Source organism: Roseateles aquatilis, assembly GCF_002205645.1.
In the GTDB taxonomy this organism is placed as follows: domain Bacteria; phylum Pseudomonadota; class Gammaproteobacteria; order Burkholderiales; family Burkholderiaceae_C; genus Roseateles; species Roseateles aquatilis.
Window position 1 is genome coordinate 1 of the sequence record NZ_NIOF01000015.1, and the last position, 55346, is coordinate 55346.

General features: G+C 70.0%; 52 protein-coding genes (1 of these 52 running past the window's edge). 15 read left to right on the forward strand and 37 right to left on the reverse strand.

Annotated elements, in window-relative coordinates:
• Positions 1-249 precede the first annotated feature (249 nt).
• Genes CDN99_RS29675 through CDN99_RS23455 form a run of 3 tightly spaced genes read left to right on the forward strand, consistent with a single transcriptional unit; the run spans position 250 to position 3009 of the window.
• Positions 250-1731, forward strand: coding sequence for a sensor histidine kinase (locus tag CDN99_RS29675; protein ID WP_310732494.1), 1482 nt, complete (start codon positions 250-252; stop codon positions 1729-1731).
• On the forward strand, positions 1728-2168 hold the full coding sequence (locus tag CDN99_RS23450) for a hypothetical protein (RefSeq protein ID WP_088387345.1): 441 nt from the start codon (positions 1728-1730) through the stop codon (positions 2166-2168). The genes CDN99_RS29675 and CDN99_RS23450 overlap by 4 nt, the downstream gene beginning before the upstream one ends.
• Before the next feature lie 16 nt (positions 2169-2184).
• Positions 2185-3009, forward strand: coding sequence for a LytR/AlgR family response regulator transcription factor (locus CDN99_RS23455; protein ID WP_088387347.1), 825 nt, complete (start codon positions 2185-2187; stop codon positions 3007-3009).
• Between the two features lie 618 nt (positions 3010-3627).
• On the opposite strand, the gene CDN99_RS23460 is transcribed toward CDN99_RS23455, so the two are convergent.
• The 3 genes from CDN99_RS23460 to CDN99_RS23470 all read right to left on the reverse strand — a co-directional run bounded on the left by CDN99_RS23460 (position 3628) and on the right by CDN99_RS23470 (position 9162).
• Positions 3628-6297: an O-antigen ligase family protein gene (locus tag CDN99_RS23460; RefSeq protein WP_141100940.1), complete on the reverse strand. Its 2670-nt coding sequence runs from the start codon at positions 6295-6297 to the stop codon at positions 3628-3630.
• Entirely contained in the window at positions 6294-6980 is a 687-nt protein-coding gene (locus tag CDN99_RS23465; RefSeq protein WP_088387351.1) for a lysoplasmalogenase, read from the reverse strand. The genes CDN99_RS23460 and CDN99_RS23465 overlap by 4 nt, the downstream gene beginning before the upstream one ends.
• Positions 6981-7095: 115 nt before the next feature.
• Positions 7096-9162 carry an ATP-dependent helicase gene (locus CDN99_RS23470; protein WP_088387353.1) on the reverse strand — a complete coding sequence of 689 codons (2067 nt, stop codon included), beginning with the start codon at positions 9160-9162 and terminating at the stop codon, positions 7096-7098.
• A gap of 67 nt (positions 9163-9229) precedes the next feature.
• Here CDN99_RS23470 and CDN99_RS23475 point away from each other — a divergent pair, with 67 nt between their 5' ends.
• Complete coding sequence (locus tag CDN99_RS23475; protein WP_088387355.1) at positions 9230-9586, forward strand: DUF1304 domain-containing protein; 357 nt, start codon at positions 9230-9232, stop codon at positions 9584-9586.
• A 27-nt stretch (positions 9587-9613) separates the two neighbouring features.
• On the opposite strand, the gene CDN99_RS23480 is transcribed toward CDN99_RS23475, so the two are convergent.
• From CDN99_RS23480 to CDN99_RS23490, 3 genes are all read right to left on the reverse strand, one after another.
• A complete protein-coding gene (locus CDN99_RS23480; RefSeq protein WP_158218937.1) occupies positions 9614-10300 on the reverse strand; it encodes a substrate-binding periplasmic protein in 687 nt (228 codons plus the stop codon).
• Between the two features lie 180 nt (positions 10301-10480).
• A complete protein-coding gene (locus CDN99_RS23485; RefSeq protein WP_141100941.1) occupies positions 10481-10990 on the reverse strand; it encodes a hypothetical protein in 510 nt (169 codons plus the stop codon).
• 376 nt (positions 10991-11366) lie between these two features.
• Positions 11367-12491, reverse strand: a complete 1125-nt coding sequence (locus tag CDN99_RS23490) for a serine/threonine-protein kinase (RefSeq protein ID WP_088387361.1) — start codon at positions 12489-12491, stop codon at positions 11367-11369.
• Between the two features lie 35 nt (positions 12492-12526).
• On the opposite strand from CDN99_RS23490, the gene CDN99_RS23495 reads away from it, so the two are divergent.
• A complete protein-coding gene (locus CDN99_RS23495; protein ID WP_088387363.1) occupies positions 12527-14995 on the forward strand; it encodes an alpha/beta hydrolase family protein in 2469 nt (822 codons plus the stop codon).
• Between the two features lie 292 nt (positions 14996-15287).
• On the opposite strand, the gene ypfJ is transcribed toward CDN99_RS23495, so the two are convergent.
• From ypfJ to CDN99_RS23510, 3 genes are read right to left on the reverse strand one after another with little or no spacing between them, the layout of a single operon-like run.
• Entirely contained in the window at positions 15288-16175 is an 888-nt protein-coding gene (ypfJ, locus tag CDN99_RS23500) for a KPN_02809 family neutral zinc metallopeptidase (RefSeq protein WP_088387365.1), read from the reverse strand.
• Positions 16176-16223: 48 nt separating this feature from the next.
• A complete protein-coding gene (locus CDN99_RS23505; RefSeq protein ID WP_088387367.1) occupies positions 16224-18407 on the reverse strand; it encodes a sensor histidine kinase in 2184 nt (727 codons plus the stop codon).
• A gap of 11 nt (positions 18408-18418) precedes the next feature.
• Positions 18419-19243 carry a substrate-binding periplasmic protein gene (locus CDN99_RS23510; protein WP_238139678.1) on the reverse strand — a complete coding sequence of 275 codons (825 nt, stop codon included), beginning with the start codon at positions 19241-19243 and terminating at the stop codon, positions 18419-18421.
• Positions 19244-19566: 323 nt separating this feature from the next.
• On the opposite strand from CDN99_RS23510, the gene CDN99_RS23515 reads away from it, so the two are divergent.
• Both CDN99_RS23515 and CDN99_RS23520 read left to right on the forward strand, forming a co-directional pair.
• The gene (locus CDN99_RS23515; protein ID WP_238139679.1) at positions 19567-20187 is read left to right on the forward strand and encodes a helix-turn-helix domain-containing protein; all 621 of its coding nucleotides are present in this window, start codon (positions 19567-19569) and stop codon (positions 20185-20187) included.
• 4 nt (positions 20188-20191) lie between these two features.
• Entirely contained in the window at positions 20192-20914 is a 723-nt protein-coding gene (locus CDN99_RS23520; protein ID WP_088387373.1) for a response regulator, read from the forward strand.
• Between the two features lie 11 nt (positions 20915-20925).
• Here CDN99_RS23520 and CDN99_RS23525 read toward each other — a convergent pair whose 3' ends face one another.
• Together CDN99_RS23525 and hemE are read right to left on the reverse strand one after the other, a co-directional pair.
• On the reverse strand, positions 20926-23040 hold the full coding sequence (locus CDN99_RS23525; RefSeq protein ID WP_238139680.1) for a primosomal protein N': 2115 nt from the start codon (positions 23038-23040) through the stop codon (positions 20926-20928).
• A 354-nt stretch (positions 23041-23394) separates the two neighbouring features.
• Positions 23395-24501, reverse strand: coding sequence for a uroporphyrinogen decarboxylase (gene hemE, locus CDN99_RS23530; protein ID WP_088387377.1), 1107 nt, complete (start codon positions 24499-24501; stop codon positions 23395-23397).
• A 178-nt stretch (positions 24502-24679) separates the two neighbouring features.
• Between hemE and CDN99_RS23535 the strand changes: the two genes are divergently transcribed.
• The 3 genes from CDN99_RS23535 to CDN99_RS23545 are packed head-to-tail and all read left to right on the forward strand — an operon-like array spanning position 24680 to position 26998.
• Positions 24680-25384, forward strand: coding sequence for a LemA family protein (locus CDN99_RS23535; protein ID WP_088387551.1), 705 nt, complete (start codon positions 24680-24682; stop codon positions 25382-25384).
• 31 nt (positions 25385-25415) lie between these two features.
• Entirely contained in the window at positions 25416-26447 is a 1032-nt protein-coding gene (locus tag CDN99_RS23540) for a TPM domain-containing protein (protein ID WP_238139681.1), read from the forward strand.
• The gene (locus tag CDN99_RS23545; protein ID WP_088387379.1) at positions 26447-26998 is read left to right on the forward strand and encodes a TPM domain-containing protein; all 552 of its coding nucleotides are present in this window, start codon (positions 26447-26449) and stop codon (positions 26996-26998) included. The genes CDN99_RS23540 and CDN99_RS23545 overlap by 1 nt, the downstream gene beginning before the upstream one ends.
• Positions 26999-27126: 128 nt before the next feature.
• Here CDN99_RS23545 and ppk2 read toward each other — a convergent pair whose 3' ends face one another.
• The 21 genes from ppk2 to CDN99_RS23650 all read right to left on the reverse strand — a co-directional run bounded on the left by ppk2 (position 27127) and on the right by CDN99_RS23650 (position 44281).
• A complete protein-coding gene (gene ppk2 / locus CDN99_RS23550; protein WP_088387381.1) occupies positions 27127-28020 on the reverse strand; it encodes a polyphosphate kinase 2 in 894 nt (297 codons plus the stop codon).
• Between the two features lie 62 nt (positions 28021-28082).
• Positions 28083-28661, reverse strand: a complete 579-nt coding sequence (locus CDN99_RS23555; protein ID WP_088387383.1) for a hypothetical protein — start codon at positions 28659-28661, stop codon at positions 28083-28085.
• Positions 28662-28687: 26 nt separating this feature from the next.
• Positions 28688-29185: a hypothetical protein gene (locus tag CDN99_RS23560; RefSeq protein WP_193531742.1), complete on the reverse strand. Its 498-nt coding sequence runs from the start codon at positions 29183-29185 to the stop codon at positions 28688-28690.
• 124 nt (positions 29186-29309) lie between these two features.
• Complete coding sequence (locus CDN99_RS23565; RefSeq protein WP_088387385.1) at positions 29310-30155, reverse strand: D-hexose-6-phosphate mutarotase; 846 nt, start codon at positions 30153-30155, stop codon at positions 29310-29312.
• A 178-nt stretch (positions 30156-30333) separates the two neighbouring features.
• Positions 30334-30753, reverse strand: a complete 420-nt coding sequence (locus tag CDN99_RS23570; protein WP_088387387.1) for a F0F1 ATP synthase subunit epsilon — start codon at positions 30751-30753, stop codon at positions 30334-30336.
• Between the two features lie 195 nt (positions 30754-30948).
• Complete coding sequence (atpD, locus tag CDN99_RS23575) at positions 30949-32361, reverse strand: F0F1 ATP synthase subunit beta (RefSeq protein ID WP_088387389.1); 1413 nt, start codon at positions 32359-32361, stop codon at positions 30949-30951.
• 41 nt (positions 32362-32402) lie between these two features.
• On the reverse strand, positions 32403-33278 hold the full coding sequence (atpG, locus tag CDN99_RS23580; RefSeq protein WP_088387391.1) for a F0F1 ATP synthase subunit gamma: 876 nt from the start codon (positions 33276-33278) through the stop codon (positions 32403-32405).
• A gap of 58 nt (positions 33279-33336) precedes the next feature.
• Positions 33337-34890, reverse strand: a complete 1554-nt coding sequence (gene atpA, locus CDN99_RS23585) for a F0F1 ATP synthase subunit alpha (protein WP_088387393.1) — start codon at positions 34888-34890, stop codon at positions 33337-33339.
• Positions 34891-34981: 91 nt separating this feature from the next.
• Positions 34982-35515, reverse strand: coding sequence for a F0F1 ATP synthase subunit delta (locus CDN99_RS23590; RefSeq protein ID WP_088387395.1), 534 nt, complete (start codon positions 35513-35515; stop codon positions 34982-34984).
• Positions 35516-35517: 2 nt separating this feature from the next.
• Complete coding sequence (locus tag CDN99_RS23595; RefSeq protein WP_088387397.1) at positions 35518-35988, reverse strand: F0F1 ATP synthase subunit B; 471 nt, start codon at positions 35986-35988, stop codon at positions 35518-35520.
• Positions 35989-36027: 39 nt separating this feature from the next.
• Positions 36028-36276 carry a F0F1 ATP synthase subunit C gene (atpE, locus tag CDN99_RS23600; protein WP_058933479.1) on the reverse strand — a complete coding sequence of 83 codons (249 nt, stop codon included), beginning with the start codon at positions 36274-36276 and terminating at the stop codon, positions 36028-36030.
• 88 nt (positions 36277-36364) lie between these two features.
• The gene (gene atpB, locus CDN99_RS23605) at positions 36365-37243 is read right to left on the reverse strand and encodes a F0F1 ATP synthase subunit A (RefSeq protein WP_088387399.1); all 879 of its coding nucleotides are present in this window, start codon (positions 37241-37243) and stop codon (positions 36365-36367) included.
• A 15-nt stretch (positions 37244-37258) separates the two neighbouring features.
• Positions 37259-37750 carry an ATP synthase subunit I gene (locus tag CDN99_RS23610; protein WP_158218939.1) on the reverse strand — a complete coding sequence of 164 codons (492 nt, stop codon included), beginning with the start codon at positions 37748-37750 and terminating at the stop codon, positions 37259-37261.
• Between the two features lie 288 nt (positions 37751-38038).
• Positions 38039-39004 (reverse strand): SMP-30/gluconolactonase/LRE family protein, encoded by a 966-nt coding sequence (locus tag CDN99_RS23615; protein WP_088387403.1) that lies wholly within the window; start codon positions 39002-39004, stop codon positions 38039-38041.
• A gap of 40 nt (positions 39005-39044) precedes the next feature.
• A complete protein-coding gene (locus CDN99_RS23620; protein ID WP_088387405.1) occupies positions 39045-39536 on the reverse strand; it encodes a GNAT family N-acetyltransferase in 492 nt (163 codons plus the stop codon).
• A 174-nt stretch (positions 39537-39710) separates the two neighbouring features.
• Positions 39711-40367 carry a glutathione S-transferase C-terminal domain-containing protein gene (locus tag CDN99_RS23625; RefSeq protein ID WP_088387407.1) on the reverse strand — a complete coding sequence of 219 codons (657 nt, stop codon included), beginning with the start codon at positions 40365-40367 and terminating at the stop codon, positions 39711-39713.
• Positions 40364-41077, reverse strand: a complete 714-nt coding sequence (locus tag CDN99_RS23630; RefSeq protein ID WP_088387409.1) for an alanyl-tRNA editing protein — start codon at positions 41075-41077, stop codon at positions 40364-40366. The genes CDN99_RS23625 and CDN99_RS23630 overlap by 4 nt, the downstream gene beginning before the upstream one ends.
• Positions 41074-41670, reverse strand: coding sequence for a VOC family protein (locus CDN99_RS23635; protein WP_158218940.1), 597 nt, complete (start codon positions 41668-41670; stop codon positions 41074-41076). The genes CDN99_RS23630 and CDN99_RS23635 overlap by 4 nt, the downstream gene beginning before the upstream one ends.
• 10 nt (positions 41671-41680) lie before the next feature.
• Positions 41681-42520 (reverse strand): PhzF family protein, encoded by an 840-nt coding sequence (locus tag CDN99_RS23640; protein WP_088387413.1) that lies wholly within the window; start codon positions 42518-42520, stop codon positions 41681-41683.
• Positions 42521-42614: 94 nt separating this feature from the next.
• A complete protein-coding gene (locus CDN99_RS23645) occupies positions 42615-43070 on the reverse strand; it encodes a GNAT family N-acetyltransferase (RefSeq protein ID WP_088387415.1) in 456 nt (151 codons plus the stop codon).
• Positions 43067-44281, reverse strand: coding sequence for an aminotransferase-like domain-containing protein (locus tag CDN99_RS23650; RefSeq protein WP_088387417.1), 1215 nt, complete (start codon positions 44279-44281; stop codon positions 43067-43069). The genes CDN99_RS23645 and CDN99_RS23650 overlap by 4 nt, the downstream gene beginning before the upstream one ends.
• Before the next feature lie 137 nt (positions 44282-44418).
• Here CDN99_RS23650 and CDN99_RS23655 point away from each other — a divergent pair, with 137 nt between their 5' ends.
• Together CDN99_RS23655 and CDN99_RS23660 are read left to right on the forward strand one after the other, a co-directional pair.
• A complete protein-coding gene (locus CDN99_RS23655; RefSeq protein WP_088387419.1) occupies positions 44419-45873 on the forward strand; it encodes an aminotransferase-like domain-containing protein in 1455 nt (484 codons plus the stop codon).
• A 112-nt stretch (positions 45874-45985) separates the two neighbouring features.
• The gene (locus CDN99_RS23660) at positions 45986-46771 is read left to right on the forward strand and encodes a fumarylacetoacetate hydrolase family protein (protein WP_088387421.1); all 786 of its coding nucleotides are present in this window, start codon (positions 45986-45988) and stop codon (positions 46769-46771) included.
• A gap of 11 nt (positions 46772-46782) precedes the next feature.
• Here CDN99_RS23660 and CDN99_RS23665 read toward each other — a convergent pair whose 3' ends face one another.
• On the reverse strand, positions 46783-48660 hold the full coding sequence (locus tag CDN99_RS23665; protein ID WP_088387423.1) for an ATP-binding cassette domain-containing protein: 1878 nt from the start codon (positions 48658-48660) through the stop codon (positions 46783-46785).
• 153 nt (positions 48661-48813) lie between these two features.
• Positions 48814-49689 (reverse strand): helix-turn-helix domain-containing protein, encoded by an 876-nt coding sequence (locus CDN99_RS28770; protein WP_158218941.1) that lies wholly within the window; start codon positions 49687-49689, stop codon positions 48814-48816.
• Positions 49690-50095: 406 nt separating this feature from the next.
• Between CDN99_RS28770 and CDN99_RS23675 the strand changes: the two genes are divergently transcribed.
• Complete coding sequence (locus tag CDN99_RS23675) at positions 50096-51457, forward strand: cytochrome P450 (RefSeq protein ID WP_088387556.1); 1362 nt, start codon at positions 50096-50098, stop codon at positions 51455-51457.
• Between the two features lie 207 nt (positions 51458-51664).
• Here the strand turns inward: CDN99_RS23675 and CDN99_RS23680 are convergent, their stop codons facing one another.
• Positions 51665-52231, reverse strand: coding sequence for a helix-turn-helix domain-containing protein (locus tag CDN99_RS23680; protein WP_088387425.1), 567 nt, complete (start codon positions 52229-52231; stop codon positions 51665-51667).
• A gap of 29 nt (positions 52232-52260) precedes the next feature.
• Here CDN99_RS23680 and CDN99_RS23685 point away from each other — a divergent pair, with 29 nt between their 5' ends.
• Positions 52261-53487, forward strand: a complete 1227-nt coding sequence (locus tag CDN99_RS23685) for an MFS transporter (protein ID WP_088387427.1) — start codon at positions 52261-52263, stop codon at positions 53485-53487.
• Here CDN99_RS23685 and CDN99_RS23690 read toward each other — a convergent pair.
• Together CDN99_RS23690 and CDN99_RS23695 are read right to left on the reverse strand one after the other, a co-directional pair.
• On the reverse strand, positions 53464-54492 hold the full coding sequence (locus tag CDN99_RS23690) for a Bug family tripartite tricarboxylate transporter substrate binding protein (RefSeq protein WP_088387429.1): 1029 nt from the start codon (positions 54490-54492) through the stop codon (positions 53464-53466). The two genes, CDN99_RS23685 and CDN99_RS23690, sit on opposite strands and share 24 nt — an antisense overlap.
• 126 nt (positions 54493-54618) lie before the next feature.
• A complete protein-coding gene (locus CDN99_RS23695) occupies positions 54619-55155 on the reverse strand; it encodes a MarR family winged helix-turn-helix transcriptional regulator (protein WP_088387431.1) in 537 nt (178 codons plus the stop codon).
• Positions 55156-55299: 144 nt separating this feature from the next.
• Here CDN99_RS23695 and CDN99_RS23700 point away from each other — a divergent pair, with 144 nt between their 5' ends.
• Positions 55300-55346, forward strand: partial view of a flavin-dependent oxidoreductase gene (locus CDN99_RS23700; protein WP_238139682.1) — the start only. It continues 1210 nt past the right edge of the window; only the first 47 of its 1257 coding nucleotides appear in the window; its start codon is at positions 55300-55302; its stop codon lies beyond the right edge, outside the window.

A 55346-nucleotide genomic window follows, 5' to 3' on the forward strand; every position in this document is an offset into this window, starting at 1 on the left:
TGGCGAGAGGCAATGAACCAATTCGCCATCCTCTACGCAGACCGATTCACCAGGACCGGCTCGTAGCCTCGTAGAAGCGCCTCAAACACAGAATTTCTGACACACCCTCACCGCGAGGCGTCGCCCGGGCCATCCCAGCCTGTCGCCGATCCCTGCAGTCCATCCCACCGCCCGCACGGCGCATCGCCGGCCGCCCCGGGCCGGCGGAGGACTTGCGTACAGTGCGAAGCCATACGACAGGTCCCCCCAATGAACGCGCCGATCCCCGCCAACACCCCCATGCGCCAACGCTGGCAGGCTTTCATGAAAGCCGCCGAGCACGGCTTCCATGTCTATGGCAGCTGGCTGGTGTCCATCACCTGGAAGCGCTTCGCGCTGCTGTCGGTGCTGCTGCTGATCGGCGCCAACGTGCTGCAGCAACTGCCGCCGTTCTCCTTCAGCTGGCAGTTGCCGGTCGAAACCACCGAGACCATCCGTACCCCCAAGCTCCCCGCCCCGCCCAAGGACTTGCGCCGGGGCAGCTCGGAGAACCCCGCGAAGCAGGCCCGCAAGTCCAAGCCGGAAACCCCGGCCGAATCCAGCACCGACGCCGAGACCGGCACCGAACAAGCGGCGAAGTCCTCCGACAGCAAGTCCACCGTCGACGTCGACGGTCTGCGCTACGAGGTGCAGATCGACAGCCGCGGCGTGCGCATCGTGCCGCGCCCCTCGACGGCCGAGGCCGCCAGCGCCGCGTCGGAGGCCGACTCCTCCCTGCCTTCGGTCGACATCCGCCTGCCCACCGAGAAGCAGCGCGCGGCGGTCCGCCAGGCCGTCGAGGAAGCCAAGCGCGCCCTCGAGGAAGCCGCCGAGGAAGCCCGCCACGCCCAGGCCGATGCCGACCAGGCCCGCGAGGAGCTGGAGCAGGCCCAGCGCGAGACCTCCCGCAAGACCCGGTACCGCACGGTCCACCTGGGCGACTTCCTGGACAAGCTGGCGGTGCTGATCGTGCTGGCGTCGGCCTTGCTCAAGGCGACCTACAAGGGCCGTCTGCAGGCCGAGGTGAAGGCCGCCAAGGCGACCGAGACCGCCGAGGCCGAATCGCTGCGCCGCCAGGTCGTCGAGGCCCGCATGGCCGCGATGCAGGCGCAGGTCGAGCCCCACTTCCTGTTCAACACGCTGGCCTCCATCGACCACCTGATCGAGACCGACCCGCCGCGCGCCTCGCAGATGCAGAAGAACCTGATCGCGCTGCTGCGGGCATCGATGCCGACGATGCGCGAGGCCAACGCCAACGGCGGCGTGCGCGACCTGGGCCGCGAGATGGCCGTGATCCGGCCCTACCTGGAGATCCTGCAGGTCCGCATGGAAGAGCGCCTGCAGTCCCGCATCGACGTGCCCGACGGCCTGCTGTCCGCCGAGTTCCCGCCCATGATGATCCAGAGCCTGGTCGAGAACGCCATCAAGCACGGCCTGGAGCCCAAGGCCGAGGGCGGCAGCCTGACGCTCAAGGCGGAGATCGTGCATGGCAAGCTGCAGGTCACCGTCGCCGACACCGGCCTGGGCTTCGGCCGCGCCGCGACCTCGGGCACCGGCGTCGGCCTGGCCAACATCCGTGAGCGCCTGTCGCTGCTGTACGGCAAGACCGCCAGCGTGACCGTCTCGGAGAACCAGCCCAGTGGCACCGTCGTGACCATCACCGTCCCCTACCGGACGTCCCATCAAGCGCAAGAGCAAGGAGCACACGCATGAAAACGCTGTTCAAGACCCTTCTCGTCCTCGGCCTCGTGCTGGTGATCGGCGCGATGGTGCTCGGGGTGAGCGTCATCGGCCTGATCGGAGACGCACCCGGCGTGCACCTCACGATCGACGGCGACGAGGTGATCTGGTCCGGCCTCGGCCTGGCCGACGCCTTCGGCGCCGGGCTCGGCCTGATCATCACGATCGGCGTGTTGTGCCTGGTCCTGCCGCTGGTGTTGCTGCTGGGCCTGGGGCTGCCGCTGCTGATCCTGGGCGGGCTGCTGCTGGCCGGCATCGCCGCGCTGCTGGGCGTGGGCGCGGTGCTCGGCTCGCCGCTGATCCTGATCGGACTGATCGTCTGGCTGCTGGTGCGCGACAAGCCGCGCAAGCAGTCCTCCGCCCCCGCCGCGCCGGCCGCCGGCGCCTCCTCGTCGACGCAAACATCCTGACCTAACATCGCCCCTCATGAGCGACACCACCCACGCCCCCCGCGCCATCCTGGCCGACGATGAACGCCTGATGCGCGAGCAACTTCGCAGCCGCATCGCCGAGGTCTGGCCCGAGCTGCAGATCGTCGCCGAGGCCAAGAACGGCCTGGAGGCGGTCGAGCTGACCCGCGAGCACAAGCCCGACCTCGTCTTCCTGGACATCCGCATGCCCGGCCTGACCGGCGTCGAGGCCGCCCGGCAGATCGCGCAACTGCCGGAGGACGACGAATGGGCGGTGCCCGAGATCGTCTTCATCACCGCCTATGACCAGTACGCGGTCGAGGCCTTCGAGCAGGGCGCCTGCGACTACGTCCTCAAGCCCGCCGAGCGCGACCGGCTGCTGGTCACCGTCGAACGTATCAAGAAGCGCCTGGCCCAGCGCAGCGGCGAGGCCGAGCCCGACGGCCCCAGCAACGGCACGCTGCAGCAACTGCTGCACAGCCTGTCGGCCCGCGTGAATCCGGGTGGCGCGCCGAAGTACCTGCAGTGGATCCAGGCGTCGGTCGGCCAGACGATCCAGATGATCCCGGTGGAGGACGTGCTGTTCTTCATCAGCGACGAGAAGTACACCCGGGTGCAGACACCGACCGTCGAGGCGCTGATCCGCAAGCCGATCAAGGAACTGGTGGACGAACTGGACCCGGCGCTGTTCTGGCAGATCCATCGCTCGACGCTGGTCAACGTCAAGTCGATCAACGGCATCAGCCGCGATTTCCGCGGCCGCCAGTTGGTGGGCGTGAAGGGGTTGGACGAAAAGCTCGAGGTGTCTCGCAGCTACACCCACCTCTTCAAAGGCATGTAAGCGAGGCGCGGGAACGGGTGCCGCGCGTTGTTGCGGATCCTCACCATAGCGCTGCTATGGTTCCGGTCCGCGCCTAGCGCGGCACCCGTTCCCGCACCTCGCTTACCGCGCTGCTTGTCCCGGCCGTTGACTGCCATCGGGCCAGCGTTGCGGTAGATCCTCACCCGAGCGCCGCCGTGGTTCCCGTCCGCGTCTAGCGCGGCACCCGTTCCCGCACCTCGCTTACCGCGCTGCTTGTCCCGGCCTTTGACTGCCATCGGGCCAGCGTTGCGGTAGATCCTCACCCAAGCGCCGCCATGGTTCCAGTCCGCGCCTAGCGCGGCATCCGTTCCCGCACCTCGCTTGCCGCGCTACTTGTCCTGGCCTTTGACTGCCATCGGGCCAGCATTGCGGTAGATCCTCACCCGAGCGCCGCCGTGGTTCCCGTCCGCGTCTAGCGCGGCACCCACTCCCGCACCTCGCTTGCCGCGCTGCTTGTCCCGGCCTTTGACTGCCATCGGGCCGGCGTTGCGGTAGATCCTCTCGCCCTAGCGCCGCCATGGTTCCGGGCCACGCTTCCTTCATCCTCGCCTGGGCCTTTACGCCATGGGTGGATGGTCCTGAAAGGGCCACCATTCCTCAGCGAGACGGGGGCGCGAGCTTGACACCGGCCGCGGCCATCGCGCGGCGGACCTCGGGGGCGTCCTCCAGGTCGGTGTCGAAGTCCGGCAGCTCGGTCTCGACGCCCAGCGACGAATCATCCGGGCTGTCGCCCTCCCGCATCGGCTTGCGCGACGGTGTCCGCAGGCCCAGCCCCAGCGCCAGCAGCGTGTAGAACAGGAAGGCGATGCGGGGCGCGTCGATCAGGCTGTCGAAGAGCCCCACGACCAGGAAGCCCAGCAGCCCGCCCGCCACCGCCGGCGCCAGCGGATGCCGCCGCGCGGCGCCCAGCGCGCAGCGCCACAACGCCGTTACCAGCAACGCCGACCATAGCGCCAGACCGAACAGGCCCTGCTCGAACAGCACGTGCGCCGGCAGGCTCTTCATGTGGAAGGGCATGTGGTACCGGTCACTGGAGAAAAACCAGTGCGCCAGCCCGTCGCTGAAGTCGCCGTTGCGCAGCAACGGGCCGTGCACGCTGTCGACGATGGCGACCGAGGCGATCTCCAGCACGCCGCCGCGCCAGTTCTGCGTCACCGACGCGGTCAGGCGCCGCGGCGCCCAGGCCGGTCCGCCGAAGTCGTCGGGCGCATGGCCCAGCGCCAGTTGCACGGTCTGCCACCCGCCGCCCTGCGGCTTGATCTCGACCTCGCGATCAATGCAGCGCAGCGGGTAGAGCAGGAATTTCTCGCAGACCTCGACACGCAGCCGGGTCTGGAACTGGCTGCGCAACACCACCGTCGCGCCGACATCGCCCGACACGTTGGGCAGCCGCTGGCTGAGGCGGAACATCTCGCCGTTGCCCATCTGATGCAGGCCACTGGTGAGCGTGACCGTCGGCCCGGGGAACTGCTCGGCGGACGCCGCCATGCCAATGGGCAGCGGCTCGGCGCGGGGCGGGTTGAGCCGGTAGTCGCCGACGCGCTCGTCGAAGGGCCCGCCGTTGGCGAAGCTCGCCGGGAAGCGGCCGCTGCCCTTGCCGAGCAGCCATTCGTCCATCGTCTTGAGCAGGCCCAGGCCGGTGCGCCAGTGATCCAGCCGGCCCTCGAAGTCCTGCTGCCCGGTCGACATGCGCTGCCCGATGTAGGCGCCGCCGCCCAGCGCCGCGACCACGGCGCAGACCAGCAGGCAGGCGGTCCAGACCAGCCCCCGGATGCGCCAGCCGGCGGTGCGCAGGTCGCTGCCGACCCGCGGCGACCATTGCGTCGCGATCCAGGCGACCGCCAGCAGCGCCAGCACCGCGGCCGTCATGCCGAGGTTCCGTCCACCGCCCCAATGCGCCGCCACCAGGCCGGCGCCGGCCAGCGTGGCCATCCAGCAGGCGGCCAGCGCGAAGGCCTGCGCAGGCTGCGTCAGGCCGCCGCGCCAGATCCAGCCCAGCATCAGCCCGAGCAGCACCAGCGCCCCGTCGAGCACGTAGGCACCCTTGGGGATCAGGTCGATCAGCAGCCCGCCCGCGAGCGCCAGCAGTACCGCCGGCACCGGCGCGAGCACCAGCAGCGCGCGCGTCTGCCCGCGCGGCCAGGCGGCGCGCGAGGCAGGCATTGCCAGCAACACCGCGACGCTGCCCGCCAGCGCCAGCAGCGCCCGGTAACCACCGGTGCCGAACAGCAGCCACGCCGCCAGCGCGGTGCCGGCGATCACGCCGACCGACCAGCCCAGCGGCACCGACCCGTCGTTGCCCGGGTAGACATAGGCCGGCGGACCGTCCGGCCGCGGCGCGTCCAGGCCCATGCGGCGCTGCGCCACCCACAGCAGCGCGCACAGCGCCATGCCGGCGGGGACCGCGAGGTAGACGCCGCGGGAGAAGGTCGTCAGGCAGGCGTAGAACCCCACCAGGAGCACGACGAGCGCCAGCGCGAAGCGGCCCGGGCGGCGCTCGCGCAGCGCCCACAGCAGCGTGAAGGGCACGCTCAGCGCCAGCGCGCCGTCGAGCGAGGCGCCGCCCACGTTCATCTCCCAGAACCAGGAGGTGGTCCGGTAGTCGGTCGAGAAATCCAGCAGCCCGGTGTAGATCCAGCGCTCCCAGAGCGCGCCCAGCGCGGTCAGCGCCAGCACCGCCACCCAGGCCACGCGCGTCAGCCGCAGCACCGACGACGGCCGCAGGTCGGACGCCTTCTGCCACAGCGGCAGCAACAGCAGCACCAGCGCGAAGCTCTTGCCGGCGCGCAGGCTGTTCATCGGCTCCTGGAAGCCCTGCCAGAAACTGAACTGCAGGCCGCCGGCATGCTCGAAGCCGCGCCACACGGCGATGGCCACCGACAGGCCGAAGACCGCCATCAGCACCCGCACCGCGGCGCGCCAGCGCAGCGCGCGGTAACGCCACGGCACCGGCCGCCGCGAGGGGGTCGACAGCGCCAGCGCCAGGTAGCCGCCCGCGGCGACCGCGAGGACGAGCAGGTCCAGCTCCTCGAAGGTGATCCAGCCGGTCCACGGCGCGAAGCCGATCACCGGCACGAGCGCCGGCACCAGCAGCGGCAGCATCTGCCAGCCGAAGAAGCTGGCGACGGCGATCGCCGCCCACAGCGCGGTCATCGCGATCGGCTCGATCGGATAGTGCCGAGACAGCCAGAGGCCGGCGACGGCGCACGCCAGGCCCGTCGCCAGGGCCGCGAACGAGGACGACCGCTTCGGAACGACGAGCTTCATGCGCGCGACCGCCTCAGGCTGCTGGCGATGCACCACTGCGCCGGCCAGTAGCTGGCGAGGACCCAGACGCTGGCCATTTCCAGGGGACCGGCGAACTTGTTGATCGCCAGCATCGCGTCGGAGAACACGAACAGCGTGCCGCCCCAGGCGGCCCAGCGCGCCTGCGCCTCGTCGGGCAGGCCGACACCGCCGCGCCACCAGGCCCAGGCCTGCGCCGCCATCGTCGCCAGACAGACGACGTAGACGACCACCGGCGCCTGCAGCGCCGCCGGCACGTTGACCCACAGCCGCCCCAGCACGACGGCCGCGATGACGCCGAACATCAGAAAGGGCCAGCGCACCGCGCCGAAACGCCGTTGCGTGCAGAAGCCGACGATGTAGCAGACATGGGCGACGAGGAAGCTGACCAGGCCGGGCAGGAAGCCCTGTTCGGGCCACAGCAGCGCGACGTCGCCGGCCAGCGAGCACAGCAGCCCCGCGCGCAACCAGCGCGCCAGCGCGGGCTGGTCAGCGCCGCGTTGCCAGGCGTAGAGCAGGATCAGGACGGTGGTGAGCGGCTTGAAGACGAAGCCCAGCCCCGGCGGCAGCTGCGCGGGCTGGGAGAGCGCGAGGATGGCGACGGTGGCGCTGACGAGCGTCAGCAGCGGCAACGCGACGCTGGACTTGGCGACGGAGGCGGTCATGCGGCCGCATTCTGCCGGTTGCCGATGACATCGGCGGTAGGGAGGGGCCCTCGGAGCCCCGGAAATGGCAGACCTTACAGGGCGAGTTGCGCGGCAACCGCGCGGACGCACCGCTTCAGCGCTCGTCCTTGGCCGCCTGCGCCTGCTTCTCGGCGGAGGCGGCGGCCTTGGCGGCGAACTGCTCGCGCATGCGCTTGAGCTTCTCGCGCGGGTCTTCCTTGACCAGACCTTCGTCCAGCTTCATCTCGGCGATGAAGCGGCTGGGCACGCCCACCACCGTCTCGCGGTTCTTCTTGCGCCGCCGCAGCGTCGACACCGCCAGCGTGCGGCGCGCGCGGGTGATGCCGACGTACATCAGCCGGCGCTCCTCCTCGACCCGCTGCGGCGTCAGCTCGTCGTTGTCCGCCTTGAACGGCAGCAGGCCCTCGTTGACGCCGGCCAGGACCACGTGCGGCCATTCCAGGCCCTTGGACGCGTGCAGCGTGGTGAGCACCACCTGGTCCTGCTCCTCCTTGCGCTCGGCCAGCGACAGGATCACGCTGATCGTCTGCGCGACGTCGAGCAGCGACTGGCGCGGACTCTCGGTCGTGATGCCTCCCTCGGTCGAGATCTCGCCGCCGCAGCGCTTGGAGACCCAGTCGACGAAGTCGAGCACGTTGCCCCAGCGCGCCACCGCGACCTTCTCGTTGTCCTCCTGGTCGATCAGGTGCTGCTCGTAGGAGATGTCCTTCAGCCACTCCATCATGAGCGCCTTGCCCTCCTCGGCGCCGACCGCGTGGCGCGCCCGGTACTCGAGGTCGACGATGTAGCGGCCGAACTCGTGCAGCCCGTGCAGCGCCTTGCTCGACAGCGTCGCCTTCAGCGACTCGGCGAACAGGGACTCGAACATCGACAGCTTCCACTTGGCCGAGAACTCGCTCAGGTGGCCCAGCGTCTGGTGGCCGATGCCGCGCTTGGGCGTCGTCACCGCGCGCAGGAAGGCCGGGTCGTCGTCCTGGTTCACCAGCAGCCGCAGCCAGGAGCACAGGTCCTTGATCTCGGTCTTGTCGAAGAAGCTCTGCCCGCCGGACACCTTGTAGGGGATCTCGGCGCGCCGCAGCGCCTGCTCGAAGATGCGCGCCTGGTGGTTGGCGCGGTACAGGATGGCGAAGTCGGAGAACTTGGTCGTCGGGTGGCTGGCGATGATGGACTGGATGCGGGCCACGGCGCGCTCCGCCTCGTGCTCTTCGCCGTCGGCCTCGACCAGCGTGATGGGATCGCCCTCGCCGAGCTCGCTCCACAAGGTCTTCGCGAACAGCTTCGGATTGGTGCCGATGACGTTGTTGGCCGCGCGCAGGATCGCGCCGGTCGAGCGGTAGTTCTGCTCCAGCGGAATGATCTTGAGCTGAGGGAAATCGACCGGCAGCTTCTTGAGGTTCTCGATCGTCGCGCCGCGCCAGCCGTAGATGGACTGGTCGTCGTCGCCGACGGCGGTGAACATCGCGCGCGTGCCGACCAGGCACTTCAGCAGCTCGTACTGGACGGCGTTGGTGTCCTGGTACTCGTCCACCAGCACGTAGCGCAGCGTCTCCTGCCACTTGCCGCGCGCCTCGTCGTTGGTCTGCAGCAGGCGCAGCGGCATGCCGATCAAGTCGTCGAAGTCGACCGCCTGGTAGGCCGTCAACCGCTCCTGGTAACGCTGCATGACGACGGCGGCGGCGCGCTCCATGTCGTCCTTGGCATAGGCCAGGGCCTGCTGCGGGCTGAGGTTCTGGTTCTTCCACAGCGAGATCGTCCACTGCCAGGACTTGGCCGTCGCCGCGTCGGTGGTGCCGCCGGCATCGCGCAGCACCGACAGCACGTCGTCGGAGTCGAGGATGGAGAACTGCTCCTTGAGCCCCAGGTGCCGGCCGTCCTCGCGCAGGATGCGCACGCCCAGCGAGTGGAAGGTCGAGATCAGCAGGTCCTGCCCTGCCTTGTTGCCCACCAGGTGCTTGGCGCGCTCGCGCATTTCCTGCGAGGCCTTGTTGGTGAAGGTGATGGCGGCGATGCTCTTGGCCCGATAGCCCTCGGACAGCAGCTTGGCGATCTTCTGCGTGATCACCCGCGTCTTGCCCGACCCCGCGCCCGCGATCACCAGGCACGGCCCCGCGAGATGGTGCACGGCCGCCAGCTGGGCCGGGTTGAGCAGGGCTTCGGACATGGTGGAACCTGGGGGACAGGGAACTGCGGGCGGGCCGGGGATGATAGCGGGACGTACAGTGCGAACCATGAACACAGCAGCCAACATCGTCGTCGCCCTGGTGGCGCTCATCCATGTCTACATCCTGGTGCTGGAGATGTTCCTCTGGACCACCCCCAAGGGCCGCAAGGCCTTCGGGCTGACGCCCGAGTTCGCCGAGGCGAGCAAGGTGCTGGCCGCCAACCAGGGGCTGTACAACGGCTTCCTGGCGGCCGGCCTGATCTGGGGCCTGGTGCTGGGCGCCGCGGGTGGACCGGTGAAGGTCTTCTTCCTGGCCTGCGTGCTGGTGGCGGGCCTTTACGGCGCCGCGACCGCGAGCCGCAAGATCCTCTTCATCCAGGCGATCCCCGCCGCGATCGGTCTGGCGCTGACGTTGCTGGCCTGAGCCCCGACCGGGGCGCCGACGGCCGTGTCAGTCCGGTAGCGCGACGCCCCGGCGGGCGGCCATCTGCTGCAACTCGCCGCTGGCGCGCAGGCGCTGCATGCCGGCATCGACCAGCGCCTGCAGGGGCGCGCCGGCCGCGTCCCGGCTGAAGGCGAAGTGGCCGCGCAGACGTGCGAACGGCGGCGTGCACAGCTGTACCTGGTCGCCCATGCCGAGCGCCTGGATCACCGGCTCGGAGTTGCGCTGGTTGGCCGCGATCAGATCGAGCCGGCCCACTTGCAGCATGCGCAGCGCGGTCGCCAGATCGCGCACCGTGTCGATGTTGAGCGCGCCGCGCGCCTGCTCGAAGCGGTCGCCATAGACCCAGCCCTGCACCGCGGCGATACGCAAGGTCCGCAGCGCCTGAAAGTCGCCCCACCACAGTCCCTGCTCGCGCTTGCGCGCATAGAAGACCAGCGCGTCCTCGTAGAACGCCTGGCGGGAGAAACGCATCAACTGCTCCCGCTGCGGTGTCCGGTACGGGCCGACCAGGATCTGCGCCGGGCCGTGCTCGACCATCGACTGCGCGCGCAGCCAGGGATAGAACTCGTAGCGCGGCTGGTGGCCGGCCGGGATCAGGATCGCGTCGAGCAGGTCCACCGCCAGCCCTCGCGGCGGACCGCCCTGGACGCCGGGCTCGAACAGCCGCGCGAAGGCGGTACCCGCGATCGACACCGGCCCGGAATTCGAAGGCGCGGGAGGTGCCGCGGCGGCGCCAGGCCGGGCCGCGGCGCCTCCCGACGCACCGAGAGCCAAGGCCGCGAGCGCGACATGACGGAGCAGGAGGCGACGGTCGAGATCCATGGCGTGGCGCCGATGATAGGTGCCCCGCCAGGGTCTCGAAGCCGTGGAAAGTCACGATGTCCAGACAGCGCCCGACACACCTCGCGGTCGGGCGCGGGCGCCCGGTTCCGACGTGGCCGCAGGCGGCCCCGGCACGAACACCGGCTGACGGATCGGATCGCGGCCGATGTCCTCCGCATAGGAGCCGTGAACGGCGAACGCCGCCGACAGCACGATCTGCACCTCGGCCGAGGACTCGGCCTGCGGCGACGACCCGCCGGTGAAGAACACCTTCGGGTCGCCCACGCCCAGACCGCGCAATCCATACAGCCGCTCGCCGACCCGGCCGCAGAACTGGTCCGCCAGATCCCCGCCCATCAGCGACGGCAGGCGGACCAGGTAGTCGCCGGTGACCCGGTCGACGGCCCAGCGCGTCGCGAGGCGCACCCAGCTGGCGTTCTTCGGATCGGTGCAGGTCTCCAGCAGGGCTCGCAGCCACGGCGAGCACTCGGGGTCGGTGAGCGCGTCGCGCCGGCAGGCCTGCCAGTCCGCGCGGGACATCGGTTGAATCTCGAAACTCACTTGCATCTCCTCGCCCGCCGTTTGCCGGCCGCGAAAGGAGCCGTCGACGGGCGGGCCCCGAACCGACGGCATGCACGAGCCGAGGCGCATCGTAGGCAGAGGCCCCCCGCCGGGACAACCCGCCTCGACAGGCCTGATCGTGACCCGTCGAGGTCAATCTCCGCGATGAAGTTATCCATTCATCAGGCAACGGTCTCGAACACGCCTGTCTGGACTAGTCCAAGAAGGCCATCCGACAACCGATGTTGTCGAGCGCCAGCCTCGGCGTGGCGCGACGATCTCCGATCGCCGGCCAACGCCACGCTTCTCCCTGGTTGGCGCCCTGAATGGCGCCCTCGACGACAGCTGGATCGCGTCCGCGATCGATCGCGCGAAATCAGCCGGATCGCAGCAGCAGCCACAGGACGATGGCCGCCAGCGCGAGCACCAGCGCGATGCCCGCGACACGCTCCGCGATCGACGCGGCCGGCGGCTTGGCCGGCGCGTGGGGCTCTTCCAGCGGCGGGGGCGACGCCAGCAGCGGCAGCGAGGCCGAGGCCGGTCCGGCACCGCCGGCGGATCGCGCCGGGCCGGGGGCCGGCTCGGTGTCGATCCAGTCACGCACGGCCTGTGCCAGCAGCTGGCGATCGGTGAACGAGCGCCCGTCCATCATGGCCCGGTCCAGCAACTGGTCCAGGCTCTCGCGCTGCGCGGCCGTCAGCGACAGCCAGGACTGCAGCGAGGCCACCGGCGTGGCGCCCGGCTCCGCCTCGTCCTCCCCGCCCTCTTCCGCGCCCTCGCGGCGCGGCAGCCTGCCGTTGACCAGCAGGCCGAGCAGGCGACCGAGCGCGTGGGTCTCGCTGTTCTCGTCGGGCCGACCGCCGGCGCGTTGACGGGCATTGGCCAGCGGCTCCGCAGCGCGCACCAGCGCCGTCGGCCCCTGGCTGTCCCGCGGCGCCAGGCCCTGGCCGAGCCAGTGCAGTTGCTGCCCCGGGCTCAGCCACAGCGTGCCGGGATCGATCTCGTGCAGCACCAGGCCCTGCGCGTGGGCCCATTCCAGCATGTCGATCAGGTCCAGCAGCAGCTGCATGCGCCGCTTCAGCGGCAACGCCATCGCCACCCGCAGCAGCGGCGCGCCGTCCATCGGCGGCACGACCAAGTAGGGCAGGCCCGCCGGGCTCAGGCCGCTGTCCAGCGGCGCGCCGTAGGTGGGATGAGCCAGCCGCGACAGCGCCTCGGAGTCCTCGGCGAAGCGCATCAGCACCGCCTGCGCGTCCGCCTCGTGACGGTAGACCAGCGCCAGGCCGGCCTGGGCCGAGGCCAGCGCGTGCTCGACGCGGTACCACTGGCCGGAGGCGCATTCGAACAGCGCCGCGCTGACCCGCCAGACCCCCAGCCGCTCGCCCACCACCGGCAGCGCCGGCTGGGGACGCGCCGAGGCATCGCCTGCGGCGGCCCCGGAAGGGTCGCGCGGCGCGTGCGGTTCACGCGCGTCGGCAGGCGGGGCGGACGGGTCGGTCATGGGCGCGAATCCTAGCGCAGCGATACTTCCGGGCCATGGCCGCCAAGTTTTCCATCGCGCGCTGCGTCGCGCCGTCCTCGTTCTTCCTGTGGGCCGGGATCGGCCTGCTGGGCGCCGCGCTCACCCTGCCCGAGCCCGCCGGCGCCGCGCCGTCCCCCTACAAGCAGCCGTCCGCGGCGATCCGCGACCTGCTGGACACGCCCGCGCTGCCGCGCCTGCTGGCCTCCCCGGACCGCCAGTCGCTGGCGCTGGTCGAGCAGCGCCGCTACACACCGCTGGAGGAACTGGCCCGCCCCGGCCTGCGGCTGGCTGGGGCGCGCTTCGATCCGCGCAACGCGACGCAGCAGAACCTGGCGGCCGTGACTCGCCTGCGGCTGCGCTCGCTGCTGGAGCCCGACGCGACCGAACGCGAAGTCGAGCTGCCCGCGGGCGGCACCTGGCACAACTTCGTCTGGGCGCCGGACGGCCAGCGCTTCCTGCTCTCGCGCCGCACCGACACGGCCGACGAGCTCTGGGCCGGCGCGACCTCCAACGGCCAGCTCTGGCGCATCTACAACGTGCGCCTGAACAACACCGTCGATCCGGACGACATCGCCTGGCTCAATCCGCGCGAGGTCGTCGTGCTGACCGTGCCCGACAACCGCGGCCCGGTCCCGAACAAGCCGCAGAACGGCCCGGCGATCCAGGAGACCCATGGCCGCGCCTCGCCCGAGCGCACCTACCCGGACCTGCTGCGCAATCCGCGCGACGAGGATCTGTTCGAGTACTACGCCCGCTCGCAGCTGACGCTGGTGGACATCGCCAGCGGACAGAGCCGCGACATCGGCGCCCCGGGACTGTTCAGCAGCGTGTCCAGCGTCGGCAACGGCCAGGCGCTGCTGACCGAACGCCTCGCGCGGCCCTTCAGCTACAACCTGACCTTCGACGACTTCCCGACCGTCGTCGAGGTCCGCCAGCTCGACGGCAAGGTCATCCGCGAGCTGGCCAAGATGCCACTCAAGCAGGGTGTCGCGATCGACGGCGCCATCCCCGGCCCGCGCGTCTTCTACGCGTCGCCGACGAAGGACGCGGCGATCTACTGGGTCGAGGCGCTGGACGGCGGCAATCCGGCCGCGCGCGCCTCCTTCCGCGACCGCGTCATGCGCCTGGACCCGCCCTACACCGGCGATCCCTTCGAGGTCCAGCGCATGCCCTACCGCTTCACGCGGCTGCGCTTCCTGGACGATGGCGTGCACGGCCTGCTGAGCGAGGAAGACCGCAGCCGCGGCTGGACGCGGACCTACCTGCTGCCGCTGCGCGGCACGCAGAGCCGGCCGCTGTTCGAGCTCTCGGTGCGCGAGCGCTACCGCCATCCCGGTTCGCCGTTCATGCGCATGCTGCCCAACGGGCACCTGGTCGCGCAGACGCTGAACGGCGACCTGCTGCTGGCCGGCCAGGGCGCCAGCCCGCGCGGCGACCGACCCTTCCTGGACAAGCTCTCGCTGCGCGACCTGAGCGTGCAGCGGCTGTTCCAGTCGGCCGAGGGCGTCTACGAACTGCCGGTCGCGCTGCTCGAAGACCGCCGCCTGATCACGCAACGCGAGACCGAGCACGAGCCGCCCAACCTGATGCTGCGCGAGAACGGCAAGGCCACCGCGCTGACCCGCCTCAAGGACCCGACGCCGCAGTTGAAGGCGGTGAAGCGCGAGCTGGTGACCTTCAAGCGCAGCGACGGCGTCGAGCTGTCGTTCTGGATGTACCTGCCGCCCGATCAGCGCGAGGGCGAGCGCCGTCCGGCGCTGGTCTGGGCCTACCCGCTGGAGTTCAACGACGCGGCGCTGGCCAGCCAGCTCAGCGGCTCGCCGGGGCGCTACATGAGCTTCACCGGCATCAGCCCGTTGAACCTGCTGATGGACGGCTACGTCGTGCTGATGGACGCGACGATGCCGGTGGTGGGCGACTCCCGCAACATGAACGACAGCTTCATCGAGCAGATGACGATGAACGCCCGCGCGATCCTGGACAAGGCGGACGAGCTCGGCACCGTGGACGCGCGCCGCGTCGCCATCGGCGGCCACAGCTACGGCGCGTTCATGGCGGTCAACCTGATGGCGCACACCAAGCTGTTCCGCTGCGGCATCGCGCGCAGCGGCGCCTACAACCGCACGCTGACGCCCTTCGGCTTCCAGAGCGAGCGGCGGTCGCTCTGGGACGCCAAGGACGTCTACCTGAAGCTCTCCCCCTTCCTCTTCGCACAGCAGATCAAGGACCCGCTGCTGCTGATCCACGGCGAGGCGGACAACAACTCCGGCACCTTCCCGATGCAGAGCGAGCGCCTGTACCAGGCGCTGGCGGGCCTGGGCGGCAACGCGCGTTACGTCCTGCTGCCCTTCGAGGCGCACGGCTACGCCGCGCGCGAATCGGCCGGCCAGGTCCAATGGGAGATGAGCCAATGGCTCAAGGGCTGCGTGGGAGATCCGCGCTCCGAGCCCAAGCCCCGTCCTACCGCCGGCTCCGCCCCATGACCGCCGCCCGCCACAAGCTCGGCTCGGCACGGCATGGCTCGGTAGGTTGAGACGGGCATGACCGGGGCCGGCCGCTCGGTGCCCCCGAAGGCGCGCGGAGCGCGCATCAAGTGCTGACTGGGCGCTACTGTTTGAGCGAACGAGCCGAAGGTGAGAGAGCGAGTTGAGCGCCCTCTTCGGGGGCACCGAGCGGCCGGCCCCGGTCATGCCTGTCGGGCACGGTCATGCCTGTCGGCCCCGGTCACACCTGCCGGGCTCGGTCACTCCCGTCAAGCCTCTGTCAAAGTCAGGCTCAGAGCTGCCGCGCCGAGAAGGTATCGCAGTCTCGCAGGTCCCCCTGCGCCATCCCGCGCTTGAACCATCGCTGGCGTTGCTCGCTGGTGCCATGGGTGAAGCTCTCCGGGACCACCTCGCCGCCTGCTCGACGCTGGAGTGTGTCGTCGCCGATCTGCGCCGCCGCATTGAGCGCCTCATCGACGTCCCCTGCCTCCAGCCAGCCTTTGGATTGTTGCGAGTGATGCGTCCACACCCCCGCGAAGCAATCGGCCTGCAGCTCCACGCGCACGCTCAGCGCGTTGGCCGCGCGTTCCGACTGCGTGCGGCGCGCTGCGTCGACCTTCTGCGTGATCCCGAGCAGATGTTGCACGTGGTGCCCCACCTCATGCGCGATCACGTAGGCCTGGGCGAAGTCCCCTGGCGCGCCGAGCCGATCGCGCAACGTCTGATAGAAGCTGAGGTCGATGTAGACCTTGCTGTCGCCGGGACAGTAGAACGGCCCCATCGCCGCTGAGCCCTGACCGCAGGCGGTGGGCTCGCGGCCGGTGAACAGCCGGAGCTTGGGGGCTTGATAGGTCTTGCCGGCGGCCTTGAACAGCTGGGTCCAGACGTCCTCGGTATCCGCCAGCACGACGCTGACGAACTTGGCCGGCTGATCCTGCGGCTTGGTGGACGCGACCTCGCGCGGACCGCCGCCGGTCTGCACCGTGCTGCCGTCGAGCAGCCCCAGCACCGTCAGCGGATTGACCCCGAAGATCCACGACGCCAGCAGCGCCACCACGATGCCGCCGATCCCCAGGCCGCGACCGCCGAGCATCGGGAGCCCACCACCGCCGCCGCCGCCACCCCCGCCGCCGCGGGCGTCCTCGACGTTGTCGCTCTCGCGCTGACCTTCCCATTTCATGGCGTGCTCCTCATGTCGATGCGCCGGCTCCGACGTCCGGCAAGGATCTCACAGCGCGGTGACCAGCGGCTCGCCATGGGCGGGCCGGTCATGGGCCGGCAGGACCAGATGGAACTCCGCCCCGCCGCCCTCGCGATTGGCCGCATGCAGCCGGCCCCCGTGCAACTGGACGATTTTGCGGCTGATCGGCAGGCCCAGCCCGGTCCCGCCGGAGCCGTCCTTGGTCGCGCTTGACTGCACGAACGGATCGAAGATGCGCTCCAGCTCCTGCGGCGGGATACCCGGGCCGCGGTCGGCCACGCACAGGTGCAGCTCACCGTCCAGGGTGCGGACGCCGCGGAGCTCGATGAGCCCGCCCTGTGGCGCGAACTTGATCGCGTTGGCCAGCACGTTGCGCATCGCCTGCTGGAAGCGCAGCGGATCGACGCAACCGGGCAGCGGCTCCGGCAGCTCTTCCGCCAGCGTGAGCTGGCGCTTGGCGATCAGCGGCGCCAGCTCGCGCACGACGGCGCCGACCGGCTCGCGCAGGTCCAGCGGCCGCAGTTCCAGCGCGCCCACGGTGCTCTCCAGCTTGGACGCATCCAGCAGGTCGTTCACCAACGCGAGCATGCGCTGGCCTGAGCCGTGGATGTCCACGAACATCGCGCGCAGCCGTTCCTGCTCGCCGCTGCACATCATGCCCAGCTCGGAGAAGCCCAGGATCGATTGCAGCGGCGTGCGCAGCTCATGGCTGATGTTGGCGAGGAACTCGGTCTTGGTGCGGGACGCCTCCTCCGCCGCGTCACGCGCCTGCCGCGTGAGCCGCTCGGCGGCGGCGCGCTCGGTGATGTCGATGGCGCTGCCGGCGTAGCCGAGCAACTCGCCGTCGCGCCGCAGCGGCACGAGGGCGATCTGGTAGCGACGCGGCGCGCCCTCGCCGTTGCGGATGGTCGCCTCGACGCCGCGCCCGACGCCGTCGGCGTCGAACAGTGCGGCCACCGCGTCGCGGTCGGCCGGCTCGGCCAGGTCGGCCAGGCGACGGCCGACGGCCTCGTCCGGACGCCCCCGATGCAGCGTCGTCCAGCGCGCGTTCACGAAGGTCAGCGTGCCCGCGGGATTGGTGCGGAAGATCAGCTCCTGCACGCTCTTGAGCAACACGCGCAAATCGCGCTCGCGGTCGGCGAGCTGGGCGTGCGCGCCCTCCAGCGCCTCCATCGCCTCGGCCCGCGCCTGCAGGCTGCGACGCACCGCCACGGTCGCCAGCGCGATCAGCGCCAACGCCAGCGCGCCGATCATCAGCAGCCAGCGCAGCCCCGCATGCCAGCCGGCCAGCACCTCCTCCAGCGACTGCTCGACGCCCACGATCAGCGGCCGGCGGCTGGACGCGCGGAAGGCCACCACCAACTCGCCAGGCATCGCACCGGCGCCGATGTAGGTGCCGTGCTCGCGGCCGTGACGCAGCGCGTCGAAGGCCGGATGCCCGTCCAGGCGCTGGCCGGGCAGTTGATGCAGCGTCTCCATCGCCGCGAGCAGTTGGCCGTCGGTCGAGGCCAGCCAAGCCGCGCTGCGACCCACCGGCAACGCGCGCTGCTGCACCTGCGCCAGCGCATCCGGGTTGATCAGCGCCAGCAGCCAGCGCGGGTCCTCGTCGTGCGCGCCCGGCGCCAGCCCCGCCGGCATGCTGGCCGCGCCGGCCGGCGCGTCCGCCGCCGGCGGCAGCTGCAACAGCAAGGGCAGCATGCTGACCGCCGCGCCGCGCGGCGCGCGACCTCGCGCCAGATCGGACAGCCCGCGGCCGGGACGCAAGGGCATCAGCAGATCGCGGTCCGGGCCCGGCAAGCGACCGAAATCATCGAGCCGGATCGCCAGCCCGACCTCGTCCGCATTGGTGCTGGTCAACACCCGTCCCCGCGCGTCGAGCAACGCGACGCTGCGGATGAACGGCAACCCCACCAGCACATGGTTGAAGTGATCGCCGAGATGCTCGGCCTCGTGCGGATCGTCGCTGGCCCGCGCCAGCCCGTCGCCGATCGCGTGGAGCGACAACGAGGCGGTCTCGATGGTGCGACTCGCGTCGGCCTCCAGCACCTGCACCAGCAGCTCGCCGCGCGCGCGGGCTTCGTCGATCGCTTCCTGGCGTCCAACCCAGGCCGGCCCGACCAGCCCCGCCAGCGTGCCGATCGACGCGACGATGCCGGCCCACAGCGTCGCGCGGCGCAGGCGTTGAAGGGAGCGGACAGCGGGACCGAGCATGGCGGACGACCTCAGGGCACGACGATGGCGCTCAGGCCGTGGCGCGCGGCGGCATCGCGCAGCCGGCCGTCGCGCTTGATGCGGGCCACGAAATCGTCCATCCGTGCCAGCCACCCCGCGTCCCCACGCTTGACCGCGTAGGCATAGGGCATCACGTGGAACGGCTGCGGCGGCGCCACCAGCCGCGCCCAGTCGGCGTTGTCGAGCAGCCGGCGGCTGTAGGGATAGTCGGTCATGAAGACATCGGCGCGACCGGATTCGAGTTCGCGCTCGCGCGTGGCCGGCGGCTGCACCACCAGCAACGTCGCCTGCGCCAGGGCGGTCCGCATCACCGTCTCCATGAAGGTACCCGCCTGCACCGCGACGACCACGCCGAAGCGGTCGATATCCTCCCAGTTCTTGATGACACGGCTGGTGCGCGTGGTCACGCCGTAGATGTCGCTCTGCAGGTACGGCTGCGTGAAGGCCACGACGGTGCGACGTTGCGGCAGCACGGCGACGGCGAACATCGCCACGTCGCAGCGCTCGGTGTCGACGTCGGTGACGACGCGCTGGAACGACGACTCGATGTAGCGCAGGCGCACGCCCAGCTCCTTGGCCAGTTCGGCGGACAGGTCGATGTCCAGGCCGCTGAGGGTCTCGTCGCGCGGGTGGCGGTAAGTGATGCCGTAATAGTCCGGCCAGATGCAGACGCGCAACACCCCGGTCGACAGGATGCGCCGCAGCGTGGGGCTGGGCGTCGCGGCGGCCTCCAGCGTGGCCGAGGCCGCGGAGGCGGCGCTGGCGGCGGCCGCCTCCCACATCGCGCCCAGGCCGCCGGCCAGGGCCAGGACCATCGCGGCCGCGCCTGTCCTCGACAGGCCTGCCGCTCTGCGGGCGCGCGCGGCTGTGCTTCCAATCGTCATCTCGTCTCCTCGGCCCGGATTGCACCAGACTTCGGACCCTCCCGGCGTCCCCAAACGCCCCGACGACACCCTCCTGACGAGGTCATCACGAGGCGCTCCAGACCGTGGCAATACCGCGGGAGCCCAGAATGCCCCGAACCATGTCCCACCGAATATCAGTTTTATCGCTTATAAATCGGGAGATTACCCACCTGTACGACTAGGAAATTCGGCAAAATCGACCTATGACTGCTATTGCCCGACCCCCTGATGACATGCAAGAGGATTTCAGCACGCGCGAAGTCGCGCAGCGCCTCGGCATGGCCGTCCGGTCGGTGCAGTTGATGGTGGATCGTGGCGAGTTGCAGGCATGGCGGACGCCGGGCGGCCATCGCCGCATCCTGCGCACCTCGCTTGACGCGTGGCTGACCGGTCGCGGCCTGGCCCCGACCAAACCCGCCGATCTGCCGCTAGCCGAGGACGGGCCGCCGCGCCGCCTCAAGGCCCTGTTGATCGAGGATTCGGTCCATTACCAGAACCTCGTCTCGCTGCTCGCGCACCAGGAATATCCCGATCTGGAGCTGCATACCGCCAACGACGGCATCGGTGGTCTGGTCATGTACGGGCAGTTGCAGCCCGAGATCCTGCTGGTCGACATCCTGCTGCCCGGCATCGACGGCGCCGCGCTGGTGACCAGCCTGCGCTCGCAACCGCAGTTCGCCAACAGCGAGCTGATCTTCGTCACCGCCCTCGACGAGCAGCAGCGGGCGCCCTACGCGTTCGCGCTCGCGGGTCTGCCGCTGGTGCACAAGCCCCGCCTGGTCACGGACTTGCCGCCCCTGCTCGGCGCCGCCATCCAGCGCATCGGCGCACGGCAAGCCCAGTTCGCGGGCTGACGTCATGGGGGCTCGGGTGCGGGTCCTCCTGGTGGAGGACGATCCCACGTTGCAGCGCTTCGTCGCGATGGCGCTGGATGACGACGATGTGCGGCTGCAGGCATGCATCTCGGTCGACGAAGCGCTGCTGGCGCTGGCGACGCAGAACTTCGACCTCGTCATCACCGACCTGATGCTGCCCGGGCGACATGGGCTGGATCTGCTGCAGACCATGAAGCAGCGCCCCGAGTTACGCGGCGGCGCGCGGCTCGCGGCCTTCAGCGCGGGGATCAATCCGGCCGTGCGGGAACAGCTGGAAGCGCTCGGCGTGAGCCGCTTCCTCTCCAAACCGTGCTCGCTCGCAGACCTCCGGTCCTGCCTGGACGGACTGCGGGAGTCCGCCGTCGCGGCGGCGAACTCACCCTCGATTCATCGAGCGGCGATCGAGCAGTACTTCGGCGGCAACGCAGGCCTGTATCAGGCGTTCCTGGCGAGGTGCCGGGTGCAGTTTCCGCTGGACATCGCGACAGGACGCCTCGCCTGCGAGCGGGGGGAGCACGACAAGCTGCGGCACCTCGCCCACAGCCTCAAGAGCGTCCTGCTCACGCTCGGGCACGCGGAGGCGGCCGAGGTCGCCCGCCAGTTGGAGCTCGATGCGCAGCAGGCGGCAGGCGGCTGCGTCGAGGCCGGCGCCGCGGTGCGGCGCGCCTGGCCGGTGCTCGAGGATGCCCTCGCGAAGCTGCTCTAGCCGTCCCAGCCCTAGATCGCCAGCGGGTCGACGTCCACCGCCCAGCGCGTCAGGCCCTTCTGACGTCGCTTGAGGACGTGCAGGTCCGGCAACCAAGCTCGCAGGAACCGCTGCAGCTGCGCGCGGCTGCCCGCCTCGATCAGCATCTGGAAACGCTCGACGTCGGCGACGCGCGCGATCGACATCGGCACCGGCGGGTACAGCAGCAGCCCCAGCGACAGCGGCAGCGCCTGCGCGGCCTCCTGCGCGGCGGTCAGGAAATCGCGCGCGGCTTCGACGCTGCGGCCCTCCGCGCGCACCAGCGCGAGATGCGCGAACGGCGGCAGGCCCGCCGACATGCGCTCCGCCAACTGGCTGGCGGCGAAGGCCTCGTAGTCGTGCTTCTGCAGCGACTGGTAGAGCGCGTGCTCGGGGTACCAGGTCTGGATCCACATCTCGCTCGCCGCGGCCTGCGCCGCATCGCGTCCGGCCCGGCCGCCGGCCTGCATCAGCAGCGAGAAGAGCCGCTCCGGCGCGCGGAAGTCGCTGCTGAACAGCGCGCCGTCCGGGTTCACCGCGGCGACCAGGGTGATGCGTCGGAAGTCGTGCCCCTTGGCCACCATCTGCGTGCCGACCAGGATGTCGACATCGCCGTCATGCACCGCCGCGAGTTGCGATTCGAGGCTGCCCTTCAAACGTGTCGTGTCCGCGTCGATGCGGGCGACGCGGGCCCCGGGCAGCGCCGCGGCCAATTGCTCCTCCAGACGTTCCGTGCCGCGGCCCAGCGGCGCGATGTCCGGGTTGCCGCAGGACGGGCAGGCCCGCGGCACGCGCGTGGAGACGCCGCAATGGTGGCAGCGCAACGTGCGGTCCTCGCGATGGAAGACCTGATGGGCGCTGCAATGCGGGCAGTCGCTCTTCCAGTTGCACTGGTCGCAGTGCAGCACCGGCGCATAACCGCGGCGGTTGAGGAAGACCAGGCTCTGCTCCCCGCGATCCAGCCGCTTGCGCAGCGCGTCCAGCAAGGGCACCGACAGCGCCGTGGTCACACCCTTCTTGCGCTCCAGGCGATTCATGTCGAAAAGCCGCACCCGCGGCAGCGCACCGCCGCCGATGCGCTCGGTCAGGTCGATGCGCCGGTAGCGCCCGCCCAGCGCGTGCTGCCAGCTCTCCAGCGACGGCGTCGCGGAGCCGAGCACGACCGGGACGCGCTCCAGGTGCCCGCGGTACACCGCCAGATCGCGCGCCGAATAACGCGCGCCATCCTGCTGCTTGTAGGACGGGTCATGCTCCTCGTCGACGACGATCAGCCCGAGCCGCGGCAGCGAGGCGAAGACCGCCAGCCGCGTCCCCAGCACCAGCTGCGCGCGGCCCAGGTGCGCGGCCAGCCAGTGCCGCAGCCGCTGCGCCGGCGTCAGCGCGCTGTGCAGCGAGACGATCGAGTGGCCGACGAAACGCTCGGCGAACCGCGCCTCCAGCTGCGGCGTGAGGTTGATCTCGGGCACGAGCACCAGCACCTGCTGACCGCGCGCCAGCGCGGCCTCCGCGGCGCGCAGGTAAATCTCGGTCTTGCCGCTGCCGGTCAGTCCCCACAGCAGCGCCGGCTGCGGCGCCTCGGTCGCGGCCAGCGCATCGATGGCGTCGAGCGCCGCCTGCTGCTGCGCGCTCAGCGCCGGCCGCTCCGGCAGGATCGGCGACGCCGCGTCGGCCGCGGCCTTCCCCGCCGCCGCATCCGCCTTGTCGAGTTTCTTCAGCCGCGCCTGCAACTGTTTGGCGTCCAGCTCCCGCAGTTGCGGCGGCAGCACCGCGAGCGCCAGTTCACCGACGCTGCGCTGGTAGTAGTTCGCCGCGAAATCCAGCAGCCGCCGCCAGCGGTCGGACAGCGGCGGCAGGGCGTCCAGCGCTTCGCCGACGGGACGGAGTTCGGACTCGGGCAAGCGGTCCTCGCCGGGCACGTCCTGACCCTCGGGCAGGTCGTCCCAGACCAGCCCCATCACGTCGCGCCGCCCCAGGGTGACGTGCACCAGCGTGCCGGGGGTCAAGTCTTGCGGGCCGAGGTAGTCCAGCGGCCCGGTCAGGCCGCTGTGTTGCGGCGCTTCCACGGCCACGCGCACGCGCCGCAGGGCGTCCGGGGGGACGTCGCTCACCGCCCGCCCCCTTCGGCGACCGGTCCGCGGGTGACCGATGCCCCCACCGGACACCGGACCACGCCCACCGTCCGGGCGTGAGCCCGCCATGAGGAAGACGCGCCAAGTGCCTGATTTCCAAGGGTGTTCACAACGGGGTCGAAAGCCTGTGGATAACTTTGTGGGAAACGGGCGGGGTTTTCAGCCTCCGAGCGGATTGCCGCCGCGCGGGGCTGTGGGCGTCAAATTCCGGGCTCACCCGACGTCCCCTTTGAAATCAATCACTTAGCCGCCCATCGGGGAAAGCCCTAGCTGCGGACGGGCGCGTGTGCTGCGTTTCGGTGACACGAACGGATTTGGGGATAACTGACGGCCTCAGACACCGCTGGAAGTCGTGCCGGCACGCAGCGCGCGGGAATGGCGATGCACCTCGTCGACCAGCTCGGCGACGCTTTCCGGCGGCGTGAACTGGCTGATGCCGTGCCCGAGGTTGAAGACATGTCCGCCCCAGCCGCCATCGGCCCGTTGCGGCGCGCCGAAGCTGTCCAGCACCGCGCGCGCCTGCTCGCGGACGGCGGCCGGCGGCGCGAAGAGGACGTTCGGATCCAGGTTGCCCTGCAGCGCCACGCGGTCCTGCAACTGCGCGCGCGCGCGGCCCAGGTTGACGGTCCAGTCCAGGCCCACGACATCGGCGCCGGCCTCGGCGATCTCGTCCAGCCACAGCCCGCCCCCCTTCGTGAACAGCAGGCGCGGCACGCGGCGGCCCTCGTGTTCGGTCTTGAGCTGCGACAGCACCCGGCGCGAATAGGCCAGGCTGAACTGCTGGAACTGTCCGTCGGCCAGCACGCCGCCCCAGGAGTCGAAGATCATCACCGCCTGCGCGCCGGCATCGATCTGCGCATTCAGGTAGGCGGCCACCGCATCGGCGTTGATGCTCAGGATGCGGTGCATCAGGTCGGGCCGCGCGTACATCAGGCTCTTGACCTGGCGGTAGTCGTCGGAGCCGCCGCCCTCGACCATGTAGCAGGCCAGCGTCCACGGGCTGCCGGAGAAGCCGATCAGCGGCACGCGGCCGTCGAGCGCGCGGCGGATGGACGTCACCGCGTCGAAGACGTAGCGCAGCTTGTCCATGTCGGGCACGGCCAGCGCGTTCACCGCGGCCTCGTCGCGCACGACCTTCTCGAACTTCGGGCCCTCGCCCTGCGCGAACGACAGGCCCAGGCCCATCGCGTCCGGCACGGTCAGGATGTCGCTGAAGAGGATGGCCGCGTCGAGCGGATAGCGCTCCAGCGGTTGCAACGTCACCTCGGTGGCATAGCCTGGATTGGTGGCCAGCCCCATGAAGCTGCCGGCACGGGCGCGGGAGTCACGGTACTCGGGCAGGTAGCGGCCGGCCTGGCGCATCAGCCAGACCGGCGTGTATTCGGTGGGCTGGCGCAGGCAGGCGCGCAGGAAGACGTCGTTGTGCAAGGGGGCGCTCATGGAGCGAGATTATCCAATGGGGTTTCGCACCTCCGGGCACCGGGAGGGTGCGTGTCATACTCGCCGCGACCTGGCCGGGACGCCTCGGCCGTCCGGCCTCGGCAGGCCGCCCCGCCATCAAGGCTCTTGAAATTTCCGCGCCGCCAACGATATGTCGGCCCACAAGGAGGACCTGTCGATGACCACGATCCTGAAGACATCCAAGCCCGCCCCGTCCCGCCTGCTGTCTTCGACCCGGGCGCTCGCGGCGGCCACGTTGATCGTCGGCGCGCCGCTGGCGCTGAGCGGCTGCGGCTACAACGAGTTCCAGAGCCTGGACGAGCAGGTCAACGCCAGCTGGTCCGAGGTGCTGAGCCAGTACCAGCGCCGCAGCGACCTGATCCCCAACATCGTCAACACCGTCAAGGGCGAGGCCGGCTTCGAGCAGGACACGCTGACCAAGGTGGTCGAGGCCCGCGCCAAGGCCACCAGCATCCAGGTCACGCCGGAGCTGGCCCGCGATCCGGCCGCGCTGCAGAAGTTCCAGGCCGCGCAGGGCGAACTCTCCGGCGCGCTGAGCCGGTTGCTGGTCGTCAGCGAGAACTACCCCAACCTGAAGGCCAACCAGGGCTTCCAGGATCTGCGCGTGCAGCTGGAGGGCACCGAGAACCGCATCACCGTGGCCCGCAACCGCTACATCAAGTCGGTGCAGGAGTACAACGTGCTGACCCGGCGCTTCCCGACCAACCTGACGGCGAAGATGTTCGGCTACGACGTCAAGCCCAACTTCACCGTGCAGAACGAGGCCGCGATCTCCGCGCCGCCGACAGTGAACTTCGACAAGCCCGCCGCTCCGGCGCCGGCGCCCACTCCCTCGCCGGCGGCCTCGCCCGCCTCGCGCTGAGGACGACGCGATGCGCTCGACGGCGGCCCCGATGATCCGAGGCGCCGGGCTTGCCGACGCCGACGCCCGCGATGCCCGAGGCGCCCCGCGCGCCTGGTGGCGCTGGCGCGTCTGGGCCATGGCGGCGCTGACGCTGCTGATGTCGATGGGCCTGCTGCCGCGGGCCCGCGCGCAGGACGTGCTGCCGGTGCCGACGCTGAGCGGTCGCGTCGTCGACCAGACCGCGACGCTGAGCCCGGCGCAGCGCCAGGCGCTGGAGACCAAGCTGGCCGCGTTCGAGCGCGAGGCCGGTCCGCAGATCGTGATCCTGATGGTGCCGACGACGGCACCCGAGGACATCGCCTCGTATGCGCAGCGCATCGGCGACGCCTGGAAGATCGGCCGACGCGAGGTCGGTGACGGCCTGCTGATCGTGGTCGCGAAGAACGACCGGCGCGTCAACATCCAGACCGCCAAGGCGCTCGAAGGCGCGGTGCCCGATCTGGCCGCCCGGCAGATCATCCAGCGCGACATCGGCCCGGCGTTCAAGGCCGGCGACTATGCCGGCGGCCTCAATCGCGCGGTGGACTCGCTGCAGGCGCGCATTCGCGGCGAGCACCTGCCGCCGCCGACGCAACGTGGCACCTCCGGCAAGGCATCGTCCAGCCACGGCATCGACATCGGCGAGATCGCGATGCTCGCCTTCATCGGCGTGCCGGTCGCGGGCGCGCTGCTGACGGCGATGTTCGGGCGCAAGCTCGGCAGCGTCGCCACCGGCGGCGCGGCAGGCGCGGTCGGCTGGGGCCTGAGCGGCAGCCTGCTGCTGGGCGCCGGCGCGGCGCTCGTGTCGGTGATCCTGGTCGGGCTGCTCGGCATCGGCGCGGCCAGGCGACGAGGCACCAGTTCCCCTTACAGCAACTACCGACGCAGCGCCCACGGCTCCGGCGGCATCGTGCCCCCGATCATCTGGGGCGGCGGTGGCGGCGGCGGGGGAAGTTGGGGCGGTGGCGGCAACGACGGCGGGGGCTTCTCGTCCGGCGGCGGCGGTGACTTCGGCGGCGGCGGCGCCTCGGGAGACTGGTGATGACGACATCCCCCCTGCCCTCCGCCGACGGCGACACCGCGCGCCCGGGTCGTTTCCGACGTTTCTTCCGCCATCGTTTCTGGGACGAGGCCGACGTGCGGCGCGTGCTGCCGGCGGCCGCGCTGGCGCGGCTCTCCGCCCGCGTGACCGAAAGCGAGTTGCGCCACGGCGGCGAGATCCGCCTGTGCGTCGAAGCCAGCCTGCCGATGAGCTACCTGTGGCGCGGCGCCGCGGCGCGCGAGCGCGCGCTGGCGCTGTTCGGCAAGCTGCGCGTCTGGGACACCGAACGCAACAACGGCGTGCTGATCTACCTGCTGCTGGCCGAGCACGCGATCGAGATCGTCTCGGACCGCGGCCTCAACCGGCGCGTGAACGCGGCGCAATGGCAGACCATCGTCGACGGCCTCGGTCAATCGCTGCGCGGCGGTCTCTACGAGCAGGGGTTGATCGACGCCATCCGCGCGGTCGAGGGCCTGCTGGCCGAGCACTTCCCGCCCGACCCCGGCGCCCTGCGCCGCAACGAATTGCCGGACGCGGTGGTCGTCATCTGAGCGTCCATCGCGCGGGCGCACGACGCGGGTCGCGGGTCGCGGGTCGCGGGTCGCGGGTCGCGGGTCGCGGGTCGCGGGTCGCGATGATCGCCCGCCTCGCCCGCTGCGGCGCGCGCGGGCGACGTCCGTCAGACGCTCGGGATCGGCTTGAGCTTCCAGCCGAAGCTTTCCTTCTTCGGGCCGCGTTTCAGCGGCGGGAAGGTGATTTCCTTCTCGGGCACGGTCACGTCGGGCAGATGGTCCAGCAGATGGCGGATCAAGGTGAGCCGACCGCGCCGCTGATCGTTGAAGTCGACCAGCGTCCACGGCGCGTGCTTGTTGTGCGTGGCTTCGAGCATGCGATCGCGGGCGCGACCGTAGTCTTCGTAATGGGTGCGCGCCTCGACGTCGATCGGAGAGAGCTTCCAGCGCTTGAGCGGATCCTCCGCGCGCTCGGCGAAGCGTTCCTCCTGCTGCGCCTGGTCGACGGTCAGCCAGTACTTGAAAAGCAGGATGCCGTCGTCGACAAGCAGGCGCTCGAAGACAGGCGTCTGGCTCAGGAAGTCCTCGGTCTGGCTGGGGGTGCAGAAGCCCATCACGGACTCCACGCCGGCGCGGTTGTACCAGCTGCGATCGAAGAGCACGATCTCACCGGCCGCGGGCAGGTGCGTGACGTAGCGCTGGAAGTACCACTGGCCCTGCTCGCGCTCGCTGGGCTTGCTCAGCGCGACGGTGCGGCACTGGCGGGGATTGAGCGTCTCCGAGATCGCGCTGATGACGCCGCCCTTGCCGGCGGTGTCGCGGCCCTCGACAACGATCAGGAGCCGCTTGCCCGAATGCTGCAGCCAACGCGCCAGGCCGTTGAGCTCGACCTGCATCGGCTGCAGGAGGTCGAGGTAGTCGGATTTGGAGAGCTTGGCCTTGGCGTCCGCCTTGTCGGCCTTTGCGGCCTTGCCGGGTTTGCCGGCGTTGCCCTTCGATTCGCGATCGTCGGCGTCGCGCGTCGAGTCGTTCTTGTCGTCGCGCTGTCGGGACTTGGGCATGCGGGCTCCTCGGAATGTGGAGCCCGCAGCTTAACGTCGGGCGCCGGCAGGCGCCGCGACCATCACTTCGCCATCTGCACGTCGGCCACCGACACCTTCAGCGCCACCAGGTCGTTGATCAGCTGGGTGATGTTGGTGCGGACCGCGCCTTCGTTGGCCAGCTTCAGACGCTCGGTGCCGACGAAGGCATCGCTGAAGGCGGCGGTGTAGGGCGTCGCGACGTCGCGCTCGAAGACGGTCTTGTTGGTGGCGCGATCGATCAGCGAGTAGCGGACCGTCGCCGTCACCGTCATGCTGGCGCCCATGAAGGGCTGTTCCAGCTTGGCGAGGTGGGCCACCAGCACGTACTTGCTGCCCTGGCGATTGCCCGACAGCAAGCCGGCATCCTTGAGCGAGGCTTCCAGCGCGCGCTCGAAGTCGGCGCTCGACACGTTGGAGACCCACATCGGGTTGGTCTCCTTGCCGCCGGTCACGTCCTTGATGCCGATGCCGTCCTTCAGCTCCGACTGGGCCGCGGCGGTGCGCACGGCCAGCGAGTTGCTGACCTGCATCTGCTCGACGCGGGCAGGCGCGGCGCAGCCCACGAGCAACGCAGCGACGGACAGGGCGACGACGGAGGCGAAACGGTTCTTGGTGATCATGATCTGTTCTGGAAAAAATTGATTGGTCAGCGTGCCGAGCTGGCGGCGGCTTCAGGGGCGGACGCGGCGGCATCCGCCGACGCGACGGTCGCGATGACGGGCGCGGCGCCCGTCGGGGTCGTGGCCGGCGCCGCGGCCAGTTGGCCGTTGTCGGCGCTGCAGCGCTTCTGAATGACCGCCTGTTGCACGGCTTCGTTCTCGCCGCGCAGGCGGGCGTATTCGGCTTCCTGCTGCTTGGTCCCACCCAGCGCGAACAGCGCGGGCCAGAACAGGATCAGGCCGACACCCATGATCGTCTTGTCGTTGGTGGCCGCCTGATCGAGGCGCCCGCCGAGCTCGACATAACGCGTCTGCAGACGTTGCGTCTCCGCGTTCAGTTGTTGGCAGTCGTAGCTCTGGTACTGCGTCGGCGACACGTAGGTCGCGTTGATGTCCTTGGACGCGGTCGCACAACCGGCGACCAGCGACACAGCAGTGACCAGCGCGGTGGCGCGTTTGCCCACCGCGACGAGATGTTGTCGCATGCTCCCTCTCTCCCTCGATATCGAATCGTTGTTAGTAGCGGGAGCGATTCTTGCCCAGGGGGCGACCCTCGCCGAACAGTGCGAACCCCAACCTGTGACAAGCCCCCCCAATCAGGGGGATTCGTCAGGTCAGTTCGAGGGTCTGCATGCCGGCCCAGCTCTCGCCGGGGGGCAGCTCGATCGGCCGCAGCACCTGTGCCGCCTCGACGCACAGCATCTGCTTCCATCCGCCCTCGGGCATGTCGGCGAGGGCATCGCCCTTGGCCTGGCCTGGATTCCAGACCACGGCATCGCTGAAGCCCTGCTGGCTGATGCGCAGGCGACGGTCGCCGTCGCGCAGGGTCAGGTCATGCTTGAGGTCCTGATAGATGCGGTCCATCTCGCCATCCAGGCGCAGCAGGTCTTCATGCTGCGTGGCGGCGCGATCGCTGGCCGAGTCCCAGAACGCCAGTCCCGACAGGCCCTGCAGCGACGCGGAGATGTACTGCGTCAGCCGCAGGTAGGTGTGCAGCGCGGCGGTGAACGACATCGGCGTGGCGCCGCGGTTCTCGCAGGCCAGCTCCATCTCCAGCACGCGGCCGGCGATGCGGATGCTGATCTCGGCTTCGAATTCGTGCGGCCAGACCATGCGGGTGGCGCCGTCGTCGTTCAGGCGCAACACCGCCAACGCGTCGTCCTTGCCGGCCTCCGCGCTGACGAGTTGCCAGGGCTTGCCGCGCGCGAAGCCGTGCCGCTGCAGCGGGCCACGCGCCGCGAACTGCGGAAAGATCACCGGCACGCCGCCCCGCACCGCCTGGCCGGTGGCGAAGGCGCTCTTGGGCGACAGATACAGCTGCTCGTCGGCGCCGGCGGGCACCCATGACAGCAGATGTGCGCCGTGCAGCAGCAACGTGGCGCGCGCGCCATCGGGCGCGACGAGTTCGAGGGCCTCGAGGCCCTGGTGGCGGGTGATGGTGATCGGCGTGCTCATGCGAGGTCGGGGGATGCGGAGGCTCGATACGGGGCGCGCTCACCGGAGGTGAGACACGCGCCTCGGTTGGCGAGGGCCCAAAAGAAAAACGGCAGGCGTGCGGGGTGCACGGTCTGCCGTCGATTGTCGTCGCAGCGAAAGTGCCTGGACGTCTCCAGGCCTTGCCGCGATGGTGCGCTCAGCGCTTCGCGCGGAACTTCCGCAGCGCGGCGATCTGCGCGGCCATGGCCGCGAATTCGCTTTGCGCCTTGGCGAAGTCGATGTCGCTCTTCGCGTTCTTCATCGCGTCCTCGGCCGCCTTCTTGGCGGCTTCGGCGCGGGCTTCGTCCAGATCCTTGCCGCGGATGGCGGTATCGGCCAGGACGGTCACCAGGTCGGGCTGCACTTCCAGCAGGCCGCCGGCGACGAAGACGAATTCTTCTTCGTTCGTGTCCGCGCGCTTGATGCGCACGGCGCCCGGCTTGATGCGGGTGATCAGCGGCGTGTGCTTGGGCAGGATGCCCAGTTCACCGCCTTCGCCCGGCAGCGCCACGAAGCTCGCCTCGCCCGAGAAGATCTGCTCTTCCGCGGAGACCACGTTCACGTGAATCGTTGCCATCGTCGTTTCCTCAATCGTTGCAAAGAAGTCGACCTTCTTCCCCGGGGAGATTCCCGCCGATGGTCACCGCAGGTCGACCATCGCGGGAAGAAGGTCCAGTAAGCAAGCGGACGGTGAGCTGGCTAGGCGCCGCGCGGAGCCGGACCGTGAGTCCGGCGAGCACGGCAACGACGCCAGCGCGCCGTCCGCGCCGTCTTACTGGATCTTCTTGGCCTTTTCGAAGGCTTCGTCGATGGTCCCGACCATGTAGAACGCCTGCTCGGGCAGGTGATCGCATTCGCCGGCGACGATCATCTTGAAGCCGCGGATCGTTTCCTTCAGCGGGACGTACTTGCCGGGCGAGCCGGTGAACACTTCCGCGACGTGGAACGGCTGCGACAGGAAACGCTGGATCTTGCGAGCACGCGAGACGACCAGCTTGTCGTCCGGTGCCAGCTCGTCCATGCCCAGGATGGCGATGATGTCGCGCAGTTCCTTGTAGCGCTGCAGCGTGGCCTGGACGGCGCGGGTCGTGTTGTAGTGCTCTTCGCCGATCACGTTCGGGTCGATCTGACGCGACGTGGAGTCCAGCGGATCCACGGCCGGGTAGATGCCCAGCGAGGCGATTTCACGCGACAGCGAGACGGTCGAGTCCAAGTGGGCGAAGGTGGTCGCCGGCGACGGGTCGGTGTAATCGTCCGCGGGGACGTACACGGCCTGGATCGAGGTGATCGAGCCGACCTTGGTCGACGTGATCCGCTCTTGCAGGCGGCCCATTTCCTCGGCCAGCGTCGGCTGGTAGCCCACGGCGGAAGGCATGCGGCCCAGCAGCGCGGACACTTCCGTGCCGGCCAGCGTGTAGCGGTAGATGTTGTCCACGAAGAACAGCACGTCGCGGCCTTCGTCGCGGAACGACTCGGCGATCGTCAGACCGGTCAGGGCCACGCGCAGACGGTTGCCCGGGGGCTCGTTCATCTGGCCGTAGACCATCGCGACCTTGGACTCCGACAGGTTCTCGAGGTTGACGACGTTGGAGTCGGCCATCTCGTGATAGAAGTCGTTGCCCTCGCGGGTACGCTCGCCGACACCCGCGAACACCGACAGACCCGAGTGAGCCTTGGCGATGTTGTTGATCAGCTCCATCATGTTGACGGTCTTGCCGACGCCGGCGCCGCCGAACAGACCCACCTTGCCACCCTTGGCGAACGGGCAGATCAGGTCGATCACCTTGATGCCGGTTTCCAGCAGTTCCTGCGACGGGCTCAGCTCGTCGTAGGCCGGGGCCTTGCGGTGGATCGAGGCGGTTTGAGCCTTGCTGACTTCACCGCGTTCGTCGATCGGGTTGCCCAGCACGTCCATGATGCGGCCCAGGGTCGCCTGACCCACGGGGACCTGGATGGTGTCGCCGGTGTTGTAGACCTCGGTGCCGCGGCGCAGGCCGTCGGACGAGCCCAGCGCGATGGTGCGGACCACGCCGTCGCCCAGCTGCTGCTGGACTTCCAGCGTCAGCGCCGAGCCTTCCATCTTCAGGGCGTCGAACACCTTGGGCATGTGGTCGCGGGGGAATTCCACGTCCACCACGGCGCCGATGCACTGAACGATCTTGCCCACCGATTGAGTGTTAGCCATTTTTTCGTTCCTTCGATTCAAATCTTTGCGTTGCGTGGCGATCAGCCGCTGATGGCGGCGGCGCCGCTGACGATCTCGCTCAGCTCCTTCGTGATCGCGGCCTGGCGGGTCTTGTTGTAGACCAGCTTCAGCTCACCGATCAGGGTGCCGGCGTTATCGGTTGCGGCCTTCATGGCCACCATGCGTGCCGATTGCTCGGACGCCATGTTCTCTGCGACGGCCTGGTAGACCAAGGCTTCGGTGTAGCGCACCAACAGCTCATTGATCACCGTGGCGGCGTCGGGTTCGTACAGATAGTCCCACGCGTGGCCGGCGGCATCCGTCTCCAGCGACTCGGCCGACAGCGGCAGCAACTGCTGCACCACCGGCTCCTGCCTCATCGTATTGACGAAGCGCGTGTAGCAGAGATAGACCGCCGACAGCTTGCCTTCCGCATACGCGTCCAGCAGCGTCTTCACCGGGCCGACCAGCTTCTCGAGCTGGGGGCTGTCGCCGAGCTGCGTCGCGTGAGCGACGACGCGGGCGCCGATGCGGTTCATGAAACCGAGACCCTTGTTGCCGATCGCCACCACTTCCGACTTCTGACCGACAGCCTCGAGCTCCTTGAGCTTGTTGGTCGCCGCGCGAAGCAGGTTGGTGTTCAGACCGCCGCACAGACCCTTGTCGGTCGTGACCACGACGAAGCCAGCCACCTTGGCGTCCGGGTTCGCCACCATGAACGGGTGACGGTACTCCGGGTTGGCCTTCGAGAGATTGGCGGCGATGTTGCCGACCTTCTCCGCGTAAGGACGGGCCGCGCGCATCCGATCCTGCGCCTTGCGCATTTTCGAGGCGGCGACCATTTCCATGGCCTTGGTGATCTTCTTCGTGTTCTCGACGGACTTGATCTTGCCGCGAATTTCCTTGCCTGCTGCCATGATTTCTCCTGTCGGGGCCGGGTCTTGCTCGACTTCAGCGAGACCCGGTCATGGTTGCTTAGGCGAAGGACTTCTTGAACGACGTGATCGCGGCGTTCAGTTCGGCTTCGGCGTCCTTGTCCATCGCCTTGTCGTTTTCCAGCTTGGTCAGCAGGGCGCCGTGCGAGGTCTTCAGGAACTGGTGCAGGCCGTGCTCGAACGGCAGGACCTTCTTGACTTCGATGTCGTCCATGAAGCCCTTGTTCACCGCGTACAGCGTCGCGCCCATCAGGCTGATCGACAGCGGGCTGTACTGGGCCTGCTTCAGCAGCTCGGTCACGCGGGCACCGCGGTCCAGCTGCTTGCGCGTGGCCGCGTCCAGGTCCGAGGCGAACTGCGCGAACGCGGCCAGCTCACGGTACTGGGCCAGGTCGGTACGGATACCGCCGGACAGCGACTTGATCAGCTTGGTCTGGGCAGCGCCACCGACGCGCGACACCGAAATACCGGCGTTGATCGCGGGACGGATGCCGGCGTTGAACAGGTTGGTTTCCAGGAAGATCTGGCCGTCGGTGATCGAGATCACGTTGGTCGGCACGAACGCGGACACGTCGCCGGCTTGCGTTTCGATGATCGGCAGTGCCGTCAGCGAGCCGGTCTTGCCCTTGACCTCACCCTTGGTGAAGGCTTCGACGTACTCGGCGTTCACGCGCGCGGCGCGCTCCAGCAGGCGGCTGTGGAGATAGAACACGTCGCCGGGGAAGGCTTCGCGGCCCGGGGGGCGGCGCAGCAGCAGCGAAACCTGGCGGTAGGCGACGGCCTGCTTGGACAGGTCGTCGTACACGATCAGCGCGTCCTGGCCGCGATCGCGGAAGTACTCGCCCATCGTGCAGCCGGAGTAGGCCGACACGTACTGCATCGCGGCCGATTCGGACGCCGAGGCGGCCACGACGATGGTGTATTCCATCGCGCCGGCGGCTTCCAGGGAGCGCACCACGTTCTTGATCGACGAAGCCTTCTGGCCGATCGCAACGTAGACGCAGGTCATGTTCTGACCCTTCTGGTTGATGATCGCGTCGATCGCCACGGCGGTCTTGCCGGTCTGGCGGTCGCCGATGATCAGCTCGCGCTGGCCACGGCCGACGGGCACCATCGAGTCGATCGACTTCAGGCCGGTCTGCACCGGCTGGTCGACAGACTTGCGCGCGATCACGCCCGGGGCGACCTTCTCGATCACGTCCGTCATCTTGGCGTTGATCGGGCCCTTGCCGTCGATCGGCTGACCCAGCGCGTTGACGACGCGGCCGATCAGCTCGGGGCCCACCGGCACTTCCAGGATGCGGCCCGTGCACTTGACGGTGTCGCCTTCGGAAATGTGCTCGTAGGCACCCAGGATCACGGCACCGACGGAGTCGCGTTCCAGGTTCAGCGCGAGGCCGAAGGACTGGTTACCCTCGGCGTCGGCCGGGAACTCCAGCATTTCGCCTTGCATCACGTCGGACAGGCCGTGCACGCGCACGATGCCGTCGGACACGGACACGACGGTGCCCTGGTTGCGGACGTCCGTCGAAGCGCCGAGGCCTTCGATGCGGCTCTTGATCAGTTCGGAAATTTCAGCAGGATTCAATTGCATTGCTTGCTCCCAACGGCATCCGCACGAAGCGGGACACCAGGGTGAATCGGGGGGATCTTGGCAGTCGGAACCGACGCCCGAGGCCGGAGCCTCAGGCGGTCAGCGCCACTTTCATACGTTCCAGGCGAGCCTTCACCGAGGTGTCCAGCACCTCGTCGCCGACCACCACACGGATACCGCCGATCAGGCCGGGCTCCAGCTCGACGTGGGCTTGCAGCTTGCGACCGAAGCGCTTCTCCAGCGACACGACCACGTCGGCCAGTTGGGCCGGCTCGATCGGGTAAGCGCTGTAGATGTACGCGTCGGCCACGCCGGAAGCGGCGTTGGCCAGGTCGTGGAACTGCTGGACCATCGCCGGCAGCGCGGCCAGACGACCGTTGGCGATCACCTCGCGCACGAAGTTCTGCACACCGGGCAGCAGCTGCTGCCTGGACGCCGCGGCCACCACCTGGAACACCTGCTCGCCGTCGACCTTGGGGTCGTCGGCGAACTGGCGCAGCTGGTTGTCCTGCGCGACGAGAGACACCGCTTCGAGTTGCTCGGCCCAGGCCTTCACATCCTGATGCGAAGCCACCTGGAACAGCGCCTCCGCGTAGGGACGGGCAATGGTTGCGAGTTCAGCCATGATTACAGCTCCGTCTTCAGACGGCCCAGCAATTCGGCGTGCACGCTGGCATTGACTTCGCGCTGCAGGATCTGTTCGGCACCCTTGACGGCCAGCGCGGCGACCTGCTCGCGCAGGGCCTCGCGGGCACGCACGGACTGCTGCTCGGCCTCGGCCTTCGCGGCGGCGACGATCTTGTCGGCTTCGTCCTGAGCGCGCTTCTTCGCTTCTTCCACGATCACCGCGCCGCGCTTCTCGGCGTCGGACAGCAGCTTCGTGGTTTCGTTGCGGGTCTGCGCCAGTTGCTCGTCGACCTTCTTGTTGGCGGTGGCCAGTTCGGCCTTGGCCTGATCAGCGGCGGCGAGGCCGGCGCGGATCTTTTCGGCGCGTTCGTCCAGCGCCTTCACGATCGGCGGCCAGATGAACCGCATCGTGATGAACATGAGGATCGCAAATGGGATCCACTGAATGAACAGGCTAGCGTTGATATTCACGGCACGATCCCTTCAGTCGTGAAAGGGGGGCGTGGCGGATTAACGCAGCACGAACGGATTGGCAAACGCGAACAGCAGAGCGATAGCGACGCCGATCAGGAACGCGGCGTCGATCAGGCCGGCCAGAATGAACATCTTGGTTTGCAGTTCGTTCATCAGCTCGGGTTGACGAGCCGACGATTCCAGGAACTTGCCGCCCATCAGCGCGATGCCGATGGAAGCGCCGATCGCGCCCAGACCAACGATGATGCCGCAAGCCAGAGCGACCAGACCGAGGATGTTTTCCATGTTTTGCTCCTGAGAGAGTTAGATAAAAAAGGAAGGGGAAAAACGAAACGTCGAAATCGAGAACGAAGCGTCGGTGCTGTCCGCCGGATCAGTGCGCGTCGTGCGCCTGGCCCAGGTAGATCAGCGTCAGCATCATGAAGATGAAGGCCTGCAGCGTGATCACGAGGATGTGGAACAGCGTCCAGACCGTGCCGGCGATGACGTGGCCGATGGCCAGTCCGATGCCGGTGCCGGTCAGGGCCCAGCCGCCACCCATCAGGGCGATCAGCATGAACACGAGTTCGCCGGCGAACATGTTGCCGAACAGTCGCATGCCATGAGACACCGTCTTGGCGATGAACTCGATGACCTGCATCAGGAAGTTGAACGGCCACAGCGCCCAGTGGTCGCCGAACGGCGCGGCGATCAGCTCGTGACCCCAGCCGCCCAGGCCCTTGATCTTGATGTTGTAGAGGAAGCAGAGCAGCAGCACGAAGGTCGACATGCCCAGCGTCGTCGACAGGTCGGCGGTCGGCACGACGCGGTGATAGGCGTGCGCCGGATCGTGGCCGGTGGACCCCACGTACCAGGCCCAGGCCGACGGCAGCGCGTCGACCGGGATCATGTCCATGGCGTTCATGAAGAAGATCCACACGAACACCGTCAGCGCCAGCGGGCCGACGAGCCGGCGGCTCTTCTCGTTATGGATCAGCGCCTTGGCCTGGTTGTCGACCATCTCGACCAGGATTTCGACGGCGGCCTGGAAACGTCCCGGCACGCCGGCATGCGCCTTGCGTGCGGCACGCCACAGGAAGAACACCGCGAGCAGCCCGAGGACGGACGTGTACAGCAACGAGTCGAAGTTGAAGACGCTGAAGTCGACGATGTTCGTCTGCTTGACGTCCTCGAAAGAGAAGTTCTTTTGCCAGTGCTGCAAGTGATGGGTGATGTATTCACCCGAAGTCGGCGCGTGTCCTTCTGCTGCCATGGTTGCTTTCCGTCTCTATTTTCTGATTCGACCCCGCCGAAGCAGGGCCAGCCAATTTGCCTTCAGGGCCACCACCAAGGTCGACAGCAATGCTGGCCAACTCAAGGGAGGGAAGCCCAGGACAACCGCCACCAGGATGGCGGTCGCCAGAATGATCTTGATCAGCTCCCAGACCATGAACGACAGCATCGCGGTGCCGCCGTTCATCGCCGATCGCCGGGTCATGCCCCACGCCATCAGGGCGTTGGGCACCACCACCGAGCCGGCACCGAACAGCGCCGACCAGGCTTTGTCGCCCTGCCAGGTCAGGAGACCCCACAGCACGACCATCGCGGCACCCGCGGCAGCCTGCCAACCCACGAGGGTCCATGGCGACAGCTTCGGGAGCCTGGCTCGCAAGTCCTGCGCTTGTTCTCGCGACAGGGGCTTGAAAGCCTGTTCGTCGCCCGTATCTCCTTCTGTCCGGTCGTCCCAGGGGTCCTGGCCAGCCGAGCGCTGGGCGTTCAATGGAACGTCTCGCGTCATTTCGGCTTGCGGCACGCGTGGCGCGCGCGCAGGATCGGGATTCACGGCGGAAGGGGGAGGCGGCAAAACCCAAAGATTATAGGTGGTTTGTCCTTACAGGCCCTTAACAGAGCGCCGCGCACGCTCATGCGCGCCGACTTGACAGCCTGTGCGATCCCCGCCTAGAGCGCTCCCGCGCCCTGTTCATCGGCATTGCCAGCCATCGGTCCCGCGCGGCGAGCACGCAACACTTGACCCCGCGCGGCGGCGGCGAGCCGTCCGGCCCGTGCCTCAAGTCATCGCGCCGAGCGTCGCCTCCCAGGTCGCGCATCGCGTCGGCAGACCGGCCACCGGCACCCGCATCTTCAGGACGCAGCCGGCCCAGGGTTGAGCGGCGAGCTCTTCCGCGCCGCGCTTTTCCCGTGCCGTGGTCACGAAAAGAGTGCGCAGGTCCGCACCACCGAAGGTCGGCATCGTGGCGCAGCGCACCGGCAGCGCGACGCGCTGCAGCACCTCGCCCGAAGGCGACAGCCGCAGCAGTTGCTGCCCTTCCATCATCGCCACCCAGTAGCAGCCCTCGACATCGACCGCCGCGCCGTCCGGCCGGCCGCCGTAGGTTTCGAGCGGCTGACCGGCGGCGCGCGGCTCGAAGCGCGCGAACGGCCGCCGGTCACCGACCGCGCCGGTCTCGGCATCGAAGTCGAGCCGGTAGATCTCGTGCGCCTTCGTGTCCGCCCAGTACATCGTGCGCCCGTCCGGGCTCCAGCCCAGGCCGTTGGACGTCGTGATGCCGTCCTTCACGACCTCGAAGCGACCGCCGCGCAGGCAGTACAGCGCGGACACCGGCTGGCGCGCGTCGTCGATGGTGCCGACCCAGAGCCGACCGCGCGCGTCGGCCTTGCCGTCGTTGAAGCGGCGCAGGGACGGGTCGTAGGGCGGGTCGACCAGCAGGCTGTACTCGCCGCTGTCCGGGTCGAAGCGCCACAACCCGTTGCGCTGAGCGATCAACAGGCCGCCGGACGCGAGCGGCACCACGCAGCCCGGCTCGTCGTTCAGCGCCCAGCGCGTCGGCTCCGCCGCGCCGGTGTCGAGGCGGAATAGCGCCCTGCCCGGGATGTCCAGGTAATAGAGCCGTTGCTCCACGGGATGCCAGAACGGCGACTCGCCCAACAGCGCCGGCGTCAGGGACGCGGGCTCGATATGGAAGAAGGTGTCGTCGGCGGACGCGGACGCGGGAGAAACGGGCGGCTGGCTCATGCCCGCGATGCTATGTCCGTAACCCGGCGAAACCTGACCCTCAGCTCAAGTCCACCTTCAAGTAGTGGGCACCGGCGACCGGGCTGAAGTAGTACGGCGGGATCTCGGCGAAGCCCAGGCTCTCGTACAGGCCGCGCGCCGCTTCCATGTCGTCGAGCGTGTCCAGCAGCATGCTGGAGTAGCCCGCGGTCGTGGCGCTGTCGATCAGCGCCTGCGCCATCGTACGGCCCAGGCCGAAGCGACGGAACGCCGGCCGGATGAAGAGCCGCTTCATCTCGCAGGCGTTGGCGTAGTCGACATCGGTGAGCGGCCGGAAGCCGCCGCATCCGGCGACCTGGCCGTCGACCAGCGCAAGCATCAGCGTGCCTTGAGGCGGCGCGTACTCGCCGGGCAGCGAGGCGAGCTCCTGTTCGAAGTTCTGGAAATCGAGGTCGATGTCCAGGCTCTGCGCGTACTCGCGCAAGATCAGGCGCGCTTCTTCCCACAACAGGGGCGAATCGGGGCTGATCAGTCGTATCTCGGGCGTATCCACGCGAGCGAGTGTAGCGACAGCCATTGGCAACGCATCCAAGCACCCGCGCCACGGACGGTCATCGCCCACCGCCCACGTCAGGGGCTCGCGCGGCTACGGCTACGGCTACGGCTACGGCTACGGCTACGGCTACGGCTACCGCGACGGGTACGGGTACGGGTACGGGTACGGGAGTCAGGGTCCCGCGTCGCGCCCGTGGGTGACGAAGCCCGGGCGCTCGCACAGCCGCCCGTACCAGTCCTCGACGGCGGGCAGCACCGCGTGCGCCATCGGCGCCGAGCGCCAGCGATGCGCCGACAGGCCCAGCACCACATCGGCCAGCGTGAAGGCCGAACCCAGCACGAACGGTCCGCCCGACGCGACGAGTTGTCCTTCGAGCATCGCCATGTGCCGATTCCAGTTGGCGACGCCGGCCTCGATCTGCGCCGCGTCCTGATGCAGCGCGCTCTTGCGCACCAGCGCCATGAACGCGTAGCGCCAGCTGTTGTTGAGCTCGCCGCCCTGCCAGTCCATCCACATCTCGACCCGCGCGCGTCGGTGCGGCTCGGCAGGCAGCAGGTCGATGCGACCCTCGCGATGCGCGAGGTAGCGGCAGATGCTGTTGCTCTCCCACATGGAGAACGGCGCGGCGGCGTCGCCGCCCGGCCTGGCGGCCGCGTCGGTCGCGTCGATCAGCACCGGCATCATCGCGTTGGGATTGAGCGCGCGCAGCGCCTCCGACTGGACGTCGACATCCTCGCGCACCAGGTCCAGGCCCAGCTCGACACCGGTCCACAGTACCTTGCGGACGTTGATCGACGCCGCGCGACCCAGCACCCTCGGCGCCGTCATGGCGCGAAGCCCAGCACGACGCGCCGCGTCCGGGCCGATTTCTTCTCGATCTTCGTCACCACCACCGCGCCGATCTCGGCCGTGTTGGCGACGTGCGTGCCGCCGCAGGGCTGCAGGTCCACGTCGTCGATCTTCAGCAACCTCACGCGGCCCGTGCCGCGCGGCGGCTGCACGCTCATGCTTCGGACCAGCCCCGGGTTCGCATCCAGCTCGTCGTCGCTGATCCAGCTGTGGCTGACCGGATGCGCCTCGGCGACCAGCCGCGCGATGCCGGCGGTGAGCGCGTCCTTGTCGAGCGCGTCGGTCATGTGGAAATCCAGACGCGCGTAACCCGCCGTGATCGAGCACCCGTCCACCGGATGCGGCACCAGCGCGCACAGCAGATGCGTGGCGGTGTGGAAACGCATGTGGGCATGCCGGCGCTCCCAGTCGATCCGCGCCGTGACCGCCGCGCCCGGCGCCAGGCCGTCCAGCGCCTGATCGGGCGCGGGCACGTGCAGGATCTCGCCGTCCTCGCCCTTGCGGGTGTCGGCGATGCGGATCTCGCGGCCGTCGGCCAGCGTCAGGGTGCCGGCGTCGCCGGCCTGGCCGCCGCCCTGGGGATAGAACACCGTGCGATCGAGCAACAGGCCGCGCTCGTCGACGCGCAGCAAGGTCGCGGCGCAGTCGCGCAACCGGGCATCCTCGCGGAACAGGTCGATCGTGCTCATGCGCCGAGCGTGGCTTCGATGGCCTGCAGCTCGACGGTGCCCTTGGGCGTCGCCAGTTGCGCGCTGAGGCCGTCGCGGGCCTCGAAGCTCAGCAACTGCACGCCGCTCGCCGGCAGCTTGTCGGTGGGATGGGCGTCGCCCTGCCATTCGATCGGCACCGGCAGGCCCTCCTTGCGCAGCCGGCGACCGTCGTCACGCAGCGCGATGCGCCAGCTCAGATCGCCGCGGGCGGCCTCCACCGCCTTGCCGGCGTCGATGCCCTCGCCCAGCCAGTAGGCCAGCGTCGCGTCCAGGTTGGGCACGCGGGCGACCCAATGCAGCAGCGCCGGACCGTCCTTCAGCCGGTCCTGCACGGCGGGCTGGTCCAGGTCGAACCAGCGCGGCCGGCCGGGCGGCACGGCCTCGGGATCGATCGCGATGATCTCCAGATAAGCGCGCGGGTAGTTCGGCGCGCTGATGTCGAGCAGCAGGTTGTGCGTGCCCATCAGCGCGTGGCGCCCACCGGGCTGGGGCGCGACGCCGAGGACGCGCTCGCACCAGGCGCGGCCTTCCTCCAGCGTGTTCGCGGCGACGACGAGATGATCGACTTCCATGCTCATGGCTTCACAACCTCACCTGACCGTGGATCAACGGCGTGACATCGCCGCCAATCCAGCAATGCCCGCCCTCGCGCGCCACGTGCACCCGACCGGCGCGCCCGAGGGCGGCGCCCTGGGCGGCGACGTAGCGGTCGGGCGCCAGACCGGCGCCCTGCAGCCATAGTGCCAGACCCGCATTGAGGCTGCCCGTGACCGGGTCTTCCGGCACGCCCAGCCCAGGCACGAAGGCCCTGACCTCGAACTGCCGGGGCGCGCCCTCCGGATAGGCACCGACGACGCCCAGCTTGAGTCCGGCCATGGCCGCGAAGTCCGGCTGCAGCTTCAGCACCGCCTCGGCCGACTTCAGGCGCGCGGCCATCCACTGCGGGCCGTTGTCGACCCAGACCAGATCGAGGAGCTCCGACTCGTCGATGCGCAGCGCCTTCAGCGCCTGCGCGCGCAGGGCCGGCTCGACCGGTCCTTCCCGCTTCAGCGGCGGCGCGGCGAAGGCCAGCCGGCCGCCGTCGCGGCGGATCCGCACCAGGCCGATCGCGCATTGCTGCACCACCTCGCCCGGCTTCCTCGGATCGCCGCCGCTGGCCAGCCACGCATGCGCCGATCCCAGCGTCGGGTGCCCGGCGAACGGCAACTCGCCGCCCGGCGTGAAGATGCGGACGCGGTAGTCGGCGCCAGCGTCCGTCGGCGGCAGCAGGAAGGTGGTCTCGGACAGATTGGTCCAGCGGGCGAAGTCGGCCATCGTGGCCTCGTCCAGCCCGGCGCCGTCGATGACGACGGCCAGCGGATTGCCCTTCAGCGCCTCGGCGGTGAAGACATCGACTTGAACAAAGCGGCGGAGTTCGGACATGAGGGCCCTCGGGCAACAACGATGAAGTCGACCCGCTCCGCCTGACGGGCGGGTGACGGGCGCCAGAAACAGGGGACAGGCCCCGCGGACGGGATCAGGTCGCCTGGCGGTAGAGGCCGGGGCGGACCACTTCCATGCCGCGCTCGGGCGCGGCCAGCGGCTGGAAGCCGTGGCGGGCATAAAGCGCGTGCGCGTCCCGCGTGACCAGCGAGAACCGTCGCAGCCCTTGCAGCGCCGGATGCGCCACGACGCGCGTGATCAGCCAGTCGCCCAGGCCCCGCCCCTGCCAGTCCTCGATGACGAAGACGTCGCACAGGTAGGCGAAGGTGGCGCGATCGCTGATCACCCGGGCGTAGCCGATCAGGGTGCCGGACGGATCCCGCATCAGCAGGTTCAGCGACCCCTGCATCGCGCGGCGCATCGTCTCGCGCGGGATGCCCTCGGCCCAATAGGTCCGGCCGATGAAGCCGTGGACCACGTCCAGGTCGGCCTCGGTCCAGCGCTCGTCGAGCACCGGATCGAAGGGCAACGGCGCCCGGGCGACGCTCATGGCGTCGTTTCAGCGGTCGTCAGCGCCAGCGCCTCGTGCAGCACGCGGCCCAGCTTCTCGACGCCCTCGACGATCAGGTCCGGCGTCAGCGTGACGAAGGACAGGCGCAGCGTGCGCACGTCCGGCTGGTGCGCGTAGAACGCGGCGCCCGGCACGTAGGCGATGCCGGCGTCGACAGCGCGCGGCAGCAGCGCCATCGCGTCCAGGCCTTCGGGCAGGCGGATCCAGAAGAACATGCCGCCCTCGGGGGTCTGCCACTCGCAGCCCGGCGGCAGGTAGTCGCGCAGCGCCGCGGCCATCGCGTCGCGGTTGGCCTTGTAGCGCGCGCGGATCTTGGGCACGTGCTGGTCGAGGAACCCGCCCTTGATGACCTCGTGCACCACGCGCTGGTTGAAGCCCGGGGTGTGCAGGTCGGCGGCCTGCTTGGCCTGCAGCAGCTTGGGGTAGAGCTCCGTCGGCGCGACGATGTAACCCAGGCGGAAGCCCGGCGTCAGCACCTTGGAGAACGAGCCCAGGTACAGGCTGCCCTCGGGCCACAGCGAGCTCAGCGACGGCGGCGGCGCCTGGTCGAACCACAGGTCGCCGTAGGGGTTGTCCTCGACGATGGGCACGCCGGCCTTGCGCGCGGCGGCGACGACCGCCTCGCGGCGCTGCTGGCTCATCACGCGGCCGGTGGGGTTCTGGTAGTTGGGCAGCAGGTAGGCGAAGCGGGTGCCCGGCGCGTCGTGCGGCAGCGCCTCGATGGCCTGCGGCAGCGGGCCTTCGTCGTCGCTGGCGAGGCTGGCGAAGATCGGCTCGTAGGGCGTGAAGGCCTGCAGCGCGCCGAGGTAGGTCGGCGTCTCGACGGCCACCGGCGCGCCGTCGTCGCAAAGCAGCTTGCCGACCAGGTCCAGGCCCTGCTGCGAGCCGCTGGTGATCAGCACCTGGTCCGGCGAGGCCTGGATGCCCAGCGTCGCGACCTTGGCGGCGACCCACTCGCGCAGCGGCGCGAAGCCCTCGCTGGACGCGTATTGCAGCGCTTCCTTGGCGTTGTGCGTCAGCACGCGGTCGCAGGCGGTCTTGATGGCGTCGACCGGGAAGGTGTCGGCGCTGGGCAGGCCGCCGGCCATGGACAGGATGCCCGGCTTCTCGGTGACCTTCAGGATCTCTCGGATGATGGACGGGTTCATGCGCGCGGCACGACGGGCTTGCGTCCAGGGACTGCGATTCATGGATGTCTCCGACTGCGGGGGTTCTTGGCCGCTCCGGTTGTAACACCGGCCGGCGGGTTCGGTGCGGACCAGTCTAGTGGCGCCGACCAACACAGAACCAATACACTGAGCCATACCAGCGCATCATCTGTATCGGCATGGACACCAGCACAGCTTCTGCCGGCGCCCCCGCGGCCGCGCCCGGCGCCCTGTCCCGCAACGCCAGCCAGCCGCTGGCGCAGCAATTGGCGCAGCGCTTCGCGGCCCGCATCCAGCAGCGGCTGCTGCTGCCGGGGGCGCGTCTGCCGTCGGTGCGGGACTGCGCGCGGCACCACGGGGTCAGCCCGTACACCGTCGTCGCGGCCTACGACCAGTTGCTGGCGCAGGGGCTGCTCGAAGCCCGCAAGAAGCGAGGGTTTTTCGTTCGCGAAACCAGGCCGCTGCCGTCGCGCGCGCCCGCGCTGGTCGAGTCCGCTCCGGCGCCGCTGCCGCCGCCGGTCGACGCCAGCGCGCTGATCCGCGGCATGTTCCAGGCCGACGCGCGGCGCTCGCCGGGCCTGGGCACGCTGCCGGCCGAGTGGCTGGACCTGGGCCTGCTGCAGTCGACGCTGCGCCGGCTGGCCGCCCAGGCCGACGACGCGCTGCTGTCCGGCTACGGCGAGCCGCTGGGCGACGAGCGCCTGCGCCGCGCCCTCTCCCGCCGGCTGCTGGACATTGCGATTCAGGCCGGGCCCGACCAGATCATGAGCACCGTCGGCGCCACGCACGGGCTGGACCTGATCACGCGCGCGTTCCTGGAGCCCGGTGACGCGGTGCTGGTGGACGACCCCGGCTGGGCGATCGAGTACGCCCGCCTGTCGCAGGCCGGCATGCGCCTGCTGCCGGTGCCGCGCGGCGCGCAAGGGCCGGACCTGCCCGTCATGCGGCGGCTGATCGAGGAACACCGGCCGCGCATGTACGTGACCGTCTCGGTGCTGCACAACCCGACCGGCGCGACGCTGGGCCTGGCGCATGCGCACCAGGTGCTGCAGCTGGCGCACGAGCACGATCTGCTGATCGTCGAGGACGACACCTACGCCCTCTTCGCGCCCAATCACGCGCCGCGGCTGGCGGCGCTGGATCAATTGCGGCGCACGATCTACGTCTCGGGTTTCTCGAAGATGCTGTCGCCCGCGTGGCGCGTGGGTTTCGTCGCGGCCAGTCCGGACCGCATGGCGCGGCTGACGGAGCTCAAGCTGCTGGCCTCGCTGACGACCAGCCCGCTGATGGACCGCGCGGTCGCGCTGTGCCTGGAGCAGGGCCTGCTGCGCAAGCATGCCGAGCGCATCGCCGCGCGGCTGGAGGCGGCGCGGCAACGCTGCGTGCGGCTGGCCGAGGCGGCCGGCTGCCGCTTCGTCGCGACGCCGGCGGGGCTCTTCGGCTGGGTCGACGTCGGCGTCGACACCGAGCGGCTGGCGCCCGTGATGATGGATCAGGGCTGGTTGATCGCGCCCGGCATCCTGTTCAGCCCGACGCGACAGCCGGGCACGCTGATGCGGATCAACTTCGCGACCTCGCAGGACGCGAAGTTCTGGCAGATGCTGGAGCGGGCACGCGAAACGCTCAAGCGCTGAACGCCCACGCGCGCGGTCCGAACCCCCTCCGCCCCGATGGGGCAACAGGGCCGACGATCGGGTGGCGCTGCTGCAAGCCGCATGCCGGCGACCCCGCCTAAGATCCGCGCTCATGACGATCCCCAGCTCCTCCTCCCCCGCCGAGCTCGGCGCCGCCCTCGCCCAGGCCTGGACCTCGGGCGAGCTCCTCGACGACACCGCCTGGTCGCTCCCCGACGAGGCCGCCGCCTACGCCGTGCAGACTGACCTGGCGCGCCGACTGGACTGGCTGACGCCGGGTCGGCCGCAGGTCTGGAAATGCGGCGGCTCGTCGCGCGACGGCGCGCTGGGCCAGTCCCCGCTGCCGCCGCAATTCGCGCGCGAAGTGCGCGGCCTGCGCAACGGCGGCGATTTCGGCGACCTGCCGCTGATCGGCGCCGAGGCCGAAATCGCGCTGCGACTCGGCCAGGACGTCACGCCGGAGATCGCCGCCGCGCTGGTGCCCGGCCAGGCCGAGCACCTGATCGACGCGATGTGCGTGGCCATCGAGTGGTTGGGCTCGCGCTGGCGGCGCGGCCTGCAGGCCGACACGCTGCTGCGCCTGGCCGACGCGCAGACCCACGGCGCGCTGGCGCTGGGCCCGTGGCAGGCATGGAAGCCCGGCCATGACTGGGCGAATCAACCCTGCGAATTGATCGTCGGCGACGCCGCGCCGATGGCGGGTCTCGGCGGGCACGGCCTGAACGACCCGGCCTGGGTCGTCGCGGGCTGGCTGAAGTACGCGACGCGCGACGGCGCGACCGTGGCCGCGGGCAGCGTCGTGACGACCGGCTCGTGGCGCGTCGCGACGAAGCTCGCGCCGGGCGCGACCGTCGTCGCCCGCTACGACGGCATCGGCGAGCTGACCGTGCGGGCCTGAGCCCGCCGCGCTTATTTCGCCTCGAGCGTTTCCCAGCGCGTCATCAGCGCCAGCAGTTCGTCGTCGATCTCGGCGGACCGGTTGGTCACCTCGGTGATGCGGCCGGCGCCCTGCTGGTACAGCTCGGTGCTGTTGAGCAGCGCCTGCAGGTGCTTCTGCTCGGTTTCGAGCGCGCCGATCTTCGCGGGGATCTCCTCCAGCTCGCGCTGCTCCTTGTAGCTGAGCTTGCGGCGGGCGGCCACGACAGGCGCCGCCTCGGGGGCGGGCGCCGGAGCCGGCGCGGCGGCGGGCGCGGGCGCCTGGCGGGCGCGCAGCTCGGCCGCGCGCTGTGACTGGATCAGCCAGTCCTCGATGTCGCCTTCGTACTCGCGCCACTTGCCGTCGCCCTCGCTGACGATGGTCGAGGTGACGACGTTGTCCAGGAAGCGTCGGTCATGGCTGACCAGGAACACGGTGCCGTCGTAATCGGCCAGCAGTTCCTCCAGCAGCTCCAGCGTCTCGATGTCCAGGTCGTTGGTCGGTTCGTCCAGCACCAGCACGTTGGCCGGACGCGCGAACAGGCGCGCCAGCAGCAGCCGGTTGCGCTCGCCGCCCGACAGGCTGGACACCGGGGATTCCGCGCGCGCTGGCGAGAACAGGAAATCGCTCAGGTAGCTCTTGACGTGCTTGCGCTGGTTGCCGATCTCGATCCATTCGCTGCCGGGGCTGATGGTGTCGGCCAGCGTGGCGCTCAGGTCGAGGGCGTCGCGCATCTGGTCGAAGTAGGCCACCGACATCTTCGTGCCCAGGCGCACCGCGCCGCTGTCCGGCGGCAGCTCGCCCAGGATCATCTTCAGCAGCGTCGTCTTGCCGGCGCCGTTGGGGCCGATCAGGCCGACCTTGTCGCCGCGCAGGATGGTGCCGGTGAAGTCGTTGACGATGACGCGGTCGCCGAAGCGCTTGGAGACGTTCTCCAGCTCCGCCACGATCTTGCCGCTGGCGTCGCCGGTGGCCACGTCCAACCGCACCTTGCCCTGCACGTCGCGACGCGACTGGCGGTCGGCGCGCATCTCGTGCAGCCGCTGCACGCGGGCGACGGAGCGCGTCCGGCGCGCCTCGACACCCTTGCGGATCCAGATTTCCTCCTGTGCCAGCACCTTGTCGAAGCGGGCGTTGGCCAGCGCCTCGTTTTCCAGCTCATAGGCCTTGGCGGCCTGGAACGCGGCGAAGTTGCCGGGATAACCGCGCAGTTGGCCGCGGTCCAGCTCGACGATGCGGTTGGCGACGTTGTCCAGGAACGCGCGATCGTGGGTGATCAGCAGCAGCGAGCCCTTGAAGCCGTTGAGCAGTTCCTCCAGCCAGCGGATCGCGTCCAGGTCCAGGTGGTTGGTCGGCTCGTCCAGCAGCAGCACGTCGGGCTGCGCGACCAGCGCGCGCGCCAGCGCCACGCGCTTCTTCAGGCCGCCGGAGAGCTCGCCCACCAGGCGGCCGCCGTCCAGGCCCAGGCGGTGCAGGGTCTCGTCGACGCGCTGCTCCCAGTTCCAGGCGCCGATCTGCTCGATGCGCTCCTGCACCCAGCCCAGGTCGTCGTTCTCGTCGTGCGCCTCGTAGCGCTCGCGCAGGCTCTTGGCCTCGGCGACGCCCTCGCTGACCACCTCGAAGATCGTCGCCTCGGGCCGCAGCTCGGGCTCCTGAGGGACATAGACGGTGGTCAGGCCCTTCTCGAGCTGCAACAGCCCGTCGTCGAGTTTCTCGATGCCGGCCAGGATCTTGAGCATCGACGACTTGCCGGTGCCGTTGCGGCCGATCAGCCCGACGCGGTCGCCGGTCTCGAGGGAAAAATTCGCGCTGTCCAGCAGTGGCACGTGGCCGAAGGCGAGATGGGCGTTGGAAAGGGATAGGACTGCCATCCGGCGATTGTCCCCGATGGGCGAGGCGGGCCCGTGACCGACGCTCGATCACGGGGGACGTCCCGCGGGATCGACCTCGGCCGAGGCCTCCGCCCCGGACCGCCGCGCGTCGCGCGATGCGGGCCGCGGCGGGGCGCCACCGCCCGGGCGCGCTCAGACCCAGACGCGGTAGGCCCAGAACGCCTCGTCGGCGGCGATGCGGCGGCACAGGTCCTCGGGGCTGAAGCCGCTGATGCGGCGCACCTCGCGGCACAGGTGCGCCTGGTCGGCATAGCCGTTGTCCTGGGCGAGCGCGCTCCAGATCACGGCGGCGTCGTCCTGCTCCAGGCGCCGCACCGCCCGGAAGGCGGCCTCGGCGCGGCTGATCAGGCGCAGCGCGCGCAGGCTCTGGCCGCTCCATTGCTTGATGCGACGCTCGGCCTGCCGGACGCTGCGGCCATGGCCGGCGGCGACGGCGCGCAGCGCCAGGTGCTGCATCCAGCCGGCGTAACCGCGCGGCGGGCCGCCGCCTCCCGCCGCCACGCGGCCCCGCACCGCGCGCCAGCGCGGCAACAGGAAGTCCTCGAAGGTGCGCTGCGCCGCCTGCTCGTCGCGCGCGGCCAGCATGGCGGCGTCCAGCGCGCGCCAGTCCGGATCGTCGAAGACCGTCTGCGACAGCAACCGGTCCTTGAGCCCGCCGATGTCGACGCCGGTCAGCGCCAGCAGCGCCTCGGGGCGCATCGCCACCATGAAGCTACGCGCATCGGGCGAGCATTCGAAGCGCTTGGGACCACCTCGGGGCCCGGTGACCACGCTTGCCGGCAGCCAGTCGCCGACCGTGCCGTCCGGCGCGATCTCCCGCACGCGGCCGGCAAGCATCCAGCTCAGGCCGCACAACGGCGTCGCCGGGAACCAGCTGTTGCGCTGCGCCTCGGTCAGCGCGTCGGCGCCGGTCAGATCGCGCCACAGGTAGGCATAGACGCAACCGTCCAGCGCGAGCGACGGCACGCGCAGACGGGCGACGGTATCGGGATGCAGCGGGGCGTTCATGGGGCGGCAGTCTAGAGGGCGGCGTCGCGCCACGACGCGACGACGGCGCAATCCCCCCGCGATGTCGCTTCGGTTCAAGACAGCGCACACTCCGCCGAGGAGCATTCGACCCATGACCCGAGCCTCCACCCTCACGCCGCCGGCATCCTCGCTTCCGACCTCGACCGAAACGTCGACCTCCACGGCGACGGTGCCGTCGACTCCGGCCCTGTCGCCGTCGCCGTCGCCGTCGTCCTCGTCCTCGTCCTCGTCCTCGTCCTCGTCCTCGTCCTCGTCCTCGGCTTCGGCTTCGGCTTCGGCTTCGACTTCGACTTCGACTTCGACGGGAGCATCCTCCCCCGACCTCGCCGGCCTCCGGATCCCCGGCCCTCGAACCCGCTGGGCCGGGCTGCCCGAAATGCTGTCCATGCGCCGCGACTATCTGGGCCACATGCACGCCCTGCAGCGCGCCCACGGAGACGTCGTGCTGCAGCGGCTGCTGGGGCTGAACGACTACAACTTCTTCCACCCGGACCATGTCCGCGAGCTGTTGATCGCCGGTCACGACGGGATGATCCGTTGGGAACGCGCCACGCAGGTCTTCGCCGACGCGCACGGGCAGAGCGTGCTCGTGGCCGAAGGCCCGGCCTGGCAGCGCCAGCGCAAGCTGCTTCAGCCCGGGTTCTCCCCGCATCGCGTGCAGGGGTTCGTGCCGCTGATGGTCGACGCGGGTCGCCGCGCGCTCGATCGGCGCGCGAGCCGGAATGCCGGGACCGGCGCCGGCGTCGACGGCGATGTCGGTGTCCATTCCGGCGCTGGCACGGGCGCCGTCGTCGACTTCGAGCAAGCGATGACCTTGCTCACCATGGACGTGATCCTGCAGACGCTGTTCTCCGCCGGTGGCGCGGACGGCGGCACCTCGTCCGCCGCGGCGTGGGCGGTGCACGAGCTCGGCCGGGTCGCGATGGGCGAGATGTACGTGCCCGTCAGCGCGCCGTCGTGGGCGCCCTGGAAGTCGGGCAAGCGCCGCGCGCTGCGACACCTGGACGCGCTGATCCGCGGCCATCTCTCCCTGCGCCGCGACCAGTTGCGCCGCGGCGCCACCGCGCCGGACGACCTGCTCGCCATGCTGATGGCGCTGCGCGACGAGGACGGTCGGCCGCTCGACGACACCGCCCTGCGTGATGAATGCATGACCATTTTCCTGGCCGGCCACGAGACCAGCGCGGCGGCGCTCACGTGGTGGGGCTGGTGCATGGCCGCCCACCCCGAGGCGCAGCGGCGCGCCGCCGACGAGGTCGATGCGGTACTCGGCGGAAGTGCGCCGACGGCGGCTGACCTGACACGACTGCCCTGGCTGAGCCTGTGCATCAAGGAGGTGCTGCGCCTGTACCCGCCCGCGCCGGCGCTGTTCAGCCGGCAGACGACCGCGGACCTGGAGATCGCCGGGCTGAAGCTGCCACGCGGCGCGATGCTGCGCTTCACGCCGGGCGTGATCCAGCGCGATCCGCGCTGGTTCGACGAGCCCGACGCCTTCCGCCCCGAGCGCTTCGACCCCGGCGCCGGCCATCGCGAGATCCCGCGCGGCGCGTGGATGCCGTTCGGCGTCGGTCCCCGGGTCTGTCTGGGCAGCCACTTCGCGCTGACCGAGATCACCTTGATCGCCGCGATGGTGCTGCAGCGACACCGGCTCGCCCCGGTGCCCGAGGCGCCGCCGCCGGAACCGGTGCTCCAGATCACGCTGCGGCCGAGGCGGCCGTTGAGGCTGAGGCTCTCGCCTCGCGGCTGAATCTTTTATTCGTGGACACCGCCCGCCTCGCTCCGTAGCGTGGCGGGCATGCGATCTTCACCTCAACGCGCGCGATCCGGCGGATGCCCTCGCGACCGCACCGGCCGCACCGGCCGCACCGGCCGCCCTGACCGCCTTGGCCGACCCGACGGCCGACAGGGGACCCGGCGTCCGAGCGTCGGCCCGGGCCGGGGCGACGGCGCCGCTTCAGGCCAAGGTCTCGGCCAGCCGCACGAAACTCCCGTCGGACAGCTGGAATCGAACCCACCGCATCCGGCTCGACCAGATCGGCATGTCCTGCTCGACCGCGGCGCCGGTGTCGAACTCGATCGCGTCCGGACCGGGCTCGTACCAGCCAAGGTCGTCCAGCCGCGCCTCCTGGGCCACGATCTCCGGCGTCGCGTAGCGCCACAACGCGCGCCCCATCAGCGCGGCACGCGGCAGCCGGCAAAGGCTTTCCCTCGCGCGGGACATCGCCAGCAGCCGATGGCTCAGGTCGCAGATCAGGTGGACGGGCGCCGGCGTGCGCTCGACGAGCCGGCCGAGCTCGAAGTCCGCCGCGCTGTCCAGCCGCGCGGCCATCAGGCGGCGCAGCGCCTGCTGCTCGTCCAGCGACGGCGCGGCGCTGCCGGACTCCCAGCGCGAGACCGTCGTCTGGGAGACCTTCAGCTCCGCGGCGACCGCGCCCTGCTTGAGGCGGCGCAGCGTGCGCCACAGCCGCAGGCTGCGGCCGAGCTGGCGGGCATCACAGGACAGGAGCGGCGAATCGTTCATGACGGCACGGCTGCGGGGCGAGGTCGGAAGTGAGGATTCTCCTGTACTACCTCTGCGGCGTGTTCGCCGCGGCCCAATTGGGCAAGCTGGCGGCGCTATCGCCGTTGATGTCGCGCGAGCTGCACCTGGGGCTGGCGGCGATGGCCGCGTTGATCTCGCTGCTGGAAGTCTGCGGCGCGCTGCTGGGCGGCGTGGCGGGCCGCTGGCTGCCGCGCCTGGGCCTGCGGCGGGCGCTGTCGCTGGCGGTGCTGGCGCTCGCGACCGGCGCCGCCGCCGCGGCCTTCGCGCAGGACGTGAGGGCGCTGGCGGCCGCGCGACTGCTGGAGAGCCTGGGCTACCTCGCCATCGTCGTCGCGGCGCCGGTGCTGATCGCCCGCGCCGCCGAGGGGCCCCGCCAGGCCGCGGCACTGGCGTTGTGGAGCACCTTCGTGCCGGTGGGCATGGCGCTCGGCGCCTGGGCCTACGCCAACGCGGCAGGCCTGGCCGGCTGGCGGCCGGCGCAAGCGCTGAGCGTGGTCGGCGGCGTGCTGCTGTGGATCGGCTTGCGCCGACTGCCTTCGGACACGCGGAGCGCGTCGGTGGACCAGGGACGTCCGCCCGGCCGGACGGGACTGCTGCTGTGGGCGTTGGTCGCGGCCTTCGGCGCCTACGCGATCGCCGAGGTCGGGCTGCTCGCGCTGCTGCCGAGCCTGCTCACGCAGGGCGGCATGCCCTTGGCGACGGCCGGCAGCTGGACGGCCATCGCGGCGCTGGCGAACGTGCCGGCCAGCGCGGTCGGCGCCTGGCTGCTGCGACGGCACGGCGCGCTGTCGCCGACGATCGCGGTGGGCATGACGCTGTCGCTGCTGCTGTCCGGCCTGCTGTTCCTGGCGGTGATGCGCGACGGCGGCGCCGCGACGATGCAGGCGCCGCTGGCGGTCGCGATCAACGCCGCGTCGGGTGTCTTCCCTTGCCTGGTCTTCGCGCTGCTGCCGCTGGCGGCGGGCACGCCGGAGCGGCTCGCGCTCGCCAGCGGCCGGCTGACGCAGTTCGGTGCCTCCGGCGCATTGATCGGACCGCCGCTGGTGGGCGCGGTCGTCGAGCGCTGGGGATGGAGCGCCGCCGGCGGCCTCTGCCTGGTGCTGTCGGCGCTGGCGGTGCCGCTGGCGCTGCTGGCCTGGCGACGCCTGGCGCCCAGGGCGCACGCGGGAGTCGCCACGCCGACCACCGCCCGCGGCGTCGCCACGCCAGCGTCAATCGTCCGACGAGAACCCTGACGCCTGCACGATCGGCCCCCACTGGATCCGCTCGGCGGCCAGGCGCCGGGCGTAGTCCGCCGGGGCCATCGCCAGCGGCTCGAAGCCCAGCTTCGCCAGCCCCTCCACGACCTGCTTCTCGCGCAGCGCGACGCGGACCAGGTCGGCCATCTTGTCGACGACGGCGGCCGGTGTCTTCGGGGGCAGGAACAGGCCGTAACTCTCGACGCCGATGATGCCCTTGAAGCCTTGCTCGCCGAAGGTCGGCACCTCCGGCGCGAAGCGCGAGCGCTCGTGATCGGTGACGCCGAGGATGCGCACGCGGCCGCCCACCAGATGCGGCAGGAAATCGCCGAGGATGAAGCAGCCCGACGCGATCTGGCCGCCCATCAGGTCCTGCAGGCCGGGCGCCGCGCCGCGGTAGGGCACGTGCGTCAGCGTGATGCCGGCGGCGCGCTTGAACTGGTCGCCGAGGAAATGCGGCATCGCGCCGGCGGCCGGCGTCGCATAGGCGGACTGGTCCGGATGCGCCTTGGCCCAGGCGACGAAATCGCCCAGCGTCTTCACCGTCGCCGGCACCATCGGCCCGACGCCGAAGCCGCAGGTCGCGTTGGCGATCGGCGAGACGGGGATCGCGTCGCTGTCGGCCTTGTAGGCGAGCTTGCGATAGACATGCGGATAGATGGTGAACATCGACGACGGACTCATCAACAGCGTGCCGCCGTCGGCGGGCGCGTCCTTGAGCGCCACGATCGCGAGACGGCCGCCGGCGCCCACGCGCTGCTCCACCAGCACCGTCTCCGCCAGCCGGCCCCGCCAGGCCTCGGCGACGCGGCGCGCGCTGACGTCCACCGATCCGCCGGCGGGAAAGCCCACCAGGATGCGCGGCATCGCCGCCGCCTGCGCGCGCAGCGGGCCGGCCGCGCCCGCCAGCGCGGCGCCGAGCCAGGCGCCGGCCTGCCGCCGGGTCAATCCGGGACCCGGATGGTCCGCGCCGTGGCGCCCGCTGTGATCGTCGTCCTTCATCGCCTGTCTCCTGGTTGTGCGCGCCTGTGCCGGCGCTGTCGATGATTCGTCGGGTCGTCGATTCGGACCCCCACGCGGTCGCGTCGTCGCCGCGCCGTGGTGCCGCCTTGCTGTCGTGCCGTCCGTCTACTTCGATTCTTCAAGCGCCGCGGCCGCGGCGGCCGCGACCGTCGCCAACCGCTCCAGATCGGCCTTCAACCGCGCGGCGTGGTCGCCCATGCCGCGCATCAATCCCTGGTCGTGATCGCGCACGCGGCGTTCCAGCAGCGCGAGCTTCCGTTTCCCCGTCGCCGTGAGATGCAGCCCCCAGCGCCGCGCATCCTCGGCGTCATCGCGGCGTTCGGCCCATCCGCGGTCGGTCAGCCAGTCCGTCAATCTCAGCGCGCCGCTGCGATGCAGGCCCATCGCCTGCGCCAGCAACCCTTGCCGCATGCCCGGGTTGCGGCCCACCAGCACCAGCGCGGCGAAGCGCTGCGGGCTGACGTCCAGATCCGCGGTGGCCCGATAGAAATCCAGGTACAGCGCGTTCTGCGCGCGTCGCAGCGCATAACCCAGCAGTTCGTCCAGGACGCCGTAATCGAGGCCCGGGACGGGGAGCAACGGCGCCTCGGGCGGCTCCGGCACGGTCTTCGAAACGGTGGAACGGCGGATGGCACGGCTCATCGGATCGAGCTTAGGTAATGTTGCATAGCGCAACTATCTCGCTTTCCCTGAGCCGGCCGCGAGCGCCGCGGGTGCAAGATCGGCATCCCCGGCGACGGACCGGATTTCCCTGACGCATCCCCCGGCGGGATGCTGGAGACGCTCATGGCCCTGGACATCCTGATCGCCGGCGGCGGCATCGGCGGCCTGGC

What these genes read in the sequence shown, in the direction of transcription:
- ypfJ (WP_088387365.1), bottom strand. Translation starts at nt 16,175, where the DNA reads ATGAAATGGGAAGGTCAGCGCGAGAGCGACAACGTCGAGGACGCCCGC.
- atpE (WP_058933479.1), bottom strand. Translation starts at nt 36,276, where the DNA reads ATGGAAAACATCCTCGGTCTGGTCGCTCTGGCTTGCGGCATCATCGTT.
- atpD (WP_088387389.1), bottom strand. Translation starts at nt 32,361, where the DNA reads ATGGCTAACACTCAATCGGTGGGCAAGATCGTTCAGTGCATCGGCGCC.
- CDN99_RS23630 (WP_088387409.1), bottom strand. Translation starts at nt 41,077, where the DNA reads ATGAGCACGATCGACCTGTTCCGCGAGGATGCCCGGTTGCGCGACTGC.
- hemE (WP_088387377.1), bottom strand. Translation starts at nt 24,501, where the DNA reads ATGAGCGCCCCCTTGCACAACGACGTCTTCCTGCGCGCCTGCCTGCGC.
- CDN99_RS23545 (WP_088387379.1), top strand. Translation starts at nt 26,447, where the DNA reads ATGACGACATCCCCCCTGCCCTCCGCCGACGGCGACACCGCGCGCCCG.
- CDN99_RS29675 (WP_310732494.1), top strand. Translation starts at nt 250, where the DNA reads ATGAACGCGCCGATCCCCGCCAACACCCCCATGCGCCAACGCTGGCAG.
- CDN99_RS23565 (WP_088387385.1), bottom strand. Translation starts at nt 30,155, where the DNA reads ATGAGCACGCCGATCACCATCACCCGCCACCAGGGCCTCGAGGCCCTC.
- CDN99_RS23460 (WP_141100940.1), bottom strand. Translation starts at nt 6,297, where the DNA reads ATGAAGCTCGTCGTTCCGAAGCGGTCGTCCTCGTTCGCGGCCCTGGCG.
- CDN99_RS23515 (WP_238139679.1), top strand. Translation starts at nt 19,567, where the DNA reads ATGCAAGAGGATTTCAGCACGCGCGAAGTCGCGCAGCGCCTCGGCATG.
- CDN99_RS28770 (WP_158218941.1), bottom strand. Translation starts at nt 49,689, where the DNA reads ATGAACGCCCCGCTGCATCCCGATACCGTCGCCCGTCTGCGCGTGCCG.
- CDN99_RS23675 (WP_088387556.1), top strand. Translation starts at nt 50,096, where the DNA reads ATGCGCCGCGACTATCTGGGCCACATGCACGCCCTGCAGCGCGCCCAC.
- atpA (WP_088387393.1), bottom strand. Translation starts at nt 34,890, where the DNA reads ATGCAATTGAATCCTGCTGAAATTTCCGAACTGATCAAGAGCCGCATC.
- CDN99_RS23475 (WP_088387355.1), top strand. Translation starts at nt 9,230, where the DNA reads ATGAACACAGCAGCCAACATCGTCGTCGCCCTGGTGGCGCTCATCCAT.
- CDN99_RS23540 (WP_238139681.1), top strand. Translation starts at nt 25,416, where the DNA reads ATGATCCGAGGCGCCGGGCTTGCCGACGCCGACGCCCGCGATGCCCGA.
- CDN99_RS23560 (WP_193531742.1), bottom strand. Translation starts at nt 29,185, where the DNA reads ATGCGACAACATCTCGTCGCGGTGGGCAAACGCGCCACCGCGCTGGTC.
- CDN99_RS23680 (WP_088387425.1), bottom strand. Translation starts at nt 52,231, where the DNA reads ATGAACGATTCGCCGCTCCTGTCCTGTGATGCCCGCCAGCTCGGCCGC.
- CDN99_RS23555 (WP_088387383.1), bottom strand. Translation starts at nt 28,661, where the DNA reads ATGATCACCAAGAACCGTTTCGCCTCCGTCGTCGCCCTGTCCGTCGCT.
- CDN99_RS23640 (WP_088387413.1), bottom strand. Translation starts at nt 42,520, where the DNA reads ATGTCCGAACTCCGCCGCTTTGTTCAAGTCGATGTCTTCACCGCCGAG.
- CDN99_RS23655 (WP_088387419.1), top strand. Translation starts at nt 44,419, where the DNA reads ATGGACACCAGCACAGCTTCTGCCGGCGCCCCCGCGGCCGCGCCCGGC.
- CDN99_RS23625 (WP_088387407.1), bottom strand. Translation starts at nt 40,367, where the DNA reads ATGACGGCGCCGAGGGTGCTGGGTCGCGCGGCGTCGATCAACGTCCGC.
- CDN99_RS23660 (WP_088387421.1), top strand. Translation starts at nt 45,986, where the DNA reads ATGACGATCCCCAGCTCCTCCTCCCCCGCCGAGCTCGGCGCCGCCCTC.
- CDN99_RS23510 (WP_238139678.1), bottom strand. Translation starts at nt 19,243, where the DNA reads ATGGTCCTGGCCCTGGCCGGCGGCCTGGGCGCGATGTGGGAGGCGGCC.
- CDN99_RS23570 (WP_088387387.1), bottom strand. Translation starts at nt 30,753, where the DNA reads ATGGCAACGATTCACGTGAACGTGGTCTCCGCGGAAGAGCAGATCTTC.
- CDN99_RS23490 (WP_088387361.1), bottom strand. Translation starts at nt 12,491, where the DNA reads ATGACCGACCCGTCCGCCCCGCCTGCCGACGCGCGTGAACCGCACGCG.
- CDN99_RS23645 (WP_088387415.1), bottom strand. Translation starts at nt 43,070, where the DNA reads ATGAGCGTCGCCCGGGCGCCGTTGCCCTTCGATCCGGTGCTCGACGAG.
- atpG (WP_088387391.1), bottom strand. Translation starts at nt 33,278, where the DNA reads ATGGCAGCAGGCAAGGAAATTCGCGGCAAGATCAAGTCCGTCGAGAAC.
- CDN99_RS23690 (WP_088387429.1), bottom strand. Translation starts at nt 54,492, where the DNA reads ATGAAGGACGACGATCACAGCGGGCGCCACGGCGCGGACCATCCGGGT.
- CDN99_RS23465 (WP_088387351.1), bottom strand. Translation starts at nt 6,980, where the DNA reads ATGACCGCCTCCGTCGCCAAGTCCAGCGTCGCGTTGCCGCTGCTGACG.
- CDN99_RS23450 (WP_088387345.1), top strand. Translation starts at nt 1,728, where the DNA reads ATGAAAACGCTGTTCAAGACCCTTCTCGTCCTCGGCCTCGTGCTGGTG.
- ppk2 (WP_088387381.1), bottom strand. Translation starts at nt 28,020, where the DNA reads ATGCCCAAGTCCCGACAGCGCGACGACAAGAACGACTCGACGCGCGAC.
- CDN99_RS23650 (WP_088387417.1), bottom strand. Translation starts at nt 44,281, where the DNA reads ATGAATCGCAGTCCCTGGACGCAAGCCCGTCGTGCCGCGCGCATGAAC.
- CDN99_RS23455 (WP_088387347.1), top strand. Translation starts at nt 2,185, where the DNA reads ATGAGCGACACCACCCACGCCCCCCGCGCCATCCTGGCCGACGATGAA.
- CDN99_RS23635 (WP_158218940.1), bottom strand. Translation starts at nt 41,670, where the DNA reads ATGGAAGTCGATCATCTCGTCGTCGCCGCGAACACGCTGGAGGAAGGC.
- atpB (WP_088387399.1), bottom strand. Translation starts at nt 37,243, where the DNA reads ATGGCAGCAGAAGGACACGCGCCGACTTCGGGTGAATACATCACCCAT.
- CDN99_RS23590 (WP_088387395.1), bottom strand. Translation starts at nt 35,515, where the DNA reads ATGGCTGAACTCGCAACCATTGCCCGTCCCTACGCGGAGGCGCTGTTC.
- CDN99_RS23615 (WP_088387403.1), bottom strand. Translation starts at nt 39,004, where the DNA reads ATGAGCCAGCCGCCCGTTTCTCCCGCGTCCGCGTCCGCCGACGACACC.
- CDN99_RS23520 (WP_088387373.1), top strand. Translation starts at nt 20,192, where the DNA reads ATGGGGGCTCGGGTGCGGGTCCTCCTGGTGGAGGACGATCCCACGTTG.
- CDN99_RS23665 (WP_088387423.1), bottom strand. Translation starts at nt 48,660, where the DNA reads ATGGCAGTCCTATCCCTTTCCAACGCCCATCTCGCCTTCGGCCACGTG.
- CDN99_RS23535 (WP_088387551.1), top strand. Translation starts at nt 24,680, where the DNA reads ATGACCACGATCCTGAAGACATCCAAGCCCGCCCCGTCCCGCCTGCTG.
- CDN99_RS23470 (WP_088387353.1), bottom strand. Translation starts at nt 9,162, where the DNA reads ATGTCCGAAGCCCTGCTCAACCCGGCCCAGCTGGCGGCCGTGCACCAT.
- CDN99_RS23495 (WP_088387363.1), top strand. Translation starts at nt 12,527, where the DNA reads ATGGCCGCCAAGTTTTCCATCGCGCGCTGCGTCGCGCCGTCCTCGTTC.
- CDN99_RS23505 (WP_088387367.1), bottom strand. Translation starts at nt 18,407, where the DNA reads ATGCTCGGTCCCGCTGTCCGCTCCCTTCAACGCCTGCGCCGCGCGACG.
- CDN99_RS23695 (WP_088387431.1), bottom strand. Translation starts at nt 55,155, where the DNA reads ATGAGCCGTGCCATCCGCCGTTCCACCGTTTCGAAGACCGTGCCGGAG.